Consider the following 57,671-nt stretch of genomic DNA (forward strand, 5'->3'; position numbering starts at 1 on the left):
CCTCTTCGGCCTTGCGCTTCTCCTCGGCTTCGGCTTCGGCGCGGGCGGCCTCTTCGGCCTTGCGCTTCTCCTCGGCTTCGGCTTCGGCGCGGGCGGCCTCTTCGGCCTTGCGCTTCTCCTCGGCTTCGGCTTCGGCGCGGGCGGCTTCCTCGGCCTTGCGCTTCTCCTCGGCCTCCGGATCGATGGAGGGGACAGGGGCCGGGGCAGTAGGAGGAGGAACCGCTGCGCCACCCCCTGCGAAGGTGGCCGGTACGGCGCCTGCAGGCGCCGTACCGGCAGACTGGCTTCCGGCCGCAGCCACGCGGGATCCGCGGCGCCGTCCCAGCCCGGCAACCTGGGGCTTCGGCGGGGTCACCGGACCGTTCGTGTAGGTCTCGGTCATGCGGCCAGGGCCTCCTCCTGCTCTACCTGAACCACGCGCTCAACGATCTCGACGACCAGATCTTCGTAGTCGCGGCCCACCTCTTCAGCACGTTCCGTGGGGAGCACGGTTCCGTTCTGGCCGCGCTTCTTCTCCCACCACTTGATGCCGTCGGACGCTTCGGCGACCTCGTACGCCAACTGGCCCCTGTCCCGGCAGTTGACCGCGACCCCCTCTGCGTCTCGGATGACCGCCTGGAAGACGGGAGCATCCGAGCCGGCCTCAGCCAGCAGCGTCTGGATCCGCTCCCGTGCTTGGACCCACAGGCCGACCGGTCGCTTCTCCTTCGTCTTCTTGTCGGTGTAGTACCGGTGGGCGAACCCGAAGAGAACCGCGCCCAAGAGTTCCAGATCGGGGTTGAGATGGGCGGTCTCTTCGAAGCGGTGTGATACGCCACCGAGTCCGTCGATTGACGAGGTGTCGCCCGTCGAGACCGGGGCCAGCACCCACCTGGCCGCGCACAGTGCAAGGAGCTGGGGCTCTTTGGTGACCGGCGGGCAGTCGATCACGATCCAGGCGTACTCGCGGGACAGCTTGGCGAGCATCACGGCCAGGCTCAGGTTGGCTGCCTGGCCGTGCTTGCTCTGCATGGTGACCATCTGGAACGGGATCTGCTCCAGCTGCTTGCCGCTCGGGACCACGTCGAGGTGGGGGCGTACATCGCGAATGATCTTGGGCAGGTCGCCGAACTGGAGGGCGATGGCGAGGGACTTGCCGTCGTCGTTCAGCGCGTGGCCCTTGATGCCGAGGTCGTGAAGCGTGTTGCCCTGGGCATCGACTTCGATGAGCAGGACACGGCCGGCCTCCTGGCCCTCCGCCGCCTTCGCGGCCTCTCCTTCGGCGAGAAGGCCGGCCGTGTGCGACGCGATGCTCGTCTTGCCCTGGCCGCCCTTGCCGTTGAACACGGCGATGACCCGTGTCAGGAAGGGGCGGAGCGACTCCACGAACCGATTCAGCACGTCGGGGGACGTCGAGGGCGTGAACGGCTCAAGTGAGAAGTCGGGAAGCGTGAGTTCATCGACGGTCATCAGTGCGGGTTCCCCTCCGAGCGATCGACGGGCGCCGTGTGGCGTCCGATGGTGGACTCCGACCTGGGTCAACGAGCAGTTCGCGCCCCTGGTGTAGAGACGGGACGGCAGCTTACCCGAGGGTCTGGCTGCTGAGCGGCTCCCACCCCGTGGCCTACCTGGGTTCGTTCAGGCGTCCATGTGTCAGACCGCATGGACGATTGCCAGGTGGTTCTTTCGCTGAGTCTCGTGATGGGTCTGTCGTTGATTCCCACAGTTGGCTGGTCACCTGTTGGTTCAGCAGGTCTACAGGCGAGTCTCTGGGGCGTCCGTCAGATCGATCCAATAGTGAACCTTTCGACTGCCCGGTGATTCGGACTATGCCTAGTTTGATCGGGTGTTCGTAATTGGGGCCGTCAGAGGGGCTGCTAGTCGGGTCTCCAGTGGGTTCTGATAGTTGGGTGCACCTGAGGTCGAACTATCGGACTCGGTATAGGCCGGGAGCTAGATCGTGAGTGCAGTCGTATCACTAGCCGAAGGCAAAGGCTATGTGCAGCCTGTTTCTACAGTCGTATCACTGGTCAAGGGGAGGAGCTTTGTGCAGCCTGTTTCATGGAGCTGATGAAGGTGCTATCTGAAGGCGCGTTGAAGGGGTGTTGCATAGGTCGAAGGGAAGTCGTACTGGTCGACCTGTACATAGACCTATGTAGGAAGCGTGCTTCACCCTGACGTAAAGGCCAACCTAAGGACTGCAAGAGCACTGCTAGTGAGGCTGGGTGAGAGACTTGCAGAGGTCTGCGATAGCGACTAGGCAAGAGACTTATCTAGCTCTGTGACCTGCATAGATGCTCTTGGTGTGGTTGCTTCAACCTTCGTGAGATTGGAGATCAATTCCTCTTGATGGCGGTCGATGATGCAAGAGGTCAGTCCGTGCTTGTGGGAAAAAAGACCCCAAGTGGCGTGTTGGAAATTGGCGACCTCTTCCTGGAACCAAGGGAGGTGCTGAGGGGTGAATCGGTCGGTTGGCTGAGCGTTCCGATGTGCTTCTGGGGCGCCTTCTAGTTCGGCAACAGTTGCTCATCAGGATCGCGAAACCTGTGGTGGTCAGATCTTCTGGTGGGGGTGTGACAGTGGAGAAGGCTGGCTTGTGGAGGCTTGATACTCAAAGGTTCCGCGCGTCATTGAGTGCCGATTCGGCTTCCTTGGTGCGGGCAGCAGGCACGCCTTGTGTGGCTGCGAACAGCTTGATTTCGGTTGCCGCGAGGCTGATGTAGGCGATCAGTCCTTGCTGTGCTGTAGGAGTTGGAGACTCCTCTTCGAGGATCTCTTGCGCAGCAGCGAGCCATTCCTCGGCATCCTCGTTCAATGTGAGGTCGTCAATCTGCCGAAGAAGGTTCGATGCGACACCACGTACCTCGTTGAATCGCCTCGCGACGGCGAGTTGGGCGCGGCGCTCACGATCGGCTGCCGCGGCCTCCTCGGCAACGGCCTTCCGTCCAGCAGCAGGGGTGCGCCGGCCATCGGGTGCTGCTGCCGATGCGCGAAGCCGATCGAGACGGTTGGATGCGCTGCCCGGGTACTCGACTCCGATCAGGTCGGCGACAGCCTGCCAGGTGAGCCCGCCGCTACGGGCGTCTTCCAGGGCCGCGAGTTCCTCGCGGTCCAGGGCTTCGCGTAGGTGACGGATCAGTGTCAGTCGGAGGCCGGCCTGCTCGCCCCGGCGCTTGTTCTCGAAGGTGGCCGACGGGAGAGCGCGGTGGTGAGTCCGCGTGTAGCTGAGGATTCCGATGGAATCCCGGTCATCTGGCCACAGGGCGAGGCTCTGATCGTCTGCATCGACGTGCATCTGGTAGAGCTGCTGGCGGAGTTTCCGCAGGTCAGCGCTCTGTGGGCGAAGGGGGCGTCCTTTGGGCACGGGGTGATGATGCCACCCGACCTGGCTCTTTGTCAGTCTGACAAAGAGGGGATACTTCCCCTCAAAAGGGTCTGATCCGAAGAGAGGGAGCCGGTCGCAGGGATGCCCGTGGAAACCACGACAGGATAGAGAGAGGTTGTACACGGACCGGACCGGAGACTTGCCTGGTCGCGTCCTGTGGATCGACTGGGGCGAGGGGCACCGCACCCCTCAGCCCGCGGTGCCCGCACGTACTGCTTGGGGTCAGAGGATGCTCCAGCCGAGGAGCTGGTCTTGGCGGCGAAGCCCATCCACCCGTCGTTGGACCTCTTCAAGACTGCTCGGGGCGTGGTGGACCTTTCGCGCGTTCGTCGTGATCATGCGCAGCTCGCGGATCGCCGCCAGGGTGCGGTATCCGGGCCAGCGCGTGACGTCCCACCCGTACGCGTCGGCGAAGGCCCCGTAGTGCTGCTCTCCGTGACCGAAACGTCGGCAGTGAACCTCTACGGTGATCAGGTCCCACTCCGGCTGTCCGAGCGCCACCGTGTCCCAGTCGCACAGCACCGCCTTGCCGTCGCCCACATGCAGGGCATTGCGGTGCTGAGGGTCTCCCTGGATCACTCCCTGTGGGAGTTCGAACTCAACGGCGTTCAGATCGGACTCGAGTTGCGCGGCGTGCTCGCCCAAGAACGACAGCGTCTCCGAGGGCAGACAGGTGATCGCGGAGAGAGACCGGCGGATCGCTGCGAGGTTGTCGTGGACGGGCAGGGAAACGGGTGGAGTCGGCAGCGTGTGGAGTGCGTACAGAGGCTTGGCCAGCTGGGCTGCGGCAAGGGGTTGAGCTGGCTGGGGCAGGTACTGCCAGAAGGTGATGGCGTGCTGGTCGATGACGACGGGCTGGTCGACGGGGTGCAGGGGAACCGTGGGGAAGCCGGCGGCCATGAGCCACCGAACGAACTGGACGGTGCGTGCCACGTCATCGACGCGTGACCCGCGTCGGGCGATCTTGACGACGACCTGCTCCTTCTCCAGGAGAATGACCGCGTTCGTGTGCCCGCGGAGCAGGCGGGCGTCGGAGGAGTCGAGGCCGACGGCCGTACACCCTCGCTCCAGAACCTGGTACATCTCGGACTCGTCGTACCCGCCGGGGGCCGGCGCAGCTTGTGTCATGGGGTCCAGGCTCGCCGACGTGTACGGCCGCTGTCACATCTGTCCGGGAGGAAGCGCGAGGATCTCGCGCAACTCGCGCGCTGCGCGACCTGACTCCGCGCCCGGCGGCAGCGCCCCGATGACCTCTCGTGCCCGCTCTTCCACGATTGGCGTGCGGTGCTCTGGAACGATCCGTAGGAAGGTACTGGCTGCCAACTGGCATGCCTCGGTCGGGCTGCCGTCGTGTGCAAGGCAGAGGGCCGACTCGAGACTGAGCAGCGCCGGATCGATGCCGGTCTTCGAGGGGTAGAGGCGGAGGGCCGCCTCCTGGACGCGACGCGCCTGGCTCGTTTTGCCGAGGGCCGTCAGGGTGCCGCTCTCGTAGAGCCTGAATCGCCGTTCGGGGAAGCCGAAGGCATCGTTGTCGGCCGGGCCTCCGGCTCCGCTCTGCTCGAACACGGCGGTGGCGATCCGGAGTGCTGCCTCGGCTCCTTCTGTATCTCCCAGCTTGGCGAGTGCGCGTGCTTCGGCCGCCGAGGCGAAGGCGGCCGTCGCGCTGGCACGTCCGCGGCTGATGATCCGGGCCTGCCGGGTCAGGGCGACCGCCTCCTCCAAGGGGCCGTAGTAGAACGGGAGCATCGCAGCTTGCGCCCGCACCCGGGCGCGGAGTTCCGTGTTGCCGCTGTCGTCCGCGGCGTTCCGCGCCGTGGCGTACCAGGACCGGGACCGGTACAGGTGCCCGAGCTTCATGAGGGCGTCGGCGATCAAGGTGGCAAGCATGGCGGTCAGCTCGGACAGCCGGACCTGGACGGCGGCCGGCTGCCGTTGCGCCGCGAGGTCCTCGACCTCCGCGAGCTGGTCCAGGAGTACCTTGATCATGGGCGCCGGAGCTGTGTATACGTACTGCTCTCGCGTCCAGAGCACCTGCTCATCGAGCATGTCGAGCTGGGTCGAGCTGACTGTTCCGGCCGCCAGGGTCCGGTCCACTGAGCGTCGGGCGGCGTCGACTTGCTGTTCCAACGCGTCGACGGTGAAGGGCGCCCGCACAGCGTTGGGCGAGGGCAGTAGGCGCCCCGTCATGGCCAGGGCGGATGACCGCGACGGCACGGCAGCCTCCGCGCTCGTGAACCCCAGATCCTCGGGTGCGCAGTGGCCGTAGAACTCGCACAGGAGCCCGAGCGTTGCCGGGCGCGGTTGGCGGCCCTTCTCCCAGTGCCCTAGCTGGTCGCCGTCCACCCGCGGGGCGTCGACACGTCCGGCGCTGACTTCGTTCAAGCCCTGGGCTGCCTCCTGCAGCGTCAGCCCGCGGGCGAGGCGCTGGGCTCGTAGGAGAGATACCGCGCAGTGGGTATGGATGACGTGGGCGATCTCGCCGGGTGACGCACCCCGCCGAGTGGCCTCTTGTCGTAACCGCTTGGCACAGGACGGGCCGTGCGGCGTGCGGTCCATCAGCACCTCCTCAGCCCGGATCGATTCTCGAAATCGTAGTGACGAGCCATCGACTCTGCGTCAAAACAGTGACTTCTTCACAGATCAGTGACCAGATCAGTTACTTCAGGTAGCCGGGGTCACTGATCAGTCAACCGTCGCGGTTGCCCGGCGCCAGCCTCAGGCGAATCCTGCTGATCTCGGAAGCCCGACAAGCCGTCCGCTGGCCGGAGGACCTGACGCCCCGGCAGGCGGACTCACGGCGGGTGCCACCTCGTCATGCGGCCTCGGAGCCGATGGCGGGTGGCGCCCGCCTACCAGAACCGGGAGGTGGGCGCGTTGACATCCTTGAAGAGCGGGGAATTCCTGGCGGTGCTGGCATACGGCGATGGGATTGAGCGAGTCGCCGTCGAGATCGAGAGCCGGGAAAGCAACGTGGGTCAGGCCCGCCGCTTCGTTCGGCGCCAGCTCCTGCTCTGGGGTCTGCCCGAGGATGACGACCTCGTCGATCGAGTGCTGCTGGTCATCAGCGAGCTGGTCACCAACGCAGTCGTGCACGGTCGAACTCGACCGCCGGAGGAGATCGAGTCCGTGGGGGTCACGCTCGTCTTCAAGCGGGGCTTCGCCCTCGGGGTCATGGTGACGGACAACTCCGGCGACATCCCGAAGGTGAAGATCCGCCCGTCCCCCTTTGCCGACTGCGGGCGCGGTCTGGTCCTCGTCAACGCAGAGTCCGACGGCTGGACCGCGGCCCCTCGCAGCGGCCAGCAGGGTGTCAGCGGGAAGGCGGTGTGGGCCTTCTTCCAGTGCCCGCAGCCGGCTGCCCTGCCCGAGCTGATGCCCCAGCCGGCGTGACCGGGAGCGGACATGGATTCGAGTGCTCACAGGAGAGTGCATGATCGTCGCCTTAGGCGGCCGACCCTTCACCGGCAAGTCCACCCTCGCCCGCGCCTTGGCGGAAGCCTTGCCGGGGATCTTGCTCGACACGGCTGCGCTGCGGAAGGTCCTCTTCCCCAACCTGGTCGCGGCTCCTCCGGAACTGAACGACTGGTTGTACGAAGGAGTACTGAAGGCGGCGTCGTGGAACCTCGACACGGCACCAGGGACGGTCATCGTGCTCGACGGACGCCCCCTCACCCGGAACCGGGACGTTCTGTCTCTGCGCCGATTCGCTTCGAGCCTTGGCCACGTGCTGCACATCGTCGAGTGCGTATGTCCCGACGAGGTGGCGTCGGCGAGGGCCAGGTCGGCAGCAGCCGGTGTTCCGGATCCGCTGCCCAGACCGAAGGATGCCGGCACGGATCCCATCCCGGAGCCGAAGGTCGTGGTGGATACCTGCCAGCCGCTGGAGCGGTGCGTGTCGACCGCCCTCGGCGCTGTGTCCAGCCCGTCGAGGAGCGGGATGGAGTCCACTTTCTCGGAGTCCACGCACCCGACATGACCAGGCCTTTGACAGCTGCTCACAGCTGTGAGCAAACGTCCATTTCGAACCGCTTACAGTCGTCGTCCTCTCAGGGCGCCGCTGGTATGGACTGCCGACGATGTTCCGCACGAAATAGGGCGAGGCGATGGGACTGACGGCGGACGCAGCGATTCTGCTGGTGGTCGCCGTGGGCGGGATGGGCGTTCTGGTGATCATCGGGCCGCGGTGGGAGCGAACACGGCCCGACGAACCAGAGCACGACGCAGAGGCAGGCGAGAAATGATCAACGACCACCCTCCGGCCCGACGGGCGGACGATCCCCGGCTCCAACACGCGGAGCGGGCAACCAACGACGGGCACGAGACTGGGTCGCTTCTCCGGCGGATCGAAGTCTGTGACGCGGTCGTACCCGACACGGCCGACGCGCTCGACAGGTTCTTCCTCACCGGCCGCAGGTCGGCTGTTTGAGAAGCGGGGCCGGACGGCGGCCCAGCAGCCAGAGTTCACGACCAAGGGAGAGGCATGAGCACCGCCAGTAGCAGAGTGCGCTTCGTGAGCGTAAAGCCCGCCTTGCTCCGGGCCGTCTGCCACCCGAGCGCGCGCCTTGCCCTGCCGCCGGTCCCCTCCGCGAGCGGCACACCGGACGAGGCCCACGCTTGGATCCAGCAGGCGTGGGCGCTGCCGGAGGTCCGGGACATGGTCCAGCACGCCAGCCCCGACTTGGCCCGGAGCCTCGACGCTCTCACCGCACAGGGTGAGGTCGATCCGGGTCGGATCCGCGGCATGCTGCTGTCGCTGGCGGCCTACTGCCAGCGCGCTGTGACCCGCCCGGTGCCGTTCGGGCTGTTCGCCGGAGTGCTGGAGGCCAGTTTCGGCACCGCGACGGTGGTCCAGTGGGGCGAGGAGCACCAGGCCGTGGCACGGGCGGGCTCGCAGTGGCTCACGGACATCGTTAGCCAGTTGGAAGCGATGCCGCGCGTTCGCGAGCGGCTGTGGCTGGTGGCGTCGAATGTGGCCGCGCCCCGCGGCGGCCGGCTCGTCGTCCCGTGGCAGCAGCGGCGTTTGGACGCGAAGGGGACCGAGGTGCACGAGGTCTCGCTGCGTCTGGAGCCGGAAGTGCGGGTGCTGACCGACCTCGCCGCTTCCCCCGTCCCGTACAACGAGCTGCTTCACAAGATCTGGGCCGACTTCCCCGAGCACTTCGAACCGGCCGTGAGGGCACTGCTGGACGAGCTGGTCGCCCAGCGCGTGCTGATCACCTCTCTGCAGCCACCGGCTACGGACATCGACGGACTGGGCTACGTGCTCCGCGAACTCGCCCGCGTGGGTGCTGACCGCCTCCCCGAGGCCGCCGAACTTGTGAGCGCGCTGGGCGACATCCACCGGCTCATGGCCACCCACAACCGGACAGCCGGCCGGGCTCAGGCTTCCCTCCGAGCCCAGGTCCGGGAGCGGATGGTCTCGTACGTGCCGGGCGACGACCAGCCTGTCGCGCTCGACGTCCTGGTGGACGGAACGGTCGTACTGCCTCGCGAGGTGGCGCGGGAGGCGGAGACGGCCGCCGAGATGCTCGCCCGGATCAGCCCGGAACCCGACGGGTACGAGGCCTGGACGGGTTACCGCCAGCGGTTCCTGGACCACTACGGCCCCCACGTGCTGGTGCCGCTGCTCGAGCTGACCAGCCCCACCGGGTTAGGGCTGCCCGACGGCTACCACACCACTCCCACGGCCGGCACCGCCTGGCACCGCATGTCCCCTCGCGATTCCGTCCTCTTGGCCACTGCCCAGCACGCGACGCTCACCGGGGAGGACGTCGTCCTTGACGACGAGCTGGTGGAACGGATCGAGGTCGGCGCTCCGGACGCCATGGAACTGCCTCCGCACCTGGAACTCCTCTTCGAGGTCCACAGTCCCTCCCTGAACGCCCTCGCCTCCGGCACCTTCGAGCTCGCCGTCCGCGCCGCCTCGCGGGGGTGGGGCTATCTGAGCGGGGGGCGATTCGCCGCGCTGCTCGCGACTCGACCCTCCAGCCCCCTGCTGGACGAATTGGCCAACCGGCCGACCAGCACAGCCAGCGCGCTGACTGCTCAGCTGTCCTTCCCGGCCCTTTCCCCCTCCGGGGTGCACATCACCCGCACCCCGCAGCTGATGCCCGCCGTCATCCCGCTATCCGAGTACCGGGAACCGGCCGACGACCTGATCGAGCTGTCCGACCTGGCGGTCATGTGCGACGGACAGGCTCTCCACCTCGTCTCCCGCTCCCGCCGGCAGGTCATTGAGGCAGGCACCCCGCACCCGCTCCAGATCGAGTGCCAGACCCCGCCCCTCGTCCGCTTCCTGGACGAACTCGTCCGCGGCCAGGCCGTACGGATGACCGGCCCGGTCGGAACGCTGCGTCCCATGCACTGGGGGGCCGCCCGACACCTGCCGGTCCTGCCCCGGGTCGTCACAGGGCGGAGCGTGCTGAGCCCGGCCATGTGGCGGCTCAACTCCTGGGACCTGCCCGGCCCCCGGGCCTCAACGGCACGGTGGGAGGACACCCTGGCGACCCTCCGTGACCAACGCCGGATCCCCGACCGGGTGCTCGCGGAGCGCTTCGACCAGCGTCTGTCCCTCGACCTCACCCGCCCCGGCGACCTCGCGCTGCTCCGCGAGCAGACATCCGATCACCGCTTCGGCCCCCTCCACCTCGTCGAGGCTCCCTCGTTCGATGCCCACGGCTGGGCCGGGCGCCCGGTCGAGGTGGTCACGCTCCTGCGCGCGGTCGGCCCGGCCCGGCCTGCGCCGGACCTGAGCACGGTCGCCGAGCCCGCCCTCAGGGCGCACACCATCGGCGGCTCGCGGTACGTCCAGGCACGGCTTCACGGACCGGTCCAGGGGCGGAGGGATCTGCTCGCCGACCACCTGCCGGGGCTCTTGGCGGACCTCGGCGACGTGGCGTGGTGGATCCGCTGCCAGGACGGGCTCGCCCCGTACCTGGAGCTGACCGTGCGCGTTGACGACCCGGAGACGACCGGAGCAGCCGCAGGCCACATCGGCGCCTGGGCCGACCCGCTCATGGAGTCTGGTGCGCTGCGCGACCTTATCCTCGTGCCCTACCGCCCGCACCCCGGCCGGTGGGGCGACGGACCGCTGCTGAAGGCCGCGGAGACAGTGATGGCGGCGGACTCCGCCGGCATCGCCCACCAGGCGGCGTCCCGTGGGGCCGGAGCCGACCTCCGAGCGGAGGTGGTCGTCGGGCTTCTCGACATCGTCGAGGGATTCCTCGGAGGCCGGGAAGCCGGACACACCTGGTGGGTCGGCCGGCCGAAGGACAGCACGGGCGGGCGCCTTCCGCGGGACGTCCAGCAGGACATTGGCCGCCTGGTGGAAGCCGGGCCCGGCAGCGCGGCGGCACCGTACTGGGCCGCACGGCGGGATGCGCTCGCCGCCTACGCCGAGCTCGTGCGCGCCGACGACAGCGTCGAGGCCGACCGCGTCCTGGACGAACTCCTCCGCGAACACTGCCTGCGGACGTCCGGGCCGGACCCCGGCTTCGAGGTCATCGCCCGGCGTCTGGCCCGCGCGCACGCCATGACCGCCCTGGCGACGAAGTCGCGTCCCACCAAGGCCCCGCCGCCCTAGGCCCTCTCAAGCTGCTCTCTGCCGATGAACGCGGCGAAGCCGCCCCTCCACCATGCCCACCCGCAACCGCCCGGTTTCTTCCGGGCCCGTAGAGATCGGACACCATGGAAAGCCGCCTCATGTCTCCGCACCCATCCCTGCCTCTCGGGGCAGCGGTTGCCGGTGCGCTGATCCCGACCCCCAGGAACGCTCTGGTGCGGCCCCGGCGAGTGGGACGGATCGAGGAGCACGGCTTCATCGGGAACATGCGGACGGCCGCCTTGGTCGACCGGGACGGCGCCATCGACTGGATGGGCCTGCCCCGCTTCGACTCCCCTGCCCACTTCACGAGCCTGCTCGGGACCGAGACGCACGGGCTGTGGCGCATCGGCCCGGCTGGTGCGGACGGTGCCGCGCCCGCAGCTGCGGACCGGCGGCGCTACCTCGACGGCACGCTCATCTTGGAGTCCACCTGGATCACCCCGACCGGCACGGTTCAGGTTCTCGACTTCATGCCGACCACCGGTGGGGCGCCGCAACTGGTCCGCATCGTGCGCGGCGTCAGCGGCAGGGTGCCGATGCGATCCCTGATGCGGGCGCGCCCCGGGTACGGGATCCGCGTGCCGCTGATCGAGGTCGACGGCCGCCGCGCGAGCGCCGACCTCGGTGACGGCCGGCTCTGGCTCGACACTTCCGCCCCCACTCGTGAGGCCGACGGTGACCTGTCGTCGGAATTCACCGTGTCCGCGGACGAACGCGTCTCCTTCACCCTGTCCTGGGAGCAGGGCCACGACGCCCCGCCGCCGCTGCCGGACGCGACCGCGCTGCAGAAGGCGACCGCGGACTTCTGGAGGGACTGGATCTCCCAGTCCACCTACACCGGGCCCCACCGGGGAGTCGTCGAGCGGTCCCTCATCACGCTCAAGGCCCTCACCTACGCGCTGACCGGCGCCATCGTGGCTGCGCCGACGACGTCGCTGCCCGAAGAGATCGGCGGCGTGCGGAACTGGGACTACACCTTCTGCTGGCTGCGCGACTCCGCCCTCATCGTGGAGATGCTCCTGGCGTGCGGCTTCGTGCAGGAGGCCAAGGACTGGATCGCCTGGCTCCGGGTGGTCATCGGGGGCCGCCCCGAGAACTTGCAGGTCATGTACGGGGTGGGCGGCGAGCGTGACCTGCCCGAGACTGTGCTCGACTGGCTGCCGGGCTTTGAGAACTCGGCTCCGGTCCGGATCGGGAACGGCGCCGTCAAGCAGCTGCAGCTGGACATCTACGGCGAGGTCATCAACACCCTGTACGCGGCGCAGCAGCGCGACCCGAGCCTGACGGCGGTCGTCGCGCCACTGATCACGGACCTGGTGGGCTGCCTGGAGACGTGCTGGGAGGAGCCGGACGAGGGAGTGTGGGAGGTCCGCGGCCCGCGCCGGCAGTTCGTCCACTCCAAGGTCATGGCCTGGGTCGGCTTCGACCGGGCTGTGCGTCTCGTCGACTCCGGGGCCTGTCAGGGCCCGGTGGAGCGGTGGCGGGAGATCCGGGACACGATCCACGAGCAGGTCTGCCGCGACGGGTACGACGAGCAGAGGAACACCTTCACGCAGTCGTACGGGTCGTCGGCGCTGGACGCCTCCCTGCTGCAGCTGGCCATCACCGGCTTCCTGTCCCCGGACGACAAGCGGCTCATCGGCACGATCGAGGCGATCCAGCAGGAGCTGTCCATCAAGGGCGGGTTCCTGCTGCGCTACCGCACCGAAGGCGCGGCGCCGGGTGTCGACGGCCTGCCCGGTGACGAGGGCGCCTTCCTCATCTGCTCGGGGTGGCTGGTCACCGCTCTCGCTCTCATCGGGCGCGTCGACGAGGCCGAGATCCTCCAGGACGGACTGCTGCGGGCCCGCAACGACCTCGGCCTGCTCGCCGAGGAGTGGGATCCCGTCAACGAGCGACAGCTGGGGAACTTCCCGCAAGGCTTCTCCCACGTGTCGATCATCCAGTCCGAGCTGGCCCTGGAGGCCGCGCGGTGTGACCGGGAACTGGTCGGAGCGGGGGCCGCGCGATGAGGGCGGCCTCCCTCCGACCGGCGGGGTTCGCGGCTGCCGGCTCCGGGGCGGTATCGCCCTCGTACGGAGCCTGCCCCGGCCCGCAGGAGATCACCGTCGGCGACCTGTTCCCCCTGAGGGTGGCGGACGAGCCCTTCGCCGCGGTAATCGGGGAGCACTTCGACACCCTGACGATGCCCAGTCGCACCGCGCTGGAAGTCATCAGCCGTTTCGAAGGGTTCCGGCCTCATCCGGTGGGCGCCGCCGTGGCCCGTGCGCTCACCGACGAGTGGGTCCTCATCCTCCCGCCCGGCTCCGGCTACGGCATGCAGTGGAGCTGGCCGGCCGAGCACCGTGACGAGGGCCTCCTCGAGGTCCCGCCGCACACGGCCGGACCGGGCGACGACCTGCGCTGGGCCCGCTTCGGCAACGCGCAGGGACGGGTCTTCAGCGCGCCGTTCCTGCTGATGGCCGCCCTGTGTCCGCCGCCCGCGACCCGCCCTCCGTACTTCGTACCTGCCCGAGACGAGCGCACGCCCGTGGGGATCTGATGAGCACTCTGATAGAAGCCGCAGCGGTTGCCGTGCCGTCGGCGCTGGCCCTGGCGGGCGGAGGCGCGGTCTGGCACTTGCGGGGGACCCTGCGGGCGGAGCGCCGCCGGTCCGACAGGTTGCAGCGGCATGCCGAGAACCTGACCCGGCAGTTGCGGGCCGCCGAGCTGATCCTCGGGCAGGTGGCCGACGAGGTGGTGCCCGCGATCCAGGCGGCCGTCGTGAGGCCTGGCGCCGGACAAGGCGTCGACCTCGCGCTGCCGGATGCCCTGACGGGCACCGTGATCGCCGACCGCGTGCGGTTCGTCGTGGATTCGGTGGCCGCGGCGATGCGGCAGGTGCAGTACGACGCGGAGACCGCCACCGGCGCTCAGGTGTCCAAGGTCAAGCAGGATGCCGAGGCAGCGGCCGCCGAGGCCCAGCGTGCTGCTGAGGAGGCGGCCCAGGCGGCGGTGCGCAGCTTCGCCGCGTCCTTGGTGGTGATCGCGTCGCGGGTGAGCCGGCAGATCAGCGAGGGCGTGCGCCGACACGCGGGCGGCGAGGCGTACGAGACGCTCGTCACCATCGACCGTCTCGTCCAGCAGCTGCTGCTGGTGGCCCAGAACTACGTGATTCTCGGCGGAGGGAAGCTGTCGAGGCGCTGGCCGGCCACCACCTTCACCGACGTGGTCCAGGCGGCGATGGGCCACCTGGAGGGGTTCGAGCGGATCAAGCACGAGGAATCCGATGTCGCCCTGACCAGCCGGGCAGTCGGGCCGGCCGTCCACACGATCGCGGTGCTCCTCGACAACGCGCTCAAGTACTCGCCCTCGTCGGCCTCCGTAGACGTGCGCCTGCTCAACGGGCACCACGGCCTGACGGTGCGCATCGACGACGCCGGGCTGCAGATGAACCGCGAGGCCGTGATGGCCGCCCGCCAGACCCTGAACAGTCAGAAGACCGCGCCGGTCACCCAGCACGGGGCGCACCCGCGCACCGGGTTCGCGGTGGCCGCGGTCCTGGCCCGCGAGTACGGCTTCAGCGTGGACCTGGAGGCCCCCAACACGTACCGGGGCACGAGCGTCCAGATCTTCTTCCCCAGCCACCTGCTCACCCACGCCCCCGAAGAGCAGGCCGCCAGCGCGCAGCCCGCCCCGCCGGTGCCCGCGCCGGAGACCACGTCCACCGGCCTGACCGTCCGCCAGCGCGGCGCGGCCCTCGCACCGCGGCAGCCCGCCGCCGGTGACGAGCACGCCCAGCCGGGCCGACCGAGCGTGGTCGCCGCCTGGGCCGCCGGCACCAGGTGCGCGCGCCCCACCACCCCCGAAGGAGTCTGATGTTCACCGACACGCACGCCAACACGCTCGGATGGCTGCTCGACGAGCGGCTCGCCACGCTCGACGGAGTCCAGTGCGCGGTCCTGCTCAGCACCGACGGCATGCTGCACTCCCGGACGTCCTCCATCGGTCACGACCAGGCCGAGCGGCACGCGGCCATCGCCGCCAGCCTGCGCGGCGCCGCCCGCGCCTACAGCGAGGAGTTCAGCGGCGGCGGGATGCGGCAGCTCCTGCTGGAGCTGAACGCCTACGTCTGCCTGATCACGCAGGCCGGCCCGAACGCGCTCCTGCTCGTGCAGACCAGCGGCCCGGATGTCGACCTCGCCGCGATCGCCCACCAGATGGGCGAGCTCGCGGTGAGTGTCGGCGACCGGATGGCCGTGGAGGCCCGGACGCCGGTACGGGACGCGCAGGCCGCGGGGTGAGCGGGCCGCGGCGGGACCCGGACATGGTGCGGCCCTTCGTACGGACCGGAGGGCGCGACCGCCCCAGCCGTCCGGACGTGCGCCTGGAGTCCTTGGTCCTCGCCGCGACCGGCCCGGCCGGCGGGCTGCGTCTGGACCACCGCCGGGTCCTGGCCCTGGCCCAGGGCGTACGGGGCGGCCTGGCGGTTGCCGAGATCGCCGCCGTCCTTCAGCTCCCGCCGTCCACCGTCCTGATCCTTGTCTGCGACCTGATGGACAGCGGCCACCTGAGCAGCCCCGTCAACGCCCGCGACGACCAGCCCGACATCGACATCCTCAGGGAGGTGCTCCATGGTCTACGAACCAAGGTCTGAGATCCGCCCCACCACCGCGGTGCACTCCGCGAAGATCGTCGTCGCGGGCGGCTTCGGCGTGGGCAAGACCACCTTCGTCGGGTCCGTGTCCGAAGTGCCGCCCCTGCACATGGACGAGCCGCTCACCCAGGCCGGTGCCAAAGTGGACGACCTCGCCGGCGCCCCGGAGAAGAAGACGACCACCGTCGGCGTCGACTTCGGCCGCATCCACATCAGCCCGACCCGGGTGCTGTACCTGTTCGGGACCCCGGGCCAGACCCGGTTCCGGCCGCTGTGGCAGAGCCTGATCGAGGGCGCTCTGGGCGCCCTGGTCCTCGTCGACACGCGCAACCTCGACGCCTCCCACGAGCACCTGGCCCTTCTGGAAGAGCACGCCGTCCCCTACGGCGTGGCGATCAACCGGTTCGACGGCGCCCCCGCATATCCACCCGAGGAGATACGCCAGGCCCTCGCCCTGGACGTGGACACCCCGCTGATCGAATGCGACGCGCGCGTGGGCCGCTCCGGCTACCTGGCCCTGATCGAACTCGTCACTTACCTGACCGTCCGTCACCTCCGCCCCCTGGAGCGCCGCCCGTGACCACCGCCCCACCGCCGCCCCGTATCGCGCTCTACGAGGCCGAGTTCGCCGCCGACCCGCACGCCGCCTACGCTGCGATGCGCCTCGCGTACGGGCCGCTCGTACCCGTCGACCTGGCGCCCGGCGTGCCCGCGACCCTGGTCATCGGCTACGACCAGGCCCGCCGCATCCTCAACGACGAGCTGCGCTTCCCCGCCGACCCGCGGGTGTGGGAGCAGGCGGTCCCCGACACCTGTCCCGTGCGGCCGATGATGGAGTACCGCCCCAACGCGCTGCGCTCGGCCGGCCCCGCGCACTCCCGCTACCGAGCGGCGAACGCCTCCGCACTCGACGCCGTCGACCAGCACCGCCTGCACGCCCTCGTCCAACGGGTCGTCGCCGAGACGCTCGCCGACTTCCGCGCCGCGGGCCGTGCCGATCTGCTGGCGCAGTTCGCATGGCCGCTCGCGTTCCGCATCCTCAGCGCGCTGCTGGGCTGCCCGGACGAGCTCGGCCTGCGCATCGCGAACGGCATGGCCAAGATCTTCGACGGGGTCAACGCGGCGGCCGGCAACCAGATGCTGGCCCAGGCCGTGTCCGAGCTCGTCGCCCTGCGCCGAAACCAGCCCGCCGAGGACATCACCTCCCGACTCATCGCCGACCCGGCCCGGCTCGACGACACCGAGATGGCGCACCAGCTCGTCACCCTGTACGGCGCCGGCATCGAACCGCTGACCAACCTGATCACCAACACCCTGCTGAAGATCCTCACCGACGAGGACTTCTGCGCGACCGTGCACTCCGCCAGCGCCTCCGTACGCGAAGTGCTGGACACCGTGCTCTACCGCGATCCGCCGCTGGCCAACTACTGCATCACCTACCCGTCGCAGCCCGTCCACCTCGACGGCATCCTGCTGCCCGCCCACCAGCCGGTCGTCATCTCCATGGCCGCGTGCAACAACGACCCCGCCCTGGAAGGAGGCGAATCCGGCGACCGGGCCCACCTGTCGTGGAGCACCGGCCCGCACGCCTGCCCGGCACGCTCCCTGGCCTACCTCATCGCCGAAACGGCCGTCACCGACCTGCTCGACGCGCTGCCCGAGATGGACCTCGACTGCCCTGCCGGCGAGCTGACCTGGCGCCCGGGCCCGTTCCACCGCGCGCTGACCCGGCTCCCGGTCCGCTTCCCCGCTCCCGCCGCAGCCTGAAGGAGAAGTCCTCCCATGCCCCAGCCCGCCACCCCGATCGTCCTCGACCCCACCGGCGCCGACCACCACGGCGAGCACGAACAGCTCCGCGGCCACGGCGCCGCGGTCCGCGTCGACATCCTCGGCGTGACCGCCTGGTCGATCAACGACCCCGCCCTGCTCAAGAGCCTGCTGAAGAACCCCGACGTCTCCAAGGACGCCCGCGCCCACTGGCCCGGCTACCAGGAAGCGATACAGACCTGGCCCCTCGCGCTGTGGATCGCCGTCGAGAACATGTTCACCGCGTACGGCGACGACCACCGGCGGCTGCGGCGCATGATCGCCCCCGCCTTCTCCGCTCGCCGCATCGACGCCCTGGCCCCCGTCGTCGAGACCATCGTTGAGGCGATCCTCGACGACCTCGAGGCGCTGCCCACCGGACAGAGCATCGACCTGCGCGAACACCTGGCCTACCCGCTTCCCCTCGCGGTCATCGGCCACCTCATGGGCGTCCCCACCGACCAGCGGGCCCACTTCCGCAGCGTCGTCGACGGCGTCTTCGATACCACCCTCACCGCCGACCAGGCCGCCACCAACACCAAGGACCTCTACAAGGTCCTGGACCAGCTCATCTCCACCAAGCGCGCCGCCCCCGGCGACGACATGACCTCCCTGCTCATCGCCGCCCGTGACGACGACGGAGACGGGCGCGGCCTGTCCGACGCCGAGCTCCGCGACACCCTCCTGCTGATGATCAGCGCCGGATACGAGACCACCGTCAACGTCCTCGACCAGGCCATCAGCCTCCTGCTGACCCACCCCGAACAGCTCGACCAGCTCCGCGCCGGCCACGCCGACTGGGCGGACGTCGTCGAGGAGACCCTGCGCCTGGAACCGGCCGTCAAGCACCTCCCGATGCGCTACGCCGTCAACGACATCGTGTTGCCCGACGGCCAGACCATCGCCAAGGGCGAGGCGATCCTCGCCTCCTACGCCGCGGCCAACCGGCACCCCGACTGGCACGGCGAGACCGCCGACGACTTCGACATCCGTCGGCCCGCCAAGGACCACCTCGCCTTCGGGCACGGCGTGCACTTCTGCCTCGGCGCCCCGCTCGCCCGGCTGGAGCTCGCCACCGGCTTGCGGAAGCTCTTCACCCGCTTCCCCGACCTCGAACTCGCCGTCCCCGCCGACCAGCTCAAGCCGCTCAGCTCCCTGATCAGCAACGGCCACGAGCAGCTGCCCGTCCGCCTCCGCCCGGCCGCGGCCTGACCACCCGACCAGGAATCCAGATGACCACCACCGTCGCAGCCCTGATCACTCCGCTCACCCGGGCTCAGAAGCGGGTCGCCGCCCACCTCGTGTGCGGGCTCACCAACCCGGAGATCGCGCGTGAGGAACACCTGTCCGGCGACACGGTGAGCTCCCACGTCCGGGTGATGCGCGAGAGCCTGCACTGCCCTCCGCGCTCCTCCCGTGCGGTTCTCGCCCATGCCCTCCTCAGGCACCAGCAGGTTCCCCCGCCCCCGTCCCCGCTGCTGCGCCGCGCCTTCGAGCCGGACGCGGACGACCTGCTGCTCATCCGCGCCATCGCCGAGCACTCCCGACCGGACGACATCGCCCGCGCAGCGCGCATCCCGGCCGGCGAACTCCGTACCAGGACCGACGGCCTCGTACGCAGGGCGGGCGCCAGCAACGCGGCGCACCTCATCGGGCTGGCCCGCACCTACGGCATCCTCGGCGGCGAAGGAACCACTACCGCCGAGCAGCCTGACAGCGGGACCGCCGGAGCGGCGCGATGAACACCATCACCCCCGGCACCACTGCCTCCGCCGGCGCGGCAGTCGACCGCGACGGCCGGGCGACGTGGGCGTACGAGATGCGGCCGATCGTGACGGCCGTCGACCGCGAGGCGGCCGCCGCTCTCGTCCAGGACCGCGGCCTGTGGCTCGCCCGGCGCGGCCTCGATGCGCCCGCCCTCCACGTCGCCGCCTTCCGGGACCACCGTACGGAGGCGGTCGGCCTGTACGAGCACGACGACGGGGACGAAGTCCTCGTCGGCTGCCTCCTTCTGCACCGGCAGCCGGACCTGCGGTCGTGGGCCGTCGACGACCCGGCTCCGGCCCTGAAGTCTCACTGGCCCACACCGCGCTTGGCCGCACCGACCGTGTCGGATGGCTGATGAGGCTGTGGCTCGCCGACTATGCGGCCCGCACCGGCATCGACTGCGTGTACGCCGAGGCCCCGGGCCGGAGCACCGTATCCGGCGGAACCGACGGCCGGCTCCTGGGGCATCTGCGCGACCTCGGCTGGGACGTGCTCGGCTCCGGCCGCAACCCGGACGGCCATCGGGTCGCCCGGCTTCGGCTTGCCGCCGCGCCGTCGCCCGGCCTGGCCGTGCTCATCTACTGCACAGTTCCCGCCGCGACACGGCGCGGGCTCGAGGAGGACGCGCGATGAGTACCCTCACGCGGCCCGGCCGGACTCGTGCCGCCCCCGGGCCGGGCTCTGCCCCCGGGCGTGGGCGCTCCACCCGGCCCCGGCCGCGCCGCCGTGGCGAGGGCCCGGCTGGGGGGGTCCGGTCCTCCCTCCGACGGTCCGTCCGGCGAGCAGCAGCGCTACGAGGTAGGCGCCTACGGCCTGCCCCTGCGCAGCCGCCCCTCCGCCCCCGGCCCGCCTGCCCAGGTGAGACCGGAAAAGCTTCCCGCCGCGGCTTCGCGTCGGGTTGGCCAGAACCCGGCGGACGGAGCCAGCCCTCCGGCTACGCTCCGGCCTCCCGCCTCTGGCAGCGCCACCAAGTCAGCAACACCCATCTATCAACGAGGAGTTGACATGACGCGCAACATCGCGCAGAGCACCACCCAGGTCCAGGAGCCCGTGGCCCAGGAGGACGGGTTCACCCTGAACGTCAGCCTGCTGGAGGTCTCCGACGCCGCCGGGCTGACCAACCTGACCGACGACAACTGCGGCACCACCTGCGGCGCCTGCACCACCAACGTCGCCTGACCTGGGCCATCCGGCCTAAACCTGGCCAGGGCCGCCACACCGATGGTGCGGCGGCCCCGGCCGCCCTTCCCGCCCGGCTCAAGGAGGCATTCGTGACTGCACCACCGGCATTCCGGGCCGGCGCGACCGCCCTCGTGCGTGCCGTCGCACGACCGGCCCCGGCCGAGACTCCCTTCCCGGACTTCGACGACCGCCCCCTCCCCAACGCCGGTCAGGAAGACATCACCGCCAGCCGTCTCGCGTGGGTGCGCGCCGTCTGGAGCGAACCCGCCCTGGCCGAGGCCGTGCGGCACGCCAGCCCGGACCTGGGGGCCCAGGTCGAGACTCTGTGCGCGTCCCCGGCTCCCTCCGGGCGCGACGTGCGGCGCGTCGGGCTCTCCCTGGTCCGTTACCTGCTTCGGGCAGGGCACCGGGCCACGCCGTTCGGTCTGTTCGCCGGCGTCACCACCGCCGCCTTCGGCGACAGGACGGCCGCCGTCTGGGGCGAGGACCATGTGGTCGTCGCGCGGGCCGGCGCCGAGTGGCTGTCCCGGCTGGTCGAGCAACTGGAGGAGAGCGGAGAGCTGCTGCCGTGGCTGTCCGTCATGGTGAACAACACGGCCTTCGTACGGGACGGGCGCCTGATCGTCCCGTACCAGGACGACGGGCGGCGGGCGGTGGAGGCGTCGATCGAGCTGTCCGCCCCGGTGCGCAGCGCCCTTGCCGCAGCGGAGGAGCCGGTCCGGTTCGAGGACCTGGCCGAGAAGCTGGGCGCGGAGTTCCCTGGTGTGGTGCCCGAGCGGGTCCACGGGCTGCTGGTAGGGCTGATCCGGCGGCGCGTACTGATCACGAACCTTCAGGCGCCGGCCACCGAGACCGACGCCCTCGGCTACGTCCTCGCCCAGCTCGACGCGGCCCGGGCCGACGCCCTCGCCCCGCTCGTCGGCACGGTCAGAGACCTCCGCGCCGTCCACGCGGCGCTGCCGAAGTGCGCCTCGGCGGATGACCGGGAGGAGGTGGCCGCCCGGATGCGGCGGCTGGTACCGGGCCTTCGCCGCCACCCGCTGGCACTCGACCTCCGCCTCGACGCACACCTCCGGCTCCCCGACGAAGTGGCGCGCGAGGTCGAGCGGGCCGCCACAGTCCTCACCCGGCTCAGTGCCCGCCCGTACGGGGGGCGCGGGCTGGGTGAGTACCACCAGCGGTTCTACGAGCGGTACGGCATCGGCACGATGGTGCCCCTCCTCGATGTCGTCGCCGACAGCGGCATCGGCTACCCCGCCGGCTACCCCGGGGCCCCGGCAGGCGCCCGCCGACGTCGGATCTCCCCCCGGGACGACGTGCTGGTCCGCCTCGCCCAGGCCGCCGCGCTCGACAGGCACGACGAGGTGGTGCTCACCGACGAGATGGTGGACGCCCTGGACGTGGGGCCGAAGGAACCGCGAGTGCCGCCGCACCTGGAGGTCGGCGTGCGGCTGCACGCGGCGAGCGTCGAAGAGGTGCAGCGCGGCCGGTTCACCGTGGAGGTCACGAGCGTGTCCCGTGGCGCCGGGGTGAGCACCGGCCGCTTCGCCAGCGTCCTGAATCCCGCCGCGCGGAAGGCGCTGTGCGCGGAGCTGGCCGACCTGCCCGCCGCCGATTTCGGCACTGACCCCGCCCAGCTCTCCTTCCCTCCGCTGCTGCCCGACACCGCGCACGTCACCCGGACCCCCCGCGTCCTGCCGCTGCTGATCAGCCTGCAAGAGCACCGGCCGCCCGCCCCGGACGTGCTCACTGCGGCCGATCTCGCGGTGGCCTGCGACGGCCGCCGGATGTACCTGGCCGCCCCGGCTCTCGGCCGTCGCATCGAGGCCGTGGGCATGCACGCGCTCAACCTCACCGAGCACACCCCGCCGCTGGCCCGGCTGCTCACCGAGCTCTCGCGCGCCCAGTGCGCCCAGGTGACCACCTTCGACTGGGGCGCCGCCGCGATGGCGCCGTTCCTCCCGCGCCTGCGCTACGGCCGCATCGTGCTCTCCCCGGCCCGGTGGCGGCTGGAAGCGGCCGACCTGCCCGGCCGGGACCGGCCCACGGCGGAATGGAACCTCGCGCTCGGCGAGTGGCGCAGCCGTCGACGCCTGCCTCAGCACGTGCAGCTCGTCCAGGGCGACCGGCTCCTCCCCCTCGACCTCGCCCAGGCCGCCCACCGCAGTCTGCTGCGTCGGCACCTCGACCGCGCCTCGGCCGTGGTGCTCACCGAGGCGGCCGGGCCGCAGGCGTACGGCTGGAGCCAGGGCCGGGCCCACGACATCATCGTCCCCCTCAAGGCGACCCGGTCCGCCGCGTGGCCGCCGCTGCCCCAGCCGACCCCTGCCCGCACCCTCACGCGGGCCCAGTCGCAGACGCCGGGCGCGTCCTCGGTGCTACTGGCCGCCCTGTACGGGGACCTGCGCCGCCAGGACGCCGTGCTGGCCCAGCACGTCCCCGAACTCATCCGGGAGCTCGGATCTCCTCCGTGGTGGTTCATCCGCTTCCGCGACCCCGACCAGCACCTTCGCCTGCGCATCGCCCTGCCGGACCCCGATGGCTTCGCGGACGCCGCCCGTACGGTGAGCGCGTGGGCCGACGAACTGCGCACGGCCGGGCTGCTGGCGGACCTGCGCTACCCCACTTCTTACCGGGAGATGGGCCGCTGGGGCTCCGGGCGCGCGTGGGACGCCGCCGAGGAGGCGTTCCGGGCGGACTCGCGGGCCGTCGTCACCCAGCTCTCCCAGCTCCGGCGCCCGCAGCAGCGCACGCTGGTGGCCGCCCACACCTTCGCGATCACCTCGGCGTTCCTCGGCAATACGCAGGCCGGCGCGCGCTGGCTGATCGACCACATCCCGCACCGGACGCCGGAACCGATCCCAAGGCCGCAGTTCACCGAGGCCGTCCGCCTGGCCGACCCACACGACGACTTTGCCGCGCTCCGTGCAGTCCCTGGCGGCGAGGCGATCGTGGCGGGCTGGGCCGACCGTACCGCCGCGCTTGCCGCCTACCGCGAGCACCTGCCGGGCCCGGACACCGAGGGCATCGCACTGGACGACGTCCTGACCTCCTTGCTGCACACCCACTTCGTACGGCACGTCGCGGTCAACTTCCCCGAGGAGGAGATCTGCCTCCACCTCGCCCGCGCCGCAGCCCTAGCCTTCAACGCCCGCCCCAGGAGGACCCGGTGAACCACGAGGCCACCCTCGCACTGTCCGCGGGCATCGCCGACCGCCTCGCCCACCCCAGCACCGCGCCCGCCATGGTGAGCATGCAGGCCGCCCGGCAGCACCTTGCTCTCGGGCCGATCGGCATCGCTCTGCTGCACATCGAGCGGGCCGCGGCCGGCCTCGGGCCCTGGCAGCGCGCCCACGACTGGCTCGCGGCCGCCGCCCGCCGGCCGTTCACCAGCGGCGCCGACAGCCACCCCTTCTACGGCGCCCCCGCGCTCGCGCACGTCCTGGCCTGCGCCGCCGAAGGGCTCCCCGGCGCCTACGAACGCGACCTCGCCCTGCTGGACCGGCAGATCCTCGACGACGTCCAACGCCGCCTGGACGCCGCGCACCGCCGGATCGACACCGGACAGCTCCCGGCGCTCGCCGAGTTCGACGCGATCCGCGGGCTGACCGGCTTCGGCGGCTACCTCCTGCGCCGCGACCCGGCGGGCCCGGCCCTGCGATCGGTCCTCGACTACTGCGTACGCCTGACCGAACCGATCACCCACGAAGGGGACACCCTGCCGGGGTGGTGGACGCTCACCGGGCCCTCCGGGCGGCCGGACGATCGCTTCCCCGGCGGCCACGGCAACTCCGGCATGGCCCACGGCATCGGCTCCGTCCTGGCTCTGCTCGCGCTCTGCGCCCGTCGCGGCATCACGGTCAGCGGCCACCGCCAGGCCCTGCGCACCATCCTGGCCTGGCTCGACCGCTGGGCCACCGCCACCTCACAGGACCGGACCTGGCCGTACTGGGTCACCCGCGACGAGCTGCGCACCGGCCGGCTCGCGCCCGCCGGGCCCCGGCGTCCCTCGTGGTGCTACGGAACCGCCGGCATAGCGCGTGCCCAGCAGCTCGCCGCCCTCGTGCTCGTCGATCCCGCCCGCCGAGCGGTCGCCGAGAACGCCCTCCTGGACGCTCTCACCGACCCCGCCCAGCTGTGGGCCACCACGGACTTTGGCCTGTGCCACGGCTTTGCCGGACTCGCCCACCTCACCGTCCGTACTGCCGCCGACGCCGCGCCCGAGACCGCGAACCGGCTCCGCGCCGTTCTGCCCGACCTGTTGGCCGCCCTGCTGCCGCTCGGCTCGAAACCCGAGGAGGCCGGTGCGGCACTCGTCGACAGCCCGGCCGGCGCCGGGCTCCTCGACGGCGCCGCCGGTATCGGGCTCGGCCTCCTCGCCGCTTCCGGTACCGCCCCGCCCCACACCCACTGGGACGCCTTCCTGCTCGTCGCCTGACCTCCGAGAGGACCTTGATGCCCGCCGATCACTGGCAGCAGCACCAGATCACCTTCCCCGACCGGCAGACCGCGCGCGCCGCCATCGCCGACCGCCTCGCCCCCGTCCTGAGCGAGGCTGAAGCCGACAGGCAGCTCAGCGGCTGGTGGTTCATGAACAAGCAGCCCTGGCCGCTGCGGTACCTGGCCGACCAGCCTGCCCCGGCCGTCACGGCGCTGCTGGACGACCTGGTCGCGGACGGCATCGCGTCCTCCTGGACGAGTGGGATCTACGAGCCGGAGACCGACGCCTTCGGCGGCCCGGCAGCCATGGCGGCCGCGCACGACCTCTTCCACGAGGACAGCCGCCACCTCCTCGCCTACCAGGCAGGCCTTGGACACCTGGACCGCGCGGAGATGGCCGTCCTGCTGCTGAGCAGCCTGATGCGCGCCGCGAACCTCGACTGGTTCGAGCAGGGCGACGTGTGGAGCAAGGCCGCCGCCCTGCGCCCCGGCACCTCGGCTCCCGGCCTTTCCGAGACCCTGCTGCCGGCGATGCGGAAGCTGATGACCACCGAGGCGCGCAGCCTGTGCCGGGCGGGCGGGCCGCTGGACGGCCACGCGCAGTGGATCGCCGCGTTCGAACGGGCGGGTACAGCCCTCGCCCGCCTCGCCGCGCAGGGCGAACTGACCCGCGGTCTGCGCGCCGTCATCACCCACCACGTGATCTTCCACGCCAACCGTGCCGGCCTGCCTGCCGCAGACCAGCACACCCTGTTCCACATCGCACGAGAGGCAGTCATGGGATCGAGTGACAACACCGCGTCCACCCAGGCGAACACCCCCGCCGCCGATAGCGTCAGCGCGGTGAACACCGACACGCTCACCACACCCGAAGCCGACGCCGAGCGCCTGCGCAACGCCCTGGTCGACCAGATCAAGACCGAAGGCCACGCCCGCACCCCCGAGGTCGAGGACGCCCTGCGCACGGTCCCGAGGCACCGGTTCGTCCCCGACGCGCCGCTCACCGACGCCTACGCCAACGCGCCGGTGAACATCAAGTACGACACCGACGGCACGTCGATCTCCTGCGCCTCCCAGCCCAGCGTCGTCGCCCTCATGCTCGACCAGCTCCAGGCCCAGCCCGGCGAGCGCATCCTCGAACTCGGTGCCGGCACCGGCTACAACGCCGCCCTGATCGGCCACCTCGTCGGTCCCGACGGACACGTCACCACCATCGACGTCGACGACGACCTCGTCGAAGGCGCCCGCGCCCACCTCGCCGACACCGGCTTCACCAACGTCCAGGCCCTCACCCGCGACGGCGCCCTCGGCCACGCCGAGGGCGCACCCTACGACCGGATCATCGCCACCGTCGGCGCACACGGCATCCCGCCCGCCTGGCTCGAACAGCTCGCCCCCGGTGGCCGGCTCGTCACCCCCCAGCGTCTCAAGGGCAGCGTCTCGCGCTCCATCGTCTACCAAGAGCGCGACGGCCGCTGGATCTCATCCGGCTCGCAGATGAACACCTTCATGCCGCTGCGGCGCGGCATCGCCGACGACGACCGCCGCGTCATCCCCCTCTCCACGCAGAGCACCGTGCGCCTCCAGGCCCCCGCCGGGCAGCAGATCGACGCCGACGCCCTCGCCGGCGTCCTGGAACAGCCGCAGACCGAGCAGTGGACCGGGATGAAGGTCCGCGCCATGGAGAGCCCGGAGTGGATGGAGCTCTTCGTCTCCTGCTCCCTGCCCTCCGGTCTGATCCGCATGCTGTTCCCGCAGGACGCCAAGGGCACCGTGCTCACCGAGGACCCCTACCCCTCCTCCACGGCCGCCGTGGACAAGGGCGCGCTCACCTACCTCACCCGGCGCCTGCTGGACGAGAAGACACCCGAGGGCGGCAAGCTCTGGGAGTTCGGCGTCGTCGGCCACGGCCCCGGCAGCGAGGAACTCGCCTCCCAGGTCGCCGACACCATCCGCATCTGGGACCGCGAGTACCGCGGCCGGGAAGCCACCTTCGAGCTCCTGCCGCTCGACGCGCCCCCCATCGACCAGCAGCCCGGCACGTTCGTCCTCGACACTCCACTCAACCGCGTCCTCGTCACCTGGCAGTAGCCCCCCGGCGCGGGCCCGCCGACCGACGGCGGGCCCGCAGCCCCACTCGCCGTTCCCTTCCCCGGGAGTTCCCATGGACCCGTACGCCTCCATAGCCCGGCGCTTCCCCCTCATCTCCCGCTTCCGCCCCGCCTGCCTGCCGCTCAACCAGCGCGTCCGCGCCCTGGTCGAGCTCGCCGCCACGGCCCAGACGAAGGCGGACCAGGGCCTGGCATCCGCGGTCTACAACCAGGCCGCGCTCCTCGCCTCCGACCTCGGCCTGCCCGACCTCGCCCGCCAGTGGTGCCACCAGCACGCCGCCGCCTACCTCCACGCCACCCCCCTTCCCGGCATGACCGCGATCCGAGCCCTCGAACCCGTCGTCAACCTCGCCCGCCTCCAGATCCGCGCCGGCAACACCGACGACGGCCGCCACCGCCTCCTCGACCTCTTCGACGCCGTCAGCAACGCCGCCCCCGCAGAGTTCGAAGGCGTCCGCATCCCCGCGAAGCTGACCACCAGCGACACCGACCGCGACGAGGTACGCGCCTGGCTGTGGCGGGTGATCCTCGCCGACGGCACCCGCACCCTGACCACCGCCGGCCGCTGGACCGAGGCCCTGGCCCACATCGAGAAACACCACGGCCTCGGACTTCGGATGCTGGACGGCCGGCAGGCCGCCGTACTCGCCGTCCTCCACGGCGACCCGGACCATGCCACCGGCCTCGTCGCCGAGACGACACCAGGCGAACCCTGGGAGAACGCCGTCACCATTTGCCTGGCCGTGATGTGCCACCGAGCCGCCCACCGCCCCGTCGACGACCTGCTCCCCGAGCTGGTGAACAGCTACGTGCAGCGCGAACCCGATATCGGTACGACCGTCTTCGACACACGCCTCGGGCTGACCGTCCTGGACCTCCTCGACCAGCCCGACAGCCCCGCAGCACACCTCGTCGCCGAGGAACTGCACCGTCGAACCATGGCCGCGACCGACGGCTACGCCGCCCGCGAATGCCTAGCCAACCCCCGCTTCACCAACCTGATCTCCTCCGGGAAAACGAACGCTGCCCGCGACCTGGTCCACGCCTGCGGGCTGGACGACGGAGGGCTCCCTCAGACCTTGGCCGACAGGTTGGTCCATGCGCTTCGGGCCAGCAGCGGAGTGATCCGTGAAAGCGTGGCGTCCTTACGACCCGTTCAGCAGACGCCCCAGAGCGAGGCGTTCCTCGACGAGAAGGGCGCCGCCCGATGAGCGCCCCCGCTGAGCAGCTGTCCCTGATCACCCCGGACGAACCCTCGCACGCTCCGGCCGACGACGCCGTACGGCTGCTGCTGTTCAACGCCCAGCACGCCTCCCCGGACCGCTCCCGCCGCCAGGCCGCCTGGGTCGCCGCCCAAGAGAACGCGGACATCGCCATCTTCACCGAGGTGTCCTCCACTCAGGGCGGTGCCGCTCTCGTCGCCACGCTCGGCGAGCGCGGGTACACCACCGTGATCGCCCCGCAGCCGGCGGAAGCCGACTACCGCACGGTCATCGCCTGCCGCACCGCCGACGCCCAACCAGTCCAGAGCCCGGTCGCCGTCACGCCCCACCGGGCCCCGGCGGCCTGCGCCACGACCGGCGGCCACGACATCGGCGTCCTCGGTCTGTACGTCCCCTCCCGCGGCCCCAGAGAGCACCACAACGTCGCCAAGCGCGCCTTCCAGGACTCGGTCAGCGAGGCCCTGCCGAAGCTCTCCGCCGCCTTCCCGGACATGGCCGTCATCGTGGCCGGGGACCTCAACGTCATCGAACGCGGTCACCAGCCCCCGCACAAGATCTTCGGCGCCTGGGAGTACGCCTTCTACGACTCCTTCCAAGCCGCTGGCCTCACCGACGCCTTCCGCCATCTGCACCCCGACAAGATCACTCACTCCTGGTACGGGCGCACCGGCGGCGGCTTCCGCTTCGACCACCTCTTCGTCTCCACTCGCCATGCCGACCGCGTACTCGCCTGCGACTACCACCACCAGGCCCGCGAGGCGGGCCTTACCGACCACGCGGTCATGACGCTGCGCCTCGCGGTTGCCCGGCCCCCGGTCCCGGGGTCCGAGGCCGGCAGCCACGGCCGCCATCAGGAGACGCGCTGACGCTTCGGGCACCGCCCACCGCCCGCACGCTGGCCCGAGAGACGCCAGGACCGGTGCGGCCGCCCTCCGGCAGGTCTCCACCGGAGCAGAGAAGTCCCAGCCCCCGCAGGCGCCGGGGCGGCCCGACGACCGGCCGCCCGGGAGCAGAGCAAGGAGTGTCCATGAGCACCCGTACCTTCGGCACCGCCACAATCACCCTGCCCGACCTGGACGAGCCGGGCCTCTACCTCACAGGCATCGACACCCTGGACAACCCGCGGGGTGCCGTCCAGGACTTCGCCTTCGGCGACACGGACCTCCGCTCCCTCGACCTTTCCGACACGCGGCTCGTCACCGGCCGCATCCACGGCGTCCGCGCCCAGCACGTCGGCTTCGAGAACCTGAACCTGCACGGCGTGGAGATCGTCGGCAGCGATCTCCGCGCGGTGCGCTGGAAGGAGAGCAAGCTGACCCGTGTCGTCATCCTGGACACCAAGCTGCTTGTTGCCGCGCTGGACGGCCTGGTCCTGGACCACGTCCTTTTCGAGAACTGCCGACTCGACTACGCGACCTTCGCCAAGGTCCGCGCCACCGGCCCCGTCGCGTTCGCCGGCTGCGTCCTCACCGAGGCCACCTTCACCGACTGCGATCTCTCCGATGTCGTCTTCTCCGAGTGCGGGCTCCGCCTCACGGGATTCGGTCCCGGCCGCTACCGGGACACCGACCTACGCGGCAACGACCTCTCCACAGTGCGCGGCATCACCCACCTCACCAGGGTCCGCATCGGCCCGGGCCAGCAGCACGACCTCATCCAGGCCTTGGTGACCGAACTCGGCATCACCGTCGAAGGCGACTGAGTGCATCGATCGCGAGCCTCCGTCACCCACATGCAGCCGCAGCGCCCGACCATCGGCGTTTCGGCCAATCCGCCCCGGCCGCGTGCTCTTACGCGGCAAGGGTCGGTGCACCGTGCAGCTGCGGAGAACCGCTCAACCCCGGGCAAGGAAACCCGTCCGAAAGCGCATGTGTTCGAAATCGCTGCGGCGTCGTTGAACACGCCGACACCACCATCACGTCCACGAGAGGGAACACGTTGACGACAGCCGAACCAGCCAGCGACGAGACCGAGAACCCGCCGAAGGCCCCCGTCCCGGACGGTATCTCGGACGCCGAGCGGGAGCTGTACGGCGGCCGGCTGCGCTACGACCAGTCATACGTCCGGCACGAAGGCCCGCTCACCCGGATGAAGTTCGGCCACATGGCAGCCGCGCTTCCCCGCATGGTGGCCATGGTGCTGCGCACCGGCTGGCAGACGGACCGGCGGGCGCTCGCCGGTCTCGTGGCGGCGCAGCTCGGGCAGGGCGTGACCGCCGGTTGGGGTCTGGTGGCGGTCAACAGCGTGCTCACCCGGTTGTTCGCCGACGGTCCGACCGCGGACAAGCTCCGCGACGCGTTGCCGTCGCTGGTGGTGCTCTCGGTCGCGGCGGTGGCGACCGCGGTGCTGGCGGCGTGGTCGACGGCGATGTCGGGCCGGCTGGAGCCGCAGGTGGAGCGGGCGGTGTCCGCCCGGTACTACACGGCCGTCACCCACGTCGAGGTGGAGGCGACCGAGCGGCCGGAGGTCCAGCGGGTCTTGGAGGCAGGGAAGTTCGGCACGGACTCGGCCCGCAGCATGCTCCGGCTGTCGGTCGGCGTGGGCAGCGTGGTGATCGGTATGGCGGCGGCCGCGGTCGTGCTGGCGTCGCTGCACTGGGCGTTGTTGCCGATGCTGCTGGCGATTGCCCTGCCCAAGGGGTGGGGAGCGGTTCGCTCCGCGCGCCGTGACTACCTGTCCCGCCTGAACTGGGTCGACCACCGGAGGGCGATCGCCTCCCTGCTGGCCTACCTCACCCGCCCGCACGCGGCCGGTGAGCTCCGCGTGCACGCCGCCGGTGCGAAGCTGCTGTCCAGCTACGAGGAGATGTCGAGGCAGACGGAGGCGGAGCAGCGGCGCCTGGCCCGGGCGCAGGCGTCCACGGACCTGGTCGCCGGAGGCCTCGCCGGCCTCGCGTCGCTGGCCTGCTACGGGGTGCTGTGGTGGCTCCTGGCGTCCGGCGGTCTGCCGCTCGCGGTCGGCGGGACCGCGGTGATCGCCATCCGTACCTCGACGGCGCGGCTCACGTCGCTCGTGCAGCAGGTCAACCGGCTCTACGAGGAGCTGCTGTTCCTCACCGACACCGAGGACGCCATCAAGATCGCCGGGGAGAACGCCATCCCGAACTCCGGGACGCCGCTGCCCGCGCCGGTGCGACAGGTGCGGACGGAGGCGGTGTCGTTCACCTACCCGGGCGCCGACGGCCCGTCCCTGAAGGGCGTGAGCGTGCAGGTTCCCCGGGGGAAGGTGACAGCCCTGGTGGGGGCGAACGGCTCGGGGAAGACCACGCTCACCAAGGTGCTGGCCGGACTCCTCCTGCCTACGGAAGGAAGCGTGTGGTGGGAGGGCGAGTCGGGCGAACCGGTTGAGCTCCGCGAGGCGGACCGTGCCCAGGTGTTCGCCGCGGTCGGGGTGCTGGCGCAGGACTTCCCGCGCTGGGAGATGACGGCGGCCGCGAACGTGGCCATCGGCGCCGGCGACCGCCCCCGGGACATGGACCGCGTCCGCCAGGCCGCCAAGGAGGCAGGTGTGCTCGACCTGATCGAGGGCCTGCCGCACGGCTGGGACTCGATCGTCTTCAAGGGATACGAGCGAGGTGTCCAGCTCTCGGGCGGCCAGTGGCAGAAGCTGGGGGACGCTCGAACAAGGTACCGGCAGGCGCCGTTCCTGCTGGTCGACGAGCCGACCTCGGCACTGGATCCGCATGCGGAGATCGCCTCGTTCCAGGGGCTGTGGTCCCTGGCCGAGCAGGGGCACGCGGTCGTCCTCGTCACCCACCGGCTCGCCGCGACCATGAACGCCGACCACATCTACGTCCTCGACCAGGGGCGCGTCGTCGAAGACGGTACGCACGACGAGCTCATGGCCCGCCCGGGCGGCCTGTATGAGGGGATGTTCACCGCCCAGGCCGCCCAGTACGGAATCGCGCCCGCGGCCGACATGCTTCCCGGCCCCCGCCGCGTCCAGCCGTCCGACCACGAGACGGCGAGCTGACCCACCCACGCGAGCCCCACCAGCCCGGCCCCGCAGCACCCCGCCCCTACGTCGAAGGCGAGACAACGCTCATGCCCCCCAGCTCCTCCTCGATCCGCAAGACCGTCGAGGCGTACCTCGCCCGCCACCCCGGCGAGCGGGAGGCCCTGTCCGGGCTGCTCGCCGCCCTGGACCAGCCCGCCGACGTGACGGCGCGGACGACGCTGCCCGGGCACGTCACGTGCAGCGCCGTCGTGATCGACCGGCAGGGCCGGGTGCTGCACATCCGGCACCGGGCCACCGGCGGCCTCATGCTCGCCCCGGGCGGCCACATCGAGCCCGCCGACCGGACACTGCTCGCCGCGGCGCTGCGCGAGGTGTCGGAGGAGGCCGGGATCGCGCCGGGCGTCCTGTGCCTGACCCGGCAGCTGCTCGGCTCTCCGATCGACATCGACGTCCACGACATCGACGGCAACCCGGCCAAGGGCGAACCGGCCCACCGCCACTACGACGTCCGCTACGTTTTCTACCTCGCCGGCGAGGAGCCGCCCGCGATCGCGCTGCAGGACGCGGAGGTGTCCGGCGCCCAGTGGCTCCCGCAGCCGGAGGTCACCTCGCCGACGCTGCGCGCGAAGCTCCTCCAGGCGCGGCTGGACGGCCAGCCGGAACCGGTGAACGCCTCCGCTCTGATCCACGACGGGGCGGGCCGCTACCTGCTCCACTTGCGCGACCACAAGCCCGGCGTCATCTGGGAGTCGGGGGCGTTCGCCCTCCTCGGCGGCGGCCGTACGCACGACGACCAGAGCCTTGAGGCCACGTTGCAGCGGGAGCTGTCCGAGGAGGTACCCGACCTCCGCCTCGAGGACCTCACGCCCTACGCCGTGGAGGACGCCACCAGCATCGACGGCCTCAGCGTCCCCGTCCGGGTCTTCGCCGGCCGATGGCGTGGCAACCCGGACCGGCTCCGGCTACACGAGGGCGTGCTGCTGCACTGGTTCACGCCCGACGAACTGGACCGGCTGCGGCTGAGCCCCGCAACCCGTGCTCTGATTCGCCGGCACGCGGCCGAGAATCCTCCGGACGACGGCCGGGCCGTGGCTCCTCCCGTGTGGGACGGGGGCGACCGGGTGGTGCTGAACGGCGTCGGGGTCCACCTCCACCTCGAAGACGACGAAGGCCGGGTGCTGCTCGGCCTGCGTCACCCCGATTCGAAGTACGCGGGCGACACCTGGCACTACCTCGCTGGGCGGTGCGAGCAGGAGTCCGCCCTCGCGTGCCTGGTCCGCGAGGCGCGCGAAGAGGCGGGACTGGTCATCGACCCCGCTGACGTCGAACTCGCGCACGTCGTCCACGTCGTCGACAGCCCGGACAGCCTGCCCTTGATGCAACTCGTCTTCCGGGCGCACCGGTGGGAGGGCACTCCGGAAGTCCGTGAGCCCGACAAGTGCCTGACCTGGAAGTGGTGGCCGACACACGAGCTTCCGGATCGCCTTGTCTCCTACACCCGGACCGCCATCAGCGATATCGCCAAGGGCCGTGCCTTCTCCCAGATGGGCTGGTGAACAGCGTGCGTATGCCGACCTGTCGCAGGCCCGGGCCGGGCGCCCGGCCCGGCGCCGTCCGCAGGGCTGCCCCGGCGCCGGAGATGCCGAGATGAGCGGCGAGGCCGAGGCGATGGCCGTGGCCGGGATCCTGGCGCTGCTGTACCGGATCACGCCGACGGCGGTCAGCCAGGGACCGGCGGGAACGGTGACCCGCAACTACCTCGCCGAGGACCACAAGGGCCGGCGGTGGTTCGTGAAGGCGTACCCGCCGGGCACCGATGTGGCCGAGGACCGGCAGGCGCTGGCCCTGGGTGAGACGGCGAGACGGGCCGGGGTGCCCGTGCCGGCCGTGCGGCGGACAGTGAGCGGCGACGTGATCGCCTCAGCCGGCGGGCTGTCGGTGTCCGTGGCGGAGTACGTCGCGGATGCGCAGACGGCCGAGGGCGGGCTTTCCGGCGGCCGGTGGGCGGCAGTGGGTGAGACCGTGGGCCGGCTGCACCGGGTCCTGGTCGGCCACCCGGCCGGACCGCCGCGCCCTGTTGCGGCCCGCGCAGTGTGCGACGTCGCGCGGGCCGGGCGGCGGCTGGAGGAACTCCTCGCCCGCTGGGCCGCCGCACCGCCTGCACCGGACGGGTTCGACGCCTGGTGCGCCCAGACCGCGAAGCAGCGTCGTGCCGCCCTTCCCGAGGTTGTGGCCCGCCTGGAGAAGCTGCCCGCGACCCTGATGACGCAGGTCGTGCACGGGGACCTGGCCTCGCCCAACCTGCTGCTGCGCGGCGAGAAGGTCGCCGCAGTGATCGACTTCCGGCCCCCGGGGCATCGCAGTGCCGCCTGGGAGCTCGGCCGGATCGTGCTGGACCCGCGCACCGTACTGGCCCGCCCGGACGACTGGATCCCGGGCCTGGCCCGAGCCGTTGGCGCCTACCGGGCGGCGAACCCGGAGCTTCCGGCCGAGGACCTCCTCGCGGTGCCGCGGGTTGCCGCCGGGTATCTGGCCTGCTCGGTCTATCCCCTGTCCGAGCCGCTGAACGACCCCGCTGCGGTCACCCCGGCGCTGGAGGCGTACGGGCGCGCCCGGCACGAGGCCACGGGCGTGCTGTGGGAGCGCCTGGACGAAGCTGAGGAGGCGCTCCGTGACGTCCTGCGCTGAATCCCCCGCTTCTTCCAGCGCCTCGCTGTGGCGGCACCGGGACTTCCGCCGGTACCTGACCGGCCAGACCGCGAGCGTGGCCGGCAGCTCCATCACCCAGATGGCGCTGCCGGTGCTGGCCGTGCTCCACCTGGACGCCACCACCGCCCAGGTCGCATGGCTGGCGTTCCTCGGGCAGCTCCCGCCCGCGCTGCTCGCCCTGCACGCCGGCGCCCTCGCCGACCGGCACTCCAAGCGCCGACAGATGATCACCAGTGACCTGGTCAGCGCCGCAGCGCTCGCCACGGTGCCGGTGGCGGCCGCGCTGGACGCGCTGACCCTTTCGCAGCTCATGATCGTCGCCGTGGTCCAGGGAGCGGCGAGCGTCCTGCACGACGCGGCGGCCATCAGCCTCCTGCCCAGCCTCGTCGACCGGTCCTTGATCCAGCGGAGCAACAGCCGCGTGGGCGCGCTGTTCGCGATCGCCGCGACAGCCGGAAGCCACCTCGGCGCCGCGCTGACCGCAGTGCTCGGCCCCGCCCGGGCCCTGCTCGGCGACGTCGCCTCCTTCCTGATCAGCGCCGGATGCACCGCCCGCATCCAGACCGCCGAACCCGCCCGGGCGGCTCGCCCCAAGGCCCGCCGGCTGGGGGAGGAGATCGGCGAGGGCCTGCGGTACGTGCACGGCGACGAGCGGCTGCGGACCCTAACGCTGGTCAACGCCACCACCTCCTTCGCGCTCGGCCTGCTCAACACCCTGTGGGCCCTGTACCTCCTGCGGACGCTCGCGGTGAGCGCGACCGCGTTCGGCGTGATGCTCGGCCTCGGTGCCCTGGGGGCGGCCGCCGGGGCGCTGACCGCTCCGGCTCTCGCCCGCCGGTGGGGCCCGGGGCCGATGATGCTGACCGCGCTCGCGATCACCCCGCTGACCCAGATCCCGCTGCTGCTCGCCTCCCCCGGCCTTCGCTGGCAGATCACGATCGGTGTCGCCCTGTTCCTTCAGCTCGCCTGCGCCGGTGCCGCGGGCACCACCCAGCGTTCGATCCGTCAGATCATCACCACGGCCGGGATGCAGGCGCGGATGCAGTCCGTGAGCACGTGGCTGACGGCCGGCGCCCGCCCCGTGGCCGCGCTGCTCGCCGGCGGCCTGGGCACCTGGATCGGGGTGCGCCCCACCCTGACCGCCGGGACCTTCCTGCTGCTCGTCCCGCTCGGGGTCCTCGCCCGATCCCCGCTGCGCGCGCTGCGGCACATGCCCGGCTCACCGCCCGCCCCGCCGGGGACGGGCAATGCTGCCGTGCCGTCGCCGCACGCGCCGCGGACGGCGCCTCCGGCCGTGCCCACGCCCGCTCGTACGGAAGACGACCGTACCGACCGCTCGCCCGGAGGAGATGCCACGTGAACAAGGTGCCGCACGCCATGGCGGTGACGTCTGCCGTGCCCGCCCCATCCGGGCCTCTCGGGTGCGACGGTCGCGGTGACACCGCTCTGTCCGCCGCGCCCTTCGTGCCGCCGCAGTTCGCCGGCGACACCTCCGGGGCCGCAGAAGGCCGGGCGGCGATGGTCGCCCGGCTCGAGGAGAGCGGAGAGCTGCGCCCCGGGCCGGTGCGCGAGGCCCTGCTCGCACTGCCGCGCCAGGTCCTGATGCCCCAGGCGTACGTACGGCGCAGCGCCCCGGACGAGACCCCGCCGCGCTGGGACCTGCTCGACTGGTCCCGCCCGGGCGACCGGGAGGAGCTGCTGGAGCGGCTGCACAGCGGGGACAGCGTCGCGATCCAGCACGACGGGGAGCCGATCCTCGGCCGTACTGCCGGACCGCGCCGCGGGGGCGTGATGACCGCGATGTCGAGCACGATGGGCATGACCGCAGACCTGCTCCAGCTCTTGGACCTGCGCCCCGGGCAGCGCGTGCTGGACGTCGGAACCGGCGCCGGGGTGACCGCGGCCGTGGCGTGCTTCCTGTGCGGCGACGCAGGCGTCGTCACCCTCGACATCGCCCCGCACGTCACCGCCGCCGCCCGCGAGCGCCTGTCCGCACTCGGCTACCAGCCGACCGCGGTGACCGGGGACGGCACGGCGGGGTGGGCCGAGACGGCGCCGTACGACCGGGTCTTCGTCTCCTTCGCCGTCCCCCGCGTGCCGACAGCCCTGGTGGAGCAACTGGCGCCGGGCGGACGCGCCCTGATGACGCTCGGGACGTCGTCGCCGTCGTGGCCGGGCCTGGCCGTGATCGACAAACGACCGGACGGGACCGTGGAGGCGGAGCTGCGCGCGGTCGAGTTCGGGCACCGCGCCGGTGCCGGCTTCGACCGGCTGTTCCTGTCCGCCTCCTTCCGGAAGACGATCACCACGGCGGACGGGTGGACGCAGCGCAGCCGGCTCGCGCCGCCGGCGGACACGGCGCGCGGCATGTGGCTGGCCCTGGACGCGCTGTACCCGGGGCTGGTGCGCCACTTCGGCGCCGAGGACCTGACGGTCGGCGCGCCCGAGTGCGGATCGTGGATGCGCGTGCGAGCCGCCGGCCGCCGCCGGTGGGACGTGACGACCTGCGGCCCCCGGGACATCTGGGCGGAGATCCAGGACGCCGCCGCCCGCTGGCGGGCAGCCGGCGAACCGGCCGCCTACCGGCTCCACCTCGACACCGACGACGCCCAGCGGAGCACCAGTCCGAACGGCGCCCTGACCTGGCAACTTCCGCACGCTCCTGGAGATTCATGATGACCCGCCCCGACCCGTCGGCCCCGGCGACGGCCTCGGACGAAGCGCGCCCCGGCGGCGCCGCGTGACCGGCACCCGGCGGCACACCGAGCCGCTCGACGTCCACCTCATCGCCCTGCGCGACGGCCCTGCGGGGCCCGAGGTACTGCTGTCACGGCGGGCCGGCGACGTGTACGCGGCCGGGTGCTGGCATCTGGTCAGCGGACATCTGGACGGTCCGTGGGAGGACGTGGTGACGGCCCTGGTGCGCGAGACCCGGGAGGAGGCGGGTGTCGTGGTCGATCCGGCCGATGTCCGCGCGGCTGTTACGGTGCACCACCGCTCCCCCGCGGGGGCTGCTCGACTGGGAGTGTTCTTCGAGGTCCGGCACTGGGACGGCATCCCGAAGGTGATGGAGTGGCAGGTGTGCGATGCCATGGAGTGGTTCGCGCTCGACAAGCTGCCGGAGCCGATGGTCGCGTACTGCCGGGCGGGGCTGGACGCCTACCGGGCCGGTGCGCGGATGGCCGTTCACTTCCAGGAGCCCGGCGATCCGATCGCATACGACCCGTCCGTCGACCGGCTGGTCCTGATCCCCGAACCCGCCGACCGCGGCGCGGTCCCAGAGCAAGCAGTGCGCGTCTTTGCCGAGCAGGCGGTCGGCCGGATCACCGCATGGACGGACGTGTCCTGGGCCCGGGCGGAAAGCCGCGTATGGAGGACGGACGGCGCCGAGGGCGGCACCTGGTACGTCAAGATCCACCAGAACGACCGCTTCCACCGGCGTGAAGTGGACGCGCTGCGCGGCTGGGTCGCCGGGCTCGGGGCGGCGGCGCCCCGGCTGGTGGCCGCCGACCCCACGCTGCGTGCCGTCGTACTCACCGCGGTGGGAGGCCGTTCCCTGCACGGCGCCGTCTACTCGCCGGAGGAGCAGCGCCTCATCTTCCGCCGCATCGGGCAGCTCGCCGCCGCCATCCACACCAGCGCCCCACCGCGCCCGGCCGCCGGCACCCTGCCGCTGGGGAAGCTGGAGCGGCACTTGGCCGACGCCGGGCCCCTCCTCGCCCCCGGGGACGAGGAGTTCATCCGCACCACCGCCCGGAAGGCCGCCGGCCTGCCTGCCCCGGACGCGGTGCCCACCCACGGCGACTTCCAGCTCCGCAATCTCAGGTGGGACGAAGACGCCGATGCCCTGTACGTGATCGACTTCGAGCGGTCGGAAGAGGGCCCGGCGGTCAGGGACTTCGTACGGCTCTCCGACGCCTGGCACGGCCGCCCCGACCTCCTGGCCGCCGTGATGGACGGCTACGGCCGCCCCTTCACCCCGGAGGAAGAAACCCAGCTCACGGTCCTGTCCGTCCTGGATTCCGTCTCCGGCATCTCCTACGGCACCGCCCACGGCGACCCCGAACTCGTCGAGCGCGGCCGACGAACCCTGGCCCGACTCCGCGCCGCACAACGCCCCTGACCACCAGCGCACCTACGCACGAGGAGCAGCACGTTGACGTACACCGCCCGCGATGAGTGGGAGCAGCACTACAGCGACGGCAAGAACTTCCGGCAGCTCGGCGAGCGCGAGCGGGAACTCCTCGCCGAGCACACCCCCGTCCCCCACGGCGGCGGGCGGGCGCTCGACGCGGGCTGCGGGACCGGCGAGCTGGCCGCCTACCTCGCCGGTCTCGGCTACCGCGTGGACGCCGTCGACTTCGCGGAGAGTGCGATCACCCGGGCCCGCGAGGAGCACGCCGAGGTCGAGGGCGTGCGCTGGCTGCAGTTCGACATCGAGCGCGACGACCCAGCCCCACTGCACGAGGACGGGTACGACCTGGTCGCGATGCGCCTGATGTACCCGTTCGTGCGGGACCGGGGGCGCGTGGTTCACGCGCTGGGCGAGCGGCTGCGCCGCGGTGGCGCGCTCGTCATCATCACCCCGGTGGCGGAGACCACGCCCGAGGAGCGGCGCGGCATCGCCCTCGATGAGGACGAGATCGCCCTGGTAGGTGCCGGTTGGGAGAGGGTGGAGCGGCTGGACGCGGACGGCCTGGCGTTCCTGGTCCTGCGCGGCCCCTGCCACACCGACACCCGGGCCGTCGAGAAGCGGCCGACCACCGCCCACGCCCTGACCGGCGCGCTGGCCGTCATCACTGACGACGCCGGGCGGGTCCTGCTCGGCCGCTCCCGGCGCGGCATGCTCGAACTGCCCGGCGGCAAGACCCGCGGTGCGGAGGACTTCGCTGCCGCGGCGGTCCGCGAACTCGCCGAGGAGACCGGTCTGATCGCCGACCCGGCCGACGCGCACGTGGTGTCGATGCTGGTCGACGACAGCCACGGCACTCCGCGACTCATGGCAGTCGTCCGCATCACCGCGTGGACGGGCACGCTGGCCAACCCGGAGGAGGACAAGTTCGCGCGCTGGGAGTTCTTCGACCTGCACGCTCTGGCCTGCGCCGGGGACGTGTTTCTCCCTGCCGCGTCCGCGCTGGATGCCGTATGGCCCGGGGTCATCCCGGACCTGCCGCCCGTGGTCTCCTACCCCCTGGCCGTCGACCGGCCGCCCGTGCCGGGTGAGCCGGCCGAGGCGGTCCGGCTGCGCCGGGCGATGGCCCAGACGGTGATTGACGGCGGCTGGGCCCCGTCCGAGCCGGTCCAGCGGGCGCTGCGGACCGTGCCGCGCCACCGTTTCGCCCCGGAGGTGAGCCTGGCGGACGCGTACGACGGCGGGGACCGGGCCGTGGTCACCCGCCGCGACGAGACCGGGACTGCGATCAGCTCGGTGTCCGCGGCCTGGCTCCAGGCCGACATGATCGAGCACCTGCGTCTTGAGCCGGGCGCGATCGTGTTCGAAGCGGGCTCCGGCGGCTACAACGCCGAGCTGATCGCCCACGTCGCGAGTGCCGGTCGAGTGGTCACGGTGGACATCGACCCGTGGGTCGTACGCCGCACCCGCCAGTTCCTCACGGAGGCCGGCAGCGGACGCGTCACCGCCGTCGAGGCCGACGCCGCCCTCGGCGCCCCCGCCCACCTCGTACCCCGCGGCGGCTTCGACGCCAGCATGATCACCTACAACTGCTGGGACATCGCCCCGGCCTGGCGCGAGCAGCTGGCCGAAGGCGGGCGCCTGGTCCTGCCGCTGGAGATGGGCGGCTACACCCGGGCGGTCACGTTCGAGCGGCGCGGCGAGGTGCTCCACGCCCGCCACTTCACCTACTGCGGCTTCGTCCGCGACCAGGGCCGGCAGGCCCGCCCCGTCCCGGTCGTCCCCTTGCTCGACGGCGCGCTGACGCTGCGCTTCTACGACGGCGCCACAGCCGGCACGGAGGGCCTGGAGAAGGCCTTGCGCGAGCTGCGGCACGAGGTCGCCACCGGTGTGACCATGGACGGGGCGAACTCCTACTTCGGCTCCCTGCAGCTGTACGCGGCCACCACCCTGCCCAACTTCTGCCGCCTGGTCGCCCACCAGGACCCGGCCGAGGGGGTGACCGACATCGCGAAGGACCGCGACGCACCCGCGATCCTCGGTGACGCCTCGCTCGCCTACCTGATCCACATCCAGACCAAGGATGGTGATCGCCCGGAGGACAAGCAGTGGGAGTGGACCGTGCACGCCTTCGGCGAGCAGGGTCCCGAGCTCGCCGAGCAGCTCGCGGCCACGGTACGGGCCTGGGACCGCCACATCCGCGCCGACGACAACGACAAGCACACCGATCCCGTCCTGACCGTCCACCCGGCCGGCACGCCCGACGACCTGCTGCCCACCGGGGAGGTCCTGGACAAGGCATCCTCCCGGCTGGTGTTCCGGTGGCCGGGCCGCCACGGACACCTCCCGGCCCCCGCGCGGCCCACCGACACGATCACCGCGACCGCGGGGGACGCGTGATCATCTGGCTGAACGGGCCGTTCGGCGGCGGCAAGACGACCCTCGCCGCCGGGCTGTGCCGCGCTCTGCCCGGCGCGACGGTCGCCGACCCGGAGGCCGTCGGCGACCTGCTGCGCAGCACGCTCGCCGACCACGCCCTGCGCCCCCGGGACTACCAGGACCTTCCGCTGTGGCGGCAGCTGACCGGCGCCTTCGTCGCCGGCCTGCTCCGGCACACGGGCGACCCCGTCATCGTGCCGATGACCGTCCTCAACCCCGACCACGCCGAGGAGATCTTCGCCCGGCTGCGCCAGGTGGGCGGCTTCCACCACCTCGTCGTGCACACCGAACCGGCAGCCCTCCAGAAGCGGATCGCGGTCAGCTGGGAGTTTCCCGGCGACGCCGAACGCAGCGAAGCCGTACGCGCCTACCGCCGCCGGCGCGCATCCGACTACGAGCAGGCCGCCATCGGCTGGATGCACACGGGCGGCCACGTCATCGACACCAGCGCCCTCACCTCCGAGCAGACCCTGCACGCGGCCCTCGAACACCTGCGTCTCCCCGTCCCTGCACGGCCCCGACCACTGGAGGCACCACAGGCATGACCGTCACCATCCACGCTGTCCCGGCCTCCGCCAGGGGCGACCGAGACTCCTGTCCTTCCCGTCCTCGCCGAGCGCGCGGGGTGTGGTCGTGAGCACGGTGGCCGGCTCCGCGGCCGGTTCCCCGTCCGCGGCGGTGTTCGTGCCGCCGCACGAGCGCGACGACCAGGTCCGGATGCGCCGTGCCCACGCGGCCGCAGCCCGGACTTTCAAGGTGGCGGCCACCGGCCCAAGCGTATGGGGCTGGCAGGGCCGTACCCTTGGCCGCCGGGCCGGCCAGTGGTGGCTCCGCCTGGTGTGCGCGCCGCAGGACAAGCGCAACCTCCGCATGTGGGAGGGAACGTCCACGGCCGACCACGCGCTCCCTACGGCCGTGCCGAGGCCCCGGCTTCATGACGTGCTCGAATGGTCCGCGCACGGCCACGCCTACCGCGCGGAGCTGTCCGAGTACGTGCCGCTGCCCGCCCTCCAGACCGGCGGCCCGGTCCTCACCGCGGACCCCGATCTGCCGTCCGCCTGGTGGGCCGACCTCCGCCGGGCGCTGGAGGCGACCGCAACCGTCGTGACCGACCGGCAGGCCGTACGGCAGCAGTGGATCGACAAGAACCTCACCCGGTTCCTGGGCATCCCCGCCTTCCAGGTCAGCGCCTGGACCACGGGCCACGGTGACCTGCACTGGGCGAACCTCACCGGCCCGCCGCTGGTCATCCTCGACTGGGAGTCATGGGGCCTGGTTCCCGTCGGGTTCGACGTCGGGCTGCTCCACGCCTACAGCCTCACCCGGCCGGCCACGGCCGTCCGGATCCGCTACGAGTTCGCGCATGTTCTGGACACGCCTTCGGGACGGACCGGGGAGCTGGTGGCGCTCGCCCAGCTCCTTCAGGTCGCCGGGCGCGGTGGCCACCCGGACCTCGCTCCCCACCTCGCTCGCCGGGCCGAGCACCTCACCGGCACGCCCGTCCCCGTACTGTGACCGACCTGGAGATCCCCGTGCTGCCCAGTCTGCTTGCTGTCTTCGGCCATCCGGACGATGAGTCCCTCCTCGCCGGGGGCGTCCTCGCTCAGCATCACGCCGCTGGGGCCCGTACGGCGGTCGTCACCGCCACCTGGGCCCCCGACAGCCGAAGAGCTCCCGAGCTTGCAGATGCCCTGGCCGTCCTGGGCGCCGGCGCCCCCCGCCTGCTCGGCTACAACGACGCCCGCAACGCCGAAGCCGCGCCCGGTCGGCCCCGGCTCGTCGACGCCCCCGTGGACGAGGCCGTCGGCCGGCTCGTCGCCCACATCCGCGACTTCCGACCCGACATCGTGGTCACCCACGACGCCCTCGGCCAGTTGACGGGTCACCCCGACCACGTACGCACCCATCAGATCACCCTGCTCGCCGTCGAAGCCGCCGGCCTTGCCCACCTGCATCCCGAAGCGGGCCCCCCGTGGCAGCCGGCCGCGCTGTACACGGCCACGCACCCCGAGTCCGGCGTCGGCATGCTCGGCCCGCTGCTCGAAGGGGTGGGGAAGAAGGTCCTCGCGGTCCCGGATTCATACGTGACCACCAGCGTCGACGTCACCCCCTGGGCCGACGTGAAGTGGGCCGCGATCCTCGCGCACCGCGGCGAGGTTGCGCGCGAGCGGCCCCTGCCCGGCATCCTCGCCCGCCTCCCCGAAGACGACCGCGCCCAGATCATCAGCACCGAGCACTTCACCCGGCTCTCCCCCGGTCCCACGAAGGGCGCCCCGGACCGGCTGACCGCCTGACACCCGGCCCCGTGCCGACCAACCACGAGCAAGCACTCACCGATCGGAGAGAGATGCCCACAACTTCTGCACCCGATGAACGTCCCCGTGCGGCCAGGACCTTGAGGCTGGCGGTCGCGCAGAGCACGGTGCCGGAAGACCCCACTGATCGAGGCGCACTGCGGGCGGCTGGGCAGGAGATCCGGGCCCTGATGGCCGAGGCCTCCGAGGCTGGTGCGCGGTTGGTGCAGTTCTGCGAGGGAGCGCTCACCTACCCGAGCAAGCACGTGATGGCAGCCGGCCCGGACGGGACGCTGGTCCCGGCTGACTGGAGCCGTGCCGCCTGGGACGTCCTGCGCGAGGAGGCCGAATCGATCGCCGCGCTGGCGGGGGAACTGCGGCTGTGGACGGCGTTCGGGTCGCTCCACCCGCTCACACCGCCGAACCAGCCCCACAACAGCCTCTTCGTCGTCTCCGACCGCGGCGAGTTGGTCGCCCGGTACGACAAGCGCTTCCTGTCGCATACCGAGGTCTCCTACCTGTACTCCCCCGGATATCAGCCGCTGGTCATCGAGGTGGACGGCATCCGGTTCGGCTTCGCGCTGTGCATCGAAGCCAACTTCCCGGAGATCTTCGCCGAGTACGAACGCCTGGACGTCGACTGCGTCCTGCTGTCGGTGATGGTCGACGACGCACCCCGGGCCCGCGTCGCTCAGGCATACGGAACGCTCTACAACTACTGGCTGGGCTACGCCATCCCGGCCCAGTTCAGCGCAACGGCGCCGTCCGGGATCGTGGCACCCGGCGGCCGGTGGCTGGCGCGCTGCTACGCGAACGGACATCCCGCCCTGGCGATCGCGGACATCGACCTCGACTCGCAGGACGAAGACATCAACATGGCCGTCCGCCACGCCCGCCCCTGGAGGCGCTCCGCCCGAGCCGGACTCTACGGCGAACGGATCCCCGTGGGAGACCCCCGCAGCGATGTACGCACAGCGTTCTGAAAACGCCCTTCCTGCGAATCGTCGGCCCGGACTGAAGGCCGTCCACGAAACCGTGGCGCGGCTCGCGCCTTCGCCGACAACCCCGGCCATCCCCTGTAACAGCCCAGCGCCCCACGACGTGACCGGAGAAAGATAGACATGACTACGACTTCCGCGCCCGACGAACGCGCCAGCGTCGCGATGAGGGATGAGGCGTACGGGGCACTGCGCGCCTCGGCCGCCCTGTGGGCCGGCACCTCCGTGCTGATCACCAACCAGCGCGGTCAGATCCTGCTCCAGCGCGTGACCTACCGCCCCACCCGCCTGCTGCCCGGCGGCGCCGTCGATCCAGGCGAGTCCCCCGCCAAGGGCGCCGCCCGCGAGCTGGAAGAGGAGCTCGGCGTCACGGCGGCCGTCACCCGGGGGCTGGCCGTCGACTGGGTCTCCCCCGCCGGTCGCACAACGCCCCCCGCCATGAAGTTCCCCGGCGAGCTACTGCACGTCTTCGACGGCGGCATCTGGGACGACGACCAGATCACGGCGATCCGGCCCCGCCCGGGCGAGATCGACGGCATCGAGTTCGTCGAACCCGCCGACCTGCCCACCTTGATGGCTCAGGACGACGCCCGCCGCGCCCTGTCCGCACTCCGTGCCCGCATCAACGGCTCCGGCCCCGTCATCTTGGAGGACGGGGCCCCGATCGCCCCCACCGTCCTCGACAGGGTCGGCGTCCTGCGCACCGCCCGAGCCCGCCATCACTTCCCCTTCCACCCCGGCCCCGTCCCCGACGGCCCCACGGTCCGCCAGTCCTGGGCCTGGGCCTTTGCCCCGGACGGGCGTGTTCTCGTACTCCTCGAACCCGATACCGGCGCGGCCTGCCTGCCCGGCGGCACCCCGGAACCCGCAGACCACGCCGATCATGAGGCCACGTTGATCCGTGAAGCCCGCGAGGAAGCCGCCGCCGAACTGGCCGGCATCCGGTACCTCGGATACCTGTCAGACCCCGAAGAATCCTGCGTGCGCGTCCGCTACGCCGCCGCTCTGACGAGCCTCGGCCCAGCCCCTGTCGACCCGGCCACCGGCCGCACCTACGCCCGGATCCTGGCCACCCCGGAACAGGCCCTGGAACTCTTCGACGGGGGGCCTCCTGCGGCCGAGCAGCTCCAGGCGGTCCACCAGGCCCGAGCCCTCCTCGCCATCCCCCGGGCCGGTCTCCAGCCCGTCACCGAACTCAGCGCCCCGACCGCCTGGTAGCTCAGCACCCCGAAGCAAAGCCGGCCGACTCGACAAACCCCCCCTGTCCGACACCGTTGCCTCGGCCTACCAGTCCTCTGCGCCCCGGCACCACATTCAGGAGACCCCACCCGGGGCGCCGTTCCCCGCCGACGCGGCCCACTGCACCACCACCCCGCCGGGCGTGCAGAAACGCCCCACAGCCGTGCGGGTCCCCGCGCTGCCGACGAATCAAGGAGCCCTGTTGAACACAAACCCGCACGACACCAGTTCCCTCATCTTGATGAGCGACCCGCGCGTGGCCGCCGTCCCCGTCGTGGAATGCGACGAGCCGCTCGTCGACGTCCGCGGAACCCTGCTGGTCGACGACCGCAGGTCCGACCCAACGGGAGCCTTCGCTCATCTCCGCCAGGGAGTTCTCGACCGGCTCCTTCACGCCCAGTCGCTCCTGCCCACCGGCCTGCGCCTGCTGTTCATCGAGGGCTACCGCCCTCCCGCCCTGCAACAGCGCTACTTCGAGGAGTACGCGGACGAACTCCGTACGGCCAACCCGTCCTGGACACAGGAACACCTCCACGAGGCCGCCAGCCGGTACGTGTCCCCTCCGCAGATCGCCCCGCACAGCGCCGGCGCCGCCGTCGACCTCACCCTCGTGGACGCCGACGGCACCGAGCTCGACATGGGCACGCGCGTGAACGCCAGCCCGGAGGAGTCCGACGGCGCCTGCTACACGCACGCGACCTCCATCAGCCCCCAGGCCCGGACGAACCGGACCACCCTCGCCACCGCCCTGTCCGCCGCCGGCCTCGTGAACTACGAGACCGAGTTCTGGCACTGGAGCTTCGGTGACCGGTACTGGGCCCTAATGACCAACCAGCCGGCGGCCCTGTACGGGCCGCACGTCCTTCCCTGACCGGGCCGCGTTCGCCCGCGGCCACCAACCCCTCGAGCAAGGAGAAGTCGAAGGTGTCACGCACCATACGTTTGGCCAACCTCAATGCCTACAAACTCGGGCACGGCCTGATCGGCGGCGACTCGTGGAAAGCCCGGGTCACCACCATCCGGGAGATCGCCCCGGACGTCCTCGCGCTTCAGGAGGTCGTCGTGGACGAGACCCGGCCGCCGTCGGAATGGGCGGTCGAGGCGTCCGCCGTCGTCCAGCAGCTCGCCGCCGAGTGCGGCATGAGCGCGACCACGCTCCGCGCCGACGGCACGCCGGGCCCCACCGCCATGGCCAGCAACATCAACCGCGGCTGGTACACGGCACTGCTGTGGAACCCGGAGACCGTGGAACCGGTCCGGGGCGGGTTCCGGCCCCTGGGGGCTCCGGACTTCTGGCACGGGTACACCACCTGCGCCTTCGACGTCGGCGCCGCCGAGCCGATCACCGTCGGCTCCTACCACGGAGACCCATTCCGAGGTGACCTCCGCCGGCACGAGGCCTTCCGCATCAAGAGCGTCTTCCGTACGACCGGCGGCGCCAAGCCGGGCCTGCTGCTCGGCGACTTCAACGCCCTGTCCGCGGCGAAGGTCCCCGGCCCGGACGGCGAGCAGTACTACGACGCGGAGCCCTATCTCGACCACGACCACGACGACCTGGAGTACCAGCTCCTCGACGGGACGATCGGCGGCGAACAGCTGGCCGACCGCCGGCAGGCCGAGGTCCTGCTGCGCCGCGGGTTCATGGTCGATGCCGCCGCACACCTGGGCGTGCCGTGGCAGCCGACCGTCGGCCACTGGGAGGACGGACGCGGGGACCCGGACCCGTGGGGCCCGCGTCGTATCGACCTGGTGCTCGCCACCCGGCCCGTGGTGCCCGCGCTCGTCGGCTACGCCACGCACAGCAGCCCGGCCGCGAAGACCGCCTCCGACCATCTGCCGGTGGTCTGCACGATCGACCCGTCCAAGATCAGCAAGGAGCGGTGATGCGCCGGTTCATGGGACCGAGCAGGCTCTGGGGCAGCGAGGACGGCCCGGACGAGGACTGGATCAAGCCCCATGTCCTGTGGCTCCCGCAGGACCAGCCGCAGGTCATGGCCTACTTCGGCCGCCTGAGGGAGGTCGTGGCCCACTTCCCGGACGTGATCACGCCGATCGCGGACGAAGACCTGCACATGACGGTCCAGTCCGTGCGCCAGCTCAACACCGGCGGCGTGCGGGTCGATGAGGAGCAGCTCGCCGCGGCCGCCCGCACGGTCCAGGCGGAGCTGGACCAGATGGCTCCGTTCGACATCGAGATCGGGCCAGCCCGGGCGTCGGGCTCGGCCGCGATCGTGGAGATCTGGCCCGAGGAGGGGCCTGCGGAGCTCAATCGCCGCGTCCGCGCGGGGCTGGAGGCGGCGGGGATGGTCCTGCCGCCCGCCGAGGAGCACTTCTGGCCGCACATGTCGACCGGCTACGGCGCGCGCGACAGCGACACCCCGGAACTGGCCGAACGCTCGGATCAGTTCGCCTCGGCCATCGGCAAGGCCATCCGGCCGGCCATCCGCACCTCGGCGACCGTGAGGACGGTGTGGCTGGTGTGGGAGCGCCAGCACCCCGATCTCAACACGTACACCTTCGAGCGACGGTACGCGCTGCACCTCAAGGGGTGAGACCGGTAGCCGTTCCCGGTGCCGCCTGCTCCCGGCGGGCGGCACCGACCGCGCGCACCGCACCGACTGCGAGAGGCTGCGGCCGGGAGGCGCGGAGTTCTATGCCTCGGCGTGCTGGTGCCAGGGCACGCCCGGCTTCACCTGCCCGATCAGGTAGCGGACGCCCTGGTTGTCGTCGGGGTTGGTCCACAGGCTGTTGCCGAGCACGGCCTTCGCCTTCGCGGTCTCGCCGAGCCGCCACCACGTCAGTCCCAGTCCGTGCAGGGCCCGGTGGAAGGGGCGGTTGGCCAGTTCGCCCCAGGCCAGCACGCCGTGGAACGCCGACGGCAGTGACAGCTCTGCAACCGCGACGGCCGTCTGGTAGAAGCCCAGGGCCTCGGACAATGCGGAGTCGTCGGCCTCGGCGCGCTCGAACGCGTCGCTGCCCAGGTGGGCCCAGCAGTCGATCTGCCGCGGGTCCTCGCGCACGGCTGCGAGCAGTGCCTCGCGGTAGGCCGTGTCGTTCCCCGTGTGCTCCCGCAGGTCGAGCGCGCGGTCCACGGGCGGGGAGCCTTCCCCGACGTACGGGTTGGGCATCCGGTAGTACGGCCGCGGCCCTGCCTCACGTACGGCGCGCCACCAGGCCCAGGACGGCTTGCCGCCGAGGTCGGCTGCGGAGGAAGGACGAGCGCCCCACCCGCTCTCTGAGTGCGGGTCGTAGTCCTCGCCGCCGAAGGCGGGGCCGGCTGGAGTGATGCCGGCGCGATGAATGCGTTCGAGGATCCGTCGGGTGTCGCAGCGCTCGTAGTGATCGGTGATCTCGGACAGGTACAAGTACCGGCCCCGACGGTCATCCTCTCCGTCCTCCAGGGGCGGTGGCAGTACGCGGCGCAGGCTGTCGAGCAGGCCGGACAGCACTTCCTCGGCCTGGTCCGCGGTCAACGGCCACGACAGCCCCGATACGCGCACCGCGTGAAACACGGGAGCCCAGAGCGCGTCCTCGTCCAAGCCGCTGCGCTGGGCCAGCCTCGCGCGCAGCGCGCTCTCGCTCACGGAAGTAGTGGCCGGCACAACGATCTCCTCGCCTGTTCGCGGTGCGCAGTGAGCGCGTGATTCACCGGGAGCGTACCCACCTGCCACTGCCTGAACGACCGTAGAGGCCCGGGCTCCTTACCGGGGGCGAATCCGTCATGTTCACCCACGAACAGGTCCTTGTGTGCACGTCGTGGTCGGGGGCCGCGGCTCTGGAACGGTGTAATTCTTCATCCGGGGGATCGCGATGCCCGCGGGTCCAGGGAGCAAGAAGACCGACCAGCCGGTTCACGGTGAGCGTGGCGGCACTACGCCAACAGCGCAGTGCAGTGGCGGACTTGGCGGGCCGCGACTGGGACTTGGTACGTTCAGACATATGACGCTGCGCTCGGTGGATCTGCGTAAAGAGCCTGTAGAAGGCGTGCTGGACCGTGTCGAGCGGTCGCTGGGGATGAGTCTCGACCGCGAGCGCGTGGTGCGTAAGCGTCGCTCGGTGGGGGCGCGTACGGACCGCGGTACGTGGGTGCGCATCGAGCGCCGCGGGCTGGACCGGATCGGGGTCCAGGGCGGGGACGGTATCGCGTCCGCGGAGGCACTGACCGAGGTGGCGAAGCCGGCCTGGTTCGCCGGGGTGGCGTGGCGGGACGAGACGGAGCCGGTGATGTGGCGGGCGGACGAGACGGAGCTGCTGCCTGGGACGCCGGTGGGCAGCGCGGTGCTGACCAAGGAACCGCGGCTGTCCGAGGAGTGGTGGGCCGCGTTGAACGCCTCCCTGGATGCTCTGCGTGGGCAGCGCACCAACCGGATCGCGACGCCGGACACGGAGACCCTGACGCAGGAGCTTGTCACGGGGACGATCCGAGGGGTCTTCCCCGACGTCGATACGTCCCTGGGCGAGTGGCATCCGGCGCACGCCGATTTCAACTGGGCGAACCTGACGGCGCCGGTTTTCTGCGCGTTCGACTGGGAGGACTGGGGCATGGCGCCGCGCGGTCTGGACGCGGCGACCCTGTGGGGGGCGTCCCTCGCGGTCCCGTCCCTCGCCGACCGAGTCCGCAGCGAGCGGCGTTGCGATCTGGAGACTCGAGATGGCCGTCTGATGACGCTGTTCGTCGCGGCGAAGATCCTCGGCCCTTACGCCGACCCGGACGACCCCCGACTGGGGGCCGCCCGGGAGACGGCGGAGCGAGTGGTGCTGGAACTTCAGCCGCGCTGCTGACGACGGGCCCGGAGGAGCCGCCTGTACTCCTGGACGACCTGGTCATCGACCTCGTACGCCAAGGCGTCGACCAGCTCGCGCAGGTGGTCGGCGTTGTCCGTCCCGACCGCGACCGCGTCGACCGAGGGCAGGCGAAACGCCGAGCGGTACACCGCCTGGACCGGTGTGGCCGTCGGGGAGTCCCGCAGGAAGATCCGCGGGTCGAACTTTCCCCACACCGCCTCGGTCGTACTGCCACCGAAGGGGCACATCCCCCACACCCGCACCGGCCGCCACCGCGTCACCAGGGCTTCGGCCGTTTCGAGGACGTCGGCGCCCACCAGCAGTCCCGCCCGGATCATGAGGACGTCAGGACGGGGTATGTCGAGGCTCATGAGCGGACGCGGGTCCCAGCTCGATATTCCCCACTTGCCACATAGCCCCGCTCGTGCGGCGTCGGCCAGGACCGTGCACGCCTGCGCCATCGTCTCGGCGTCGGGATGGGAGTACTCGGGGTTGTGGAGGAACACGACCTCCGGTTCCCGTCCCAGGTCCTTCGCGGCCCGCTCGACCTCGCAGCGCAGCCGGGCGGGGGCGAGGGAGTGTTCCCCGGGGAAGTACCCGACCTTGGTGGAGACCGAGAACTTCGGCAGGAGGTCGCCGGCCACCGTGTTCAGTACCTCGTGGGAGCGGTGGCGGAGGTAATTCGAGGCGGTGTCGAGGTGCGTTACCCCGAGGTCGGCGGCTGCTTCGAGTACGTCACGGGCGTGACCAGACCGGTATAGCCCGAGGACGACATCTCCGTCAGTGGCTCGCACAGGCCCTCCGTGATCAGCAGGTCGGCCAGGGTGGTGGTGTCCTCGTCGGCGCCGTCGAGGTGAACCGGATGACCCGACAGGAGCGTGCGAATGCCCACTTCCGCGCGCTCGTGGAAGGTCAGCCGCTTGCCTCCGCCGAGGACCTGGACCGTGTCGCCTGACCGGACGATGCGGGGGGCGAACTCGGTGACGGCCACGACGGCGTCGGGACGGCCGAAGGCGGCCACGTGGGGCATGTGGCGTGCGGGCGGGGTGCTGGAGCGCAGTTCGTCCAGGTACTGCTCCGGACTGTGGGCGGCGGCCAGCGTGCTGAGCCTGTCCGCCAGCGCCTTGGGTCCCGCTCCGCCGGCGCCTTCCAGGTCCCGGCGGAACGCCTCGTCGGCCCGGGCGGCGTCGGAGAGGAAGTTGACCCACGTGACGCCGGTGCGTTTGGTGAAGCCGAACGTCACGTGCAGCGAGTGGCCATCGCTTCCGGAGCCGAGGCGGGTGGCGGTGTGCCAGAAGCCGCGGGGGATGTGCATGACGTCGCCGGCTCGCATCGTGCCCTTCCACAGCACTTCCTCGGAGGACGTACGGTTGCGTTCCGCGTCGCGGTACATCGGTGCCGCCCGGGACGGGCCGCGGACCTCCCATGACTTCTCGCCGGACAACTGCACGGCGATGACCTCGTGGTCGTCCCAATGCAGATGGAATCCGTCCGTGTCGCCGACCGCGAGGTAGGCGTTGGCGGAGGTCAGCTCGCCCGACCACCAGCCCAGGGCCCGGCAGGCGACTTCCAGCGTCGGGTCGAAGAAGTCCACGTGGTCCAGCACCACGGTGCCGCCCTCGTTGAGGATCCGCCCGAGGGCCGCCATGTCGGCCTGGCTCACAGCCTGTCTGCGCCGGTTGACGCTGGTAGAGAGGAACGTGGACGGGTGGATCTCCTCGCCCTCGGCGTAGCAGCGCAGTTGCGGGTTGGCCAGGTGACGGTGCTTGATCAGGTCCAGCAGCTTGTGCGGGGTCAGCAGGCGGGCGGGCAGGTCCGGGTCCGTGAGACGGCCGCGCGCGAACGCGGTCCCCACGGAGCCCGGCCCGTCCCAGCCGAGCGCCTTCTCGATGTGGGTGACGAGCCGGTGCTCCATGGATCCCTTACTCCTTCGGGAGGTTCAGGTCACGGTTCTCACCGTCGTCTCCCGCGCTGTTCTGCGAGCTGGTGATGTCGGACCGCTCAGACTCGCTCCGGTCGTGCGCGGTCGCCAGCTCCTCCACCGCGATCAGAAGCGCGGGGCTGGTCCCCGACGTCTGCGTGGACGCTCTGTCGGCCATCGACGCTCTCCTCTCGGTCGCCACCGCCCGGTTCCGGGCGAAGGTCTGAGTTAACCCGCGTCCAGCAGAGGGCAGTAGGGCGAGATTCGGACATATGAGCGAGGCGCGAATTATCGGCGACACCGCATCTGTGTCCGATGAGGGCGCGGCCGCCCTGTTGAGGCATGCGGGAGGGATGTCGATGCCGCCGCCGACGAGCCTCGCCGCCTGGCGGATATGCGTCGGATCCTCCGAAGCTGTACGCCCGCAGCGTACCGGACGGGTACGCTGTCGGCGTACCTTCTGTAGGCCTCCGCGGCACACCTCTGGGAGTCGACGATGCGGGACACCGCGAGCCCGTTCGAGTTCGACGGGCCAGTCCCTCCTGACTGCATGATCAACCGGCGGTCGGAAGCAGACGTGATCAGGGAGTGGACTCGCGAGAGCCAGTTGATGACCCTGGTAGCGCCACGGCGTTTCGGCAAGACGAGTCTGATCCGCAAGATCACGTCCGAGGGCGAGAAGACCGGCCTGATGGTGGTCACCGCTGACCTCTTCGAGGTGGCTAGCCTCTCCGACCTGGTGCTTCGCCTGGAGCGGGCGTGGGCCCAGCACACGCCCGAGGAGCTTCGGCCAGCGGTAGGCAAGATTCTCGGCAGCGCTCAGGCAGGTGTGTCGATCTCCGGGGGCGGATTCGCGCTGGCCATGGCGGACAGGCCCGACACCGACCCGGAGCCGGCCCTGCACGCGCTGCTGGAGTTGCCCGCCCGACTGGCTCAGCACCGGCCCGGGCGGATCTTGATCGTGCTGGACGAGTTCCAGTCCGTCGCCGGGGTCCCGGGTGCGCAGGCCCTGATCTGGCGGCACGCGTGGCAGGAGCGGCATGCCGTTTCCCACCTCTTCGCCGGCGGTGGGCCGGGGATGTTGTCGGCCGCGCCGGACGATGAGGGGCGCCCTGTCGAGCAGGCGCGGACGCTCCGGCTGGGCCGGCTGCCGTCCGCGGAACTCCGCACAGTGATCAAGGACCGGTTCGCCGCGGCAAACCGGGATGTCTCCGGTGTCATCGACGGGCTCTTGGCAGTGGGCGAGGGGCACCCTCAGAGGACCATGCTGCTGGCCCACCTGCTGTGGCTGGAAGTCTCTGCGGGCGAGCGGGCCACCGCCGATGATCTCGATGCGGCGATCGCTGTAGCCCTGCGACAGGTCGATGCGGAGGCCCGCGCCACGATGAGCGGGCTCACTGCGGGGCAGCGCAAGGTCCTGCGGGCTGTGGCCGAGTACGGCACGCCCATGGCGGCCCGGGCATCACGGACCCTGGGGCTTCCCAAGACCACGGCGCAGAAGGCGGCCCCGCACCTGGTGGCCACGGGGCTTATCGAGGACACGGACGAGGGGTGGCGCGTGGTCGATCCGCTGTTGGCCCGCTGGATCCGGACGAACTACGGGACACGCGCATGACCATGCAGCCTGATCACGAGGTGACGTTCGAACGCGGCCAGCGGGTACGGGTCCGGGCCGCCGGGGTGCCCGAGTTCGCCACGATCCGGTTCGCCCTCCCGGGCGACGAGCCGGGGTCGTGGGACCTCATCCTCGTCGACGACCAGGACCGCCGGCACGAGGTGAACCTGGCGGCCGGTGACACCCAGACGGTTCGTCCGCTGGTGAGCGACGGCCGGGCCGACTCGGCTCGCGTGCTGGCCGCCATGTGGACTCAGTGGATGTACGCGGCAGCCACGAACGCCGAGTCGAGTGCCATGGCGGCCACGCCGCTGAAGCCGTACGCGCACCAGACCACGGCCGTGTACGGCGCGATGCTGCCGCAGCCGCTGCTGCGTTTCCTGCTCGCCGACGAGCCGGGCACCGGCAAGACGATCATGGCCGGGCTCTACATCCGGGAGATGCAGCGGCTGGGCCTGGTCAAGCGCGCCATCATCGTGTGCCCGGCGAACCTGGCCACGAAGTGGGTGGACGACTTCGAGCGGCTGCTGGGCGGCGGGCTGCGACAGCTCACCTCGGCCACGGTCCGTGAGAACGCGCTGAACTCGAACGACCTGTGGGTGACCTCCCTGGAGCTGGCCGCGGTCAACCCCGCTGTCCAGGACGCGATCCGGCCGGACAGGGCCGGCTGGGACCTGGTGGTCTTCGACGAGGCACACCGGCTGACCCCGACCGCGGCCGGGTTCCATCAGGTTGGCCGTCTGCTGGCCAAGAACACCCCGCGGGCCCTGCTGATGACAGCCACCCCGCACCGGGGCAAGGAGTGGCTCTTCCGGCACCTTCTGCATCTGGTCGACCCGGAGATCTACCCGGACCCGGGCAGCGACCCCAACGTCGAGCTCAGTGCGCTCCGGCCGGGCCCGATCCACTTCCTGCGACGGATGAAGGAAGACCTGGTCGACTACGACGGCAAGACGCGCCTGTTCAAGGGCCGAACCGCCCACAACCACAGCGTCGCCCTGTCGTCGACCGAGTACGGCTTCTACCAGGCCGCGCTGGACATGGTCGACCGGTACTTCGCGCCCTCGGCGCAGCCGCTCGCCCGCATGGTCTACGGCAAGCGGGCCGCGTCCAGCCTGCATGCCCTGGCCGAGACGCTCCGCCGGCGCCACGACCACATGGGCGCCATGAGCGAGGCCGAAGCGGCCCTCATCGCCGACCGCGAGGACCAGGGCGACGAGGCGGAGATCGACGAGGCCAAGGTCATCCACTCGAGTTCGACGTCCACGCGAGCCGAGCGGGCGGCGATCAAGAACCTCGCGGACCAGATCAATGCCACGATCGGCAACCCAGCGTGGACGCCGTCGAAGTGGAAGCGGCTGGTCGAGGACTGCCTGGCCAAGCACGGAATCCTCCCCGGCAACGGCGAGCAGGCCGTGGTGTTCACCGAGTACGCCGACTCGGCCGAGTGGATCGCCCGGCGCCTCGAAGCCGAGGGGTTCACCGCCCGCCTCTACTCCGGACGGCAGAACAAGGCCGAGCGCGACGAGGTGCGCCGGGCCTTCATGCGCGGCGAGTTCCAGGTCATCGTCACCACCGACGCCGGCAACGAAGGCATCGACCTGCAGGCCGCCCACGTGCTGGTCAACTACGACATCCCCTGGTCCCTGGTCCGCCTTGAACAGCGCATGGGACGCATCCACCGCGTCGGCCAGCTCCGCGATGTCCACCTGTACAACCTGGTCGCCACCGACACACGCGAGGGCGAGACGCTCCTGCGGCTGCTGGACCACTTCGTCACCGCGGCGAACGAGCTGCGCGGGCAGATGTTCGACAGCCTCTCGGCCGTCGCCGAGATCACGGGCATCGACTACGACAAGTGGCTGTCCGACCTGTACGGCAACGACGAGATCAAGAAGCAGCAGGCGATCGACGCCGCCCGCGCCGTCCAGGCACAGGAACTCACCCGCGCGGCCCGGCAGGTGCGCGACAACGAGCGTCGCCTGGCCAGCCAGGTCGACGCAGTCGCCGCGCTGACCCTGCTCCAGCGCGACTTGTTCGCCCGGATCAACCCCGCGATCGTCGAGGCGTACCTCGACCGGCTCGCCGCCGCCGGCGTGCTCCGGTCGGCCCCTACCGCCGCCGGCACCGGATTCCGGCGACTGTCGCTGACCGGCGGGGCACGGTTCCCGGCCACGCTCGGCAGCGCGAGCGAGGTCCACATCGCCACCAGCGGCGACGCGGTACGCGAGGCCGCGGAGAGCATCGACGTCGGCGACACCATCACCCTCGGGCCCGGCGAGCCGGGGTTCGCCGACCTGATCGGCATGGCCGAGCACGCCCTGGCCGAGGACCTGCACCAGTCCGGCGCCGCCGCCGACCCCACCAGCCTCACCCCGTACGACCTGTACGCGTACACGGCGACCATGACCGAGAGCGACGGCAAGCGCGCCAGCATCTGGGCGAGCCTGGTCAAGGTCGACGACAGCGGCAACGCCCGTCCGGTGCGGTGGGAGACCCTGGCCAACCTGGTGCCCACCGGCCAGCACGGGACCGCGCCCCATCCCGCACGCGAAGGGCATGCGCTCACGACGGCCCGCGAGGTGGCCGCCGCCACGGTCACCGAGCACCGGCGGGTACGGGCCGACTGGTTCGCCCAGGCACGCCGGGACCTGACGAACCTGCCGCTGAGCCTTACCGAGGACATCGACGACCGGACCAAGCGGGTCGAGCTGCGGCGCCGTCTTCAGGCCCAGACCGCCCAGCGGCTCGACGAACTCGAGCGGCTCGCGGACGTGCAGCTGACCGACCCGAAGCTGATCGGCCGGATCCGTGTCCTGGCCGCGGCCGACGTCACCGTCCAGGCGGAGATCGATGCCGAACTGGTCTCCATGCGGCACGTCCAGAACCTCCTCGAAGACGACGGGTGGACAGTGGAAGACGTCCACACCGAGAGCCGCGGCTACGACCTGGAAGCCCGCCGCAACAGCCAAATCCGGCACGTCGAGGTCAAGGGCGTACTGGGCAGCGCGGCCAGTGACGGCATCCGGATGACCGGCAACGAGGTCCTGATCGCCACCCAGCACCGCAAGGACTACTGGCTCTACGTCATCGACCAGTGCGCCGACGGCCGGGGCCGCTTCTTCGGTGCCTACCAGGACCCCGCCACCCTTTTCGCCAACGACATGACCGGGAGCGCGGTCTTCCGCGTCCCGGGCAGCAGCCTCAAGAACGCACCGGGGAGCAACACATGACCAGGATGATCGAACGATGGTTTCCCAGCGCGGAGGTGTCGGCCAACAGCGACAAGGGCTGGGGGTCCGGCAACAGCGAGATCTCCCTGTTCATGTGGTTCGCCAAGCGGCCCACCGCCCAGGCCAAGGCAGCCACCATCTGCTCGCTGCTGCCGTGGCCCGACGACACCGAGGAGCAGACGCGGCTGCAGAACCTGGTCCGGGACGCGATGAGAGG

At 71.3% G+C, this 57,671-nt stretch carries 48 protein-coding genes and 1 pseudogene (1 of these 49 only partly in view); 40 read left to right on the forward strand and 9 right to left on the reverse strand.

Features of this window, described 5'->3' with window-relative positions:
* The 5 genes and pseudogenes from AB0E14_RS04775 to AB0E14_RS04795 form a co-directional block, all read right to left on the reverse strand.
* A pseudogene (locus AB0E14_RS04775) lies at positions 1–382 on the reverse strand (hypothetical protein); the annotation flags it as partial.
* Positions 379–1,449: a ParA family protein gene (locus tag AB0E14_RS04780; RefSeq protein WP_096624510.1), complete on the reverse strand. Its 1,071-nt coding sequence runs from the start codon at positions 1,447–1,449 to the stop codon at positions 379–381. The gene AB0E14_RS04780 and the pseudogene AB0E14_RS04775, both read right to left, overlap by 4 nt.
* Positions 1,450–2,590: 1,141 nt before the next feature.
* Positions 2,591–3,343, reverse strand: coding sequence for a hypothetical protein (locus AB0E14_RS04785; protein WP_362411998.1), 753 nt, complete (start codon positions 3,341–3,343; stop codon positions 2,591–2,593).
* Between the two features lie 243 nt (positions 3,344–3,586).
* Positions 3,587–4,492, reverse strand: coding sequence for a phosphotransferase (locus tag AB0E14_RS04790; RefSeq protein WP_362412001.1), 906 nt, complete (start codon positions 4,490–4,492; stop codon positions 3,587–3,589).
* A 33-nt stretch (positions 4,493–4,525) separates the two neighbouring features.
* A complete protein-coding gene (locus AB0E14_RS04795; RefSeq protein ID WP_096624502.1) occupies positions 4,526–5,920 on the reverse strand; it encodes a helix-turn-helix transcriptional regulator in 1,395 nt (464 codons plus the stop codon).
* A gap of 282 nt (positions 5,921–6,202) precedes the next feature.
* On the opposite strand from AB0E14_RS04795, the gene AB0E14_RS04800 reads away from it, so the two are divergent.
* The 36 genes from AB0E14_RS04800 (at position 6,203) to AB0E14_RS04975 (ending at position 48,452) form a co-directional block, all read left to right on the forward strand.
* Positions 6,203–6,754, forward strand: a complete 552-nt coding sequence (locus AB0E14_RS04800) for an ATP-binding protein (RefSeq protein ID WP_362412005.1) — start codon at positions 6,203–6,205, stop codon at positions 6,752–6,754.
* A 40-nt stretch (positions 6,755–6,794) separates the two neighbouring features.
* Positions 6,795–7,340, forward strand: a complete 546-nt coding sequence (locus tag AB0E14_RS04805) for an AAA family ATPase (RefSeq protein ID WP_362412008.1) — start codon at positions 6,795–6,797, stop codon at positions 7,338–7,340.
* A 534-nt stretch (positions 7,341–7,874) separates the two neighbouring features.
* On the forward strand, positions 7,875–10,946 hold the full coding sequence (locus AB0E14_RS04810; protein ID WP_362412011.1) for a lantibiotic dehydratase: 3,072 nt from the start codon (positions 7,875–7,877) through the stop codon (positions 10,944–10,946).
* A gap of 194 nt (positions 10,947–11,140) precedes the next feature.
* Positions 11,141–12,979 (forward strand): glycoside hydrolase family 15 protein, encoded by a 1,839-nt coding sequence (locus AB0E14_RS04815; protein WP_362412014.1) that lies wholly within the window; start codon positions 11,141–11,143, stop codon positions 12,977–12,979.
* A 173-nt stretch (positions 12,980–13,152) separates the two neighbouring features.
* Entirely contained in the window at positions 13,153–13,509 is a 357-nt protein-coding gene (locus AB0E14_RS04820; protein WP_362412017.1) for a hypothetical protein, read from the forward strand.
* Entirely contained in the window at positions 13,509–14,825 is a 1,317-nt protein-coding gene (locus tag AB0E14_RS04825) for an ATP-binding protein (protein ID WP_362412020.1), read from the forward strand. Before AB0E14_RS04820 ends, AB0E14_RS04825 begins: the two co-directional genes overlap by 1 nt.
* Positions 14,825–15,250 (forward strand): roadblock/LC7 domain-containing protein, encoded by a 426-nt coding sequence (locus tag AB0E14_RS04830; RefSeq protein ID WP_362412023.1) that lies wholly within the window; start codon positions 14,825–14,827, stop codon positions 15,248–15,250. Before AB0E14_RS04825 ends, AB0E14_RS04830 begins: the two co-directional genes overlap by 1 nt.
* Before the next feature lie 23 nt (positions 15,251–15,273).
* Positions 15,274–15,603, forward strand: a complete 330-nt coding sequence (locus AB0E14_RS04835) for a DUF742 domain-containing protein (RefSeq protein ID WP_362412026.1) — start codon at positions 15,274–15,276, stop codon at positions 15,601–15,603.
* On the forward strand, positions 15,581–16,183 hold the full coding sequence (locus AB0E14_RS04840; RefSeq protein WP_362412029.1) for an ATP/GTP-binding protein: 603 nt from the start codon (positions 15,581–15,583) through the stop codon (positions 16,181–16,183). Before AB0E14_RS04835 ends, AB0E14_RS04840 begins: the two co-directional genes overlap by 23 nt.
* Complete coding sequence (locus AB0E14_RS04845; RefSeq protein ID WP_362412032.1) at positions 16,180–17,370, forward strand: cytochrome P450; 1,191 nt, start codon at positions 16,180–16,182, stop codon at positions 17,368–17,370. Before AB0E14_RS04840 ends, AB0E14_RS04845 begins: the two co-directional genes overlap by 4 nt.
* Positions 17,371–17,385: 15 nt before the next feature.
* Positions 17,386–18,621: a cytochrome P450 gene (locus AB0E14_RS04850; RefSeq protein WP_362412036.1), complete on the forward strand. Its 1,236-nt coding sequence runs from the start codon at positions 17,386–17,388 to the stop codon at positions 18,619–18,621.
* 20 nt (positions 18,622–18,641) lie between these two features.
* Entirely contained in the window at positions 18,642–19,151 is a 510-nt protein-coding gene (locus AB0E14_RS04855) for a LuxR C-terminal-related transcriptional regulator (protein ID WP_362412039.1), read from the forward strand.
* Positions 19,148–19,531: a hypothetical protein gene (locus AB0E14_RS04860; protein ID WP_362412042.1), complete on the forward strand. Its 384-nt coding sequence runs from the start codon at positions 19,148–19,150 to the stop codon at positions 19,529–19,531. Before AB0E14_RS04855 ends, AB0E14_RS04860 begins: the two co-directional genes overlap by 4 nt.
* On the forward strand, positions 19,531–19,809 hold the full coding sequence (locus AB0E14_RS04865) for a hypothetical protein (protein ID WP_362412045.1): 279 nt from the start codon (positions 19,531–19,533) through the stop codon (positions 19,807–19,809). Before AB0E14_RS04860 ends, AB0E14_RS04865 begins: the two co-directional genes overlap by 1 nt.
* A gap of 372 nt (positions 19,810–20,181) precedes the next feature.
* A complete protein-coding gene (locus tag AB0E14_RS04870) occupies positions 20,182–20,355 on the forward strand; it encodes an FxLD family lanthipeptide (protein WP_096624476.1) in 174 nt (57 codons plus the stop codon).
* A 245-nt stretch (positions 20,356–20,600) separates the two neighbouring features.
* Complete coding sequence (locus AB0E14_RS04875; RefSeq protein WP_362412397.1) at positions 20,601–23,531, forward strand: lantibiotic dehydratase; 2,931 nt, start codon at positions 20,601–20,603, stop codon at positions 23,529–23,531.
* On the forward strand, positions 23,528–24,796 hold the full coding sequence (locus AB0E14_RS04880) for a lanthionine synthetase C family protein (protein WP_362412050.1): 1,269 nt from the start codon (positions 23,528–23,530) through the stop codon (positions 24,794–24,796). The genes AB0E14_RS04875 and AB0E14_RS04880 overlap by 4 nt, the downstream gene beginning before the upstream one ends.
* 17 nt (positions 24,797–24,813) lie before the next feature.
* Positions 24,814–26,889 carry a methyltransferase, FxLD system gene (fxlM, locus tag AB0E14_RS04885; RefSeq protein ID WP_362412053.1) on the forward strand — a complete coding sequence of 692 codons (2,076 nt, stop codon included), beginning with the start codon at positions 24,814–24,816 and terminating at the stop codon, positions 26,887–26,889.
* A 73-nt stretch (positions 26,890–26,962) separates the two neighbouring features.
* Complete coding sequence (locus tag AB0E14_RS04890) at positions 26,963–28,120, forward strand: hypothetical protein (protein ID WP_362412056.1); 1,158 nt, start codon at positions 26,963–26,965, stop codon at positions 28,118–28,120.
* The gene (locus AB0E14_RS04895) at positions 28,117–28,998 is read left to right on the forward strand and encodes an endonuclease (RefSeq protein ID WP_362412059.1); all 882 of its coding nucleotides are present in this window, start codon (positions 28,117–28,119) and stop codon (positions 28,996–28,998) included. Before AB0E14_RS04890 ends, AB0E14_RS04895 begins: the two co-directional genes overlap by 4 nt.
* A 161-nt stretch (positions 28,999–29,159) precedes the next feature.
* Positions 29,160–29,834, forward strand: coding sequence for a pentapeptide repeat-containing protein (locus AB0E14_RS04900; protein ID WP_362412062.1), 675 nt, complete (start codon positions 29,160–29,162; stop codon positions 29,832–29,834).
* 386 nt (positions 29,835–30,220) lie between these two features.
* Positions 30,221–32,104 (forward strand): ABC transporter ATP-binding protein, encoded by a 1,884-nt coding sequence (locus AB0E14_RS04905; RefSeq protein WP_362412400.1) that lies wholly within the window; start codon positions 30,221–30,223, stop codon positions 32,102–32,104.
* A gap of 71 nt (positions 32,105–32,175) precedes the next feature.
* Positions 32,176–33,645: an NUDIX domain-containing protein gene (locus tag AB0E14_RS04910; RefSeq protein ID WP_362412065.1), complete on the forward strand. Its 1,470-nt coding sequence runs from the start codon at positions 32,176–32,178 to the stop codon at positions 33,643–33,645.
* Between the two features lie 91 nt (positions 33,646–33,736).
* Positions 33,737–34,777, forward strand: coding sequence for a phosphotransferase (locus AB0E14_RS04915; RefSeq protein WP_362412068.1), 1,041 nt, complete (start codon positions 33,737–33,739; stop codon positions 34,775–34,777).
* Complete coding sequence (locus AB0E14_RS04920; protein WP_362412071.1) at positions 34,761–36,158, forward strand: MFS transporter; 1,398 nt, start codon at positions 34,761–34,763, stop codon at positions 36,156–36,158. Before AB0E14_RS04915 ends, AB0E14_RS04920 begins: the two co-directional genes overlap by 17 nt.
* Complete coding sequence (locus AB0E14_RS04925; RefSeq protein WP_362412074.1) at positions 36,155–37,474, forward strand: methyltransferase domain-containing protein; 1,320 nt, start codon at positions 36,155–36,157, stop codon at positions 37,472–37,474. Before AB0E14_RS04920 ends, AB0E14_RS04925 begins: the two co-directional genes overlap by 4 nt.
* Before the next feature lie 64 nt (positions 37,475–37,538).
* The gene (locus AB0E14_RS04930; protein ID WP_362412077.1) at positions 37,539–38,921 is read left to right on the forward strand and encodes a phosphotransferase; all 1,383 of its coding nucleotides are present in this window, start codon (positions 37,539–37,541) and stop codon (positions 38,919–38,921) included.
* Positions 38,922–38,954: 33 nt separating this feature from the next.
* Positions 38,955–41,330: a methyltransferase, FxLD system gene (gene fxlM / locus AB0E14_RS04935; RefSeq protein ID WP_362412080.1), complete on the forward strand. Its 2,376-nt coding sequence runs from the start codon at positions 38,955–38,957 to the stop codon at positions 41,328–41,330.
* On the forward strand, positions 41,327–41,914 hold the full coding sequence (locus AB0E14_RS04940) for an AAA family ATPase (protein WP_362412082.1): 588 nt from the start codon (positions 41,327–41,329) through the stop codon (positions 41,912–41,914). The genes fxlM (AB0E14_RS04935) and AB0E14_RS04940 overlap by 4 nt, the downstream gene beginning before the upstream one ends.
* 88 nt (positions 41,915–42,002) lie before the next feature.
* The gene (locus AB0E14_RS04945; RefSeq protein WP_362412084.1) at positions 42,003–42,884 is read left to right on the forward strand and encodes a hypothetical protein; all 882 of its coding nucleotides are present in this window, start codon (positions 42,003–42,005) and stop codon (positions 42,882–42,884) included.
* A 20-nt stretch (positions 42,885–42,904) separates the two neighbouring features.
* Positions 42,905–43,663, forward strand: coding sequence for a PIG-L family deacetylase (locus AB0E14_RS04950; protein ID WP_362412403.1), 759 nt, complete (start codon positions 42,905–42,907; stop codon positions 43,661–43,663).
* A gap of 128 nt (positions 43,664–43,791) precedes the next feature.
* Complete coding sequence (locus AB0E14_RS04955; protein ID WP_362412406.1) at positions 43,792–44,646, forward strand: carbon-nitrogen hydrolase family protein; 855 nt, start codon at positions 43,792–43,794, stop codon at positions 44,644–44,646.
* 138 nt (positions 44,647–44,784) lie between these two features.
* Positions 44,785–45,879 carry an NUDIX hydrolase gene (locus tag AB0E14_RS04960; protein WP_362412086.1) on the forward strand — a complete coding sequence of 365 codons (1,095 nt, stop codon included), beginning with the start codon at positions 44,785–44,787 and terminating at the stop codon, positions 45,877–45,879.
* Positions 45,880–46,141: 262 nt separating this feature from the next.
* Entirely contained in the window at positions 46,142–46,771 is a 630-nt protein-coding gene (locus AB0E14_RS04965; protein WP_362412089.1) for a M15 family metallopeptidase, read from the forward strand.
* A 53-nt stretch (positions 46,772–46,824) separates the two neighbouring features.
* On the forward strand, positions 46,825–47,784 hold the full coding sequence (locus AB0E14_RS04970) for an endonuclease/exonuclease/phosphatase family protein (protein ID WP_362412092.1): 960 nt from the start codon (positions 46,825–46,827) through the stop codon (positions 47,782–47,784).
* Positions 47,784–48,452, forward strand: a complete 669-nt coding sequence (locus AB0E14_RS04975) for a 2'-5' RNA ligase family protein (protein WP_362412095.1) — start codon at positions 47,784–47,786, stop codon at positions 48,450–48,452. The genes AB0E14_RS04970 and AB0E14_RS04975 overlap by 1 nt, the downstream gene beginning before the upstream one ends.
* Positions 48,453–48,551: 99 nt before the next feature.
* Here the strand turns inward: AB0E14_RS04975 and AB0E14_RS04980 are convergent, their stop codons facing one another.
* Positions 48,552–49,484: a hypothetical protein gene (locus AB0E14_RS04980; protein ID WP_362412098.1), complete on the reverse strand. Its 933-nt coding sequence runs from the start codon at positions 49,482–49,484 to the stop codon at positions 48,552–48,554.
* Positions 49,485–49,839: 355 nt separating this feature from the next.
* Here AB0E14_RS04980 and AB0E14_RS04985 point away from each other — a divergent pair, with 355 nt between their 5' ends.
* On the forward strand, positions 49,840–50,682 hold the full coding sequence (locus tag AB0E14_RS04985; protein ID WP_362412100.1) for a hypothetical protein: 843 nt from the start codon (positions 49,840–49,842) through the stop codon (positions 50,680–50,682).
* Here the strand turns inward: AB0E14_RS04985 and AB0E14_RS04990 are convergent.
* The 3 genes from AB0E14_RS04990 to AB0E14_RS05000 are packed head-to-tail and all read right to left on the reverse strand — an operon-like array spanning position 50,667 to position 52,784.
* Positions 50,667–51,479, reverse strand: a complete 813-nt coding sequence (locus AB0E14_RS04990) for an aldo/keto reductase (protein ID WP_362412103.1) — start codon at positions 51,477–51,479, stop codon at positions 50,667–50,669. The two genes, AB0E14_RS04985 and AB0E14_RS04990, sit on opposite strands and share 16 nt — an antisense overlap.
* A complete protein-coding gene (locus tag AB0E14_RS04995) occupies positions 51,389–52,600 on the reverse strand; it encodes a cupin domain-containing protein (RefSeq protein WP_362412106.1) in 1,212 nt (403 codons plus the stop codon). Before AB0E14_RS04995 ends, AB0E14_RS04990 begins: the two co-directional genes overlap by 91 nt.
* 7 nt (positions 52,601–52,607) lie before the next feature.
* Positions 52,608–52,784, reverse strand: a complete 177-nt coding sequence (locus AB0E14_RS05000) for a hypothetical protein (protein WP_179499972.1) — start codon at positions 52,782–52,784, stop codon at positions 52,608–52,610.
* 318 nt (positions 52,785–53,102) lie between these two features.
* Between AB0E14_RS05000 and AB0E14_RS05005 the strand changes: the two genes are divergently transcribed.
* The 3 genes in view from AB0E14_RS05005 to AB0E14_RS05015 are tightly spaced (each overlapping or abutting the next) and all read left to right on the forward strand, a layout consistent with a single transcriptional unit that may run on beyond the window.
* The gene (locus tag AB0E14_RS05005) at positions 53,103–54,221 is read left to right on the forward strand and encodes a hypothetical protein (protein ID WP_362412110.1); all 1,119 of its coding nucleotides are present in this window, start codon (positions 53,103–53,105) and stop codon (positions 54,219–54,221) included.
* Entirely contained in the window at positions 54,218–57,454 is a 3,237-nt protein-coding gene (locus tag AB0E14_RS05010) for a helicase-related protein (protein ID WP_362412114.1), read from the forward strand. Before AB0E14_RS05005 ends, AB0E14_RS05010 begins: the two co-directional genes overlap by 4 nt.
* Positions 57,451–57,671 carry the 5' portion of a DUF1156 domain-containing protein gene (locus tag AB0E14_RS05015; protein ID WP_362412117.1) on the forward strand. The gene runs 2,500 nt beyond the window's last position, so only the first 221 of its 2,721 coding nucleotides appear in the window; its start codon is at positions 57,451–57,453; its stop codon lies off the right edge, out of view. Before AB0E14_RS05010 ends, AB0E14_RS05015 begins: the two co-directional genes overlap by 4 nt.

This window comes from Streptomyces sp. NPDC047981 (assembly GCF_040653315.1).
GTDB lineage: Bacteria > Actinomycetota > Actinomycetes > Streptomycetales > Streptomycetaceae > Streptomyces.

Excerpts from the sequence above, each read along its gene's own strand:
- AB0E14_RS04780 (WP_096624510.1), bottom strand. The coding sequence starts at position 1,449 with ATGACCGTCGATGAACTCACGCTTCCCGACTTCTCACTTGAGCCGTTC.
- AB0E14_RS04790 (WP_362412001.1), bottom strand. The coding sequence starts at position 4,492 with ATGACACAAGCTGCGCCGGCCCCCGGCGGGTACGACGAGTCCGAGATG.
- AB0E14_RS04795 (WP_096624502.1), bottom strand. The coding sequence starts at position 5,920 with ATGGACCGCACGCCGCACGGCCCGTCCTGTGCCAAGCGGTTACGACAA.
- AB0E14_RS04805 (WP_362412008.1), top strand. The coding sequence starts at position 6,795 with ATGATCGTCGCCTTAGGCGGCCGACCCTTCACCGGCAAGTCCACCCTC.
- AB0E14_RS04820 (WP_362412017.1), top strand. The coding sequence starts at position 13,153 with ATGCCCAGTCGCACCGCGCTGGAAGTCATCAGCCGTTTCGAAGGGTTC.
- AB0E14_RS04825 (WP_362412020.1), top strand. The coding sequence starts at position 13,509 with ATGAGCACTCTGATAGAAGCCGCAGCGGTTGCCGTGCCGTCGGCGCTG.
- AB0E14_RS04830 (WP_362412023.1), top strand. The coding sequence starts at position 14,825 with ATGTTCACCGACACGCACGCCAACACGCTCGGATGGCTGCTCGACGAG.
- AB0E14_RS04835 (WP_362412026.1), top strand. The coding sequence starts at position 15,274 with ATGGTGCGGCCCTTCGTACGGACCGGAGGGCGCGACCGCCCCAGCCGT.
- AB0E14_RS04840 (WP_362412029.1), top strand. The coding sequence starts at position 15,581 with ATGGTCTACGAACCAAGGTCTGAGATCCGCCCCACCACCGCGGTGCAC.
- AB0E14_RS04850 (WP_362412036.1), top strand. The coding sequence starts at position 17,386 with ATGCCCCAGCCCGCCACCCCGATCGTCCTCGACCCCACCGGCGCCGAC.
- AB0E14_RS04855 (WP_362412039.1), top strand. The coding sequence starts at position 18,642 with ATGACCACCACCGTCGCAGCCCTGATCACTCCGCTCACCCGGGCTCAG.
- AB0E14_RS04860 (WP_362412042.1), top strand. The coding sequence starts at position 19,148 with ATGAACACCATCACCCCCGGCACCACTGCCTCCGCCGGCGCGGCAGTC.
- AB0E14_RS04865 (WP_362412045.1), top strand. The coding sequence starts at position 19,531 with ATGAGGCTGTGGCTCGCCGACTATGCGGCCCGCACCGGCATCGACTGC.
- AB0E14_RS04870 (WP_096624476.1), top strand. The coding sequence starts at position 20,182 with ATGACGCGCAACATCGCGCAGAGCACCACCCAGGTCCAGGAGCCCGTG.
- fxlM (WP_362412053.1), top strand. The coding sequence starts at position 24,814 with ATGCCCGCCGATCACTGGCAGCAGCACCAGATCACCTTCCCCGACCGG.
- AB0E14_RS04890 (WP_362412056.1), top strand. The coding sequence starts at position 26,963 with ATGGACCCGTACGCCTCCATAGCCCGGCGCTTCCCCCTCATCTCCCGC.
- AB0E14_RS04895 (WP_362412059.1), top strand. The coding sequence starts at position 28,117 with ATGAGCGCCCCCGCTGAGCAGCTGTCCCTGATCACCCCGGACGAACCC.
- AB0E14_RS04900 (WP_362412062.1), top strand. The coding sequence starts at position 29,160 with ATGAGCACCCGTACCTTCGGCACCGCCACAATCACCCTGCCCGACCTG.
- AB0E14_RS04905 (WP_362412400.1), top strand. The coding sequence starts at position 30,221 with ATGAAGTTCGGCCACATGGCAGCCGCGCTTCCCCGCATGGTGGCCATG.
- AB0E14_RS04910 (WP_362412065.1), top strand. The coding sequence starts at position 32,176 with ATGCCCCCCAGCTCCTCCTCGATCCGCAAGACCGTCGAGGCGTACCTC.
- AB0E14_RS04915 (WP_362412068.1), top strand. The coding sequence starts at position 33,737 with ATGAGCGGCGAGGCCGAGGCGATGGCCGTGGCCGGGATCCTGGCGCTG.
- AB0E14_RS04960 (WP_362412086.1), top strand. The coding sequence starts at position 44,785 with ATGACTACGACTTCCGCGCCCGACGAACGCGCCAGCGTCGCGATGAGG.
- AB0E14_RS04965 (WP_362412089.1), top strand. The coding sequence starts at position 46,142 with ATGAGCGACCCGCGCGTGGCCGCCGTCCCCGTCGTGGAATGCGACGAG.
- AB0E14_RS04975 (WP_362412095.1), top strand. The coding sequence starts at position 47,784 with ATGCGCCGGTTCATGGGACCGAGCAGGCTCTGGGGCAGCGAGGACGGC.
- AB0E14_RS04985 (WP_362412100.1), top strand. The coding sequence starts at position 49,840 with ATGACGCTGCGCTCGGTGGATCTGCGTAAAGAGCCTGTAGAAGGCGTG.
- AB0E14_RS04995 (WP_362412106.1), bottom strand. The coding sequence starts at position 52,600 with ATGGAGCACCGGCTCGTCACCCACATCGAGAAGGCGCTCGGCTGGGAC.
- AB0E14_RS05000 (WP_179499972.1), bottom strand. The coding sequence starts at position 52,784 with ATGGCCGACAGAGCGTCCACGCAGACGTCGGGGACCAGCCCCGCGCTT.
- AB0E14_RS05005 (WP_362412110.1), top strand. The coding sequence starts at position 53,103 with ATGCGGGACACCGCGAGCCCGTTCGAGTTCGACGGGCCAGTCCCTCCT.
- AB0E14_RS05010 (WP_362412114.1), top strand. The coding sequence starts at position 54,218 with ATGACCATGCAGCCTGATCACGAGGTGACGTTCGAACGCGGCCAGCGG.